Here is a 57671-nt window from a genome sequence, read left to right as displayed (position 1 = left end):
AACGCCGTGCCGCCTAATGCTTGCATGATTAATGAAGGACCACCTGGCATGGCTGCGTACATGTTAAGCAATGGACCAAGTGAAGCGCCCATTAAACCTGTAAATGCAAAAATCCAGAAGATACCACTGGCTTTGTCCGCTTGCTTGTTGACAACAAATAGTAAACCAAATGCAACAAACGTCATGACTAATGCAGCCATATGCGATAAATTCATGGCCATTGAAACACCAGCCGTTACCGCACTGAACGCTAAGGTCATGCCTAATAGCATGTAGGTATTGCGTAATACCTTGTTAATTTCAATCGCACTACTTTGACTTGCAGTACCTAGATTCATATTTGTTTGCATAAACTTTCCTCTATGAACTTATTTCTAATTATGTAGATTTGGGCTAGTTGAAAAAGTTCAAGCCCAAATGGTCAATGCTTGACATATTATGGCACGTGGATTTTTAAATTACTACGCTATTTCTTGTTGAAAGAGATCAATTATTTGTTTCCTTAGGTAACAGTCTACCGAATGATCGTTTACCATGCCACAGGCTTGCATATGAGCGTAAATAATTGTTGAGCCAACAAATTTAAAACCGCGCTTCTTCATATCTTTACTCATCTTGTCTGATATTTCGGTCGTCGCAGGGTAATCACTCAGCGCTGAAAATGCATTAACTATCGTTTTGTGATTAACAAATGCCCATTGATAACGTGCAAAGGAGCCAAATTCTTTTTGTATTTCAATAAAACGTTGCGCGTTATTAATTGCCGCTTCAATCTTTTTGCGATTGCGAATAATACTGGCGTCTAGCATTAACCGTTCAACATCAGCTTGGGTAAACTGACTCACCGCCGTTACATCAAAGTGAGCGAAGGCATTTCGATAACCCGCGCGGCGTTTTAATATGGTGTACCAGCTCAAGCCTGCCTGAGCCGATTCCAATATTAAAAATTCAAACAAGGTTTTATCATCATGAACGGGGACGCCCCATTCTTCATCATGGTATTTTACATAGTCAGGCTTAGAGTCATCTAGCCATGGACAGCGACACTTAGTCATTAAATTTTAACCTTTTTGTTCTAAAAATATGTGGTTTGCCTAAAATAAAGACAAACAAATTTATTTTTAACATTAACGCTTTACAAGCGAATATCAACTCTTTAATATTCGCCTCGTTCCCAAGCAAAGGGAACAAATCTGGTGAGATGGCTGAGTGGTCGAAAGCACCGGTCTTGAAAACCGGCAGGGGTTTGTAGCCCCTCTAGGGTTCAAATCCCTATCTCACCGCCATATTGATATGAAAATGGGCACTCTATTCGAGTGCCCATTTTTGTTTCTGGACTCGTTTGCAAGCAGCCGTATATTACCTCCTGTAACAGGGCTGCTAATCCCTCAATGAAACTCCAGTCAAGAGCGCAGCCTAGATAGCGTGTATCCTACTATATGGCTTGATTCGGCTCACTACAAAGTCAAAAATCAAGGTTTGCTTCATTTAATCTTTATTATTTACTAATAAATTTTCTTACCGTTGCATACGCTTTTTCCGCGGCTTGCTTGTCTTGACATACGTAAGCTAAGACGATTGCTCCTTCTTTTAACGTGCATAGGAATTCTAAATACGTTTCGTCAGGTTCAACTAAATGTCTAGCAATAATCGCTTTGATCCTTTGTTTATGCTCTTTACAGCGAATGGATATTGGGCAGCTGGCGTCACTATACTCAGCTGATGTGTTAATAAAAAAACACCCTCTAAATTTATCTAGGCTACCCACTTCATCATTAAACCATTGAGACAGGCCGTTAAATATTCGTTCCGCTAATTCGTCGTTGGATGCAGAGCCAACTAATAAACCTTCAAACCAAGCACAATACCTTTCATCTCTCATACTCAATGCCGCAATCACTAACTCATCTTTACTTGGAAAATGGTGGTAAAGCGTCTTTTTCGCAATTCCTGATGTTTTGAGAATTTCATTAATTCCAACAGCTTGCACACCATAATGATAAAAAAGCTGCAATGCTGTTTCTAATAAGTGCTGTCTTTTTTCGTTCATTTTTTCACCTTTTTTGATGAGATGATGTTGACACAGGTAGACCGAGTTGTCTACATTATAAAACAAAGGTAGACAGATTGGTCTACCTAATAAGAAGAGATTTAGCATGGAAAAGATACTTACAGCTATGCTCGGTGGTATGGCAGCGACACTGGGGATTGCACTATTATCGCTTGGTCAATCAATGACTAGTGATTGGCAACTATTAATGGCGCCGTTTGGGGCTACAGCTGTATTGTTGTTTGCTGCACCTTTGAGTCCTTTTTCAAAGCCTCTAAATGTTATTGGTGGGCACGTGTTAACTGCGACTATTGGTTTATTGTTCGCAGAATACATTGGTTTTGGTGCTTGGGCTGTTGCCGTTGCGACTGGGTTGGCCATTACTATGATGGTGCTCAGTAACACTCTACACCCGCCAGCAGGCGCCAATCCCATTTTAATTATTCAGAGCCAACAGGGCTGGTGGTTCTTGATGGAGCCCGTCTTATTAGGGGCTATCGGACTTGTGGTCAGTGCCAAGGTTTTCGAAAAAGTGAAAGTTTATTTCTATCAGCAGAAGAACCTAAATACATCGGGTAGACATAAGGCTAGTTAGCCAACGATAGGCTTTTTAGTGATTGGAGCAAATGAGAATGAATGATGAAATGAAACGGGTAGACATCGCAATTATCGGGACTGGTACCGCCGGCATGGGCGCTTACCGTGAAGCGCTCAAGTTTACTGATAATATTGCTTTAATTGAAGGTGGGGAGTATGGCACAACCTGCGCTCGTGTTGGCTGCATGCCTTCAAAGTTGCTTATTGCTCCGGCAGAAGCGCGTCACCATACCAAAGTATTTCAGCAATTTGGCTTAGATGTAGGGGTCCCCAAAGTAATGGGCTCTGTGGTGATGGAGCGGGTAAAGAGTGAACGAGACCGCTTTGTAAACTTCGTCAAGGCCGACATCAATGAATTTGCGTCTGAGCATCGCATTAAAGCATATGCGAGTTTTGTAGATGACCACACCTTGGCGCTATCAAATGGCCAATTTTTAAAGGCCGATAGGATAGTGATAGCAACGGGCTCAAAAGCACATATTCCCGAGCTCTTGAAAGAAGCTCAAGATTTGCTTATCACCAATGATGACGTGTTCGACTGGGATGACCTCCCCAAGTCTGTTGCTGTATTTGGCGCGGGCATTATTGGTTTGGAATTAGGGCAAGCACTTCATCGACTTGGTGTTAACGTTCAATTGTTTGGTGCCGGTAACTCGGTAGGTCCCCTGACAGATCCTTTGGTTAAAGATTATGCTATCAACACTTTCAAAGCAGAGTTTCCATTTCATAGTGCTAGCGAAGTGAATTTGATAAAGCGTATTGACGAAGGAGTTGAAGTTACTTTTGCTTCTGCACCTGAAGCCCAAGAACAAGTGCAAGTGTTTGATTATTTGCTCGCTGCTACGGGTAGGCGAGCTAATGTCGGTAACTTGGGATTAGAAAACACAACCTTGATTCGCGACGAGCGGGGTATTCCTCTGTACGAAACGCTTTCTCTGCAATGTGGTAACAGTCATATATTCATCGCTGGCGATGTTAACGGAGACTTGCCATTACTGCATGAAGCTTCAGATGAAGGTCGATTAGCTGGCGAAAATGCAGGTCGCTACCCTGAGGTGTTTAAACGCGCCAGAAAAGTGCCACTTGGTGTCGTTTTCTCCGATCCACAAATCGCCACAGTCGGTAAGTCTTACGCCGAGCTTTTGCAAAGCGGCGACAAGTTTGTTGCAGGCGATGTCAGTTTTGAAAACCAAGGACGTGCAAGAGTGATGCTGGTAAATAAAGGTTTGATGAGGCTATACGGCGATATAGAGTCTGGTTGTTTGCTTGGTGCCGAGATGATAGGGCCGCGCCATGAACATCTCGCGCATTTGCTTGCATGGGTTATTCAAATGCGTATGACGGTAAGCGAGGTGTTACAAATGCCATTCTATCATCCTGTCATTGAAGAGGGCTTGCGGACTGGTTTAAGGGTGTTACAGAAAGAAATGGGTATGGGGCCACAGCCACCACTTAACTGTATTGATTGCGGACCTGGTGCGTAAAACAAGCTGGTTTAGGCGACATAAAAGGTACTTGAAGGTGTTGTGTTGCTTGGGTTGAACGAGACTTAATCACCGGTGATTGGCTTAGTGAAGTTGAAGACAAAACATATGAATTTCAAGCGTTAGAAAATACAGTTATTGACTGTCAAAAAAGACATATCTTACTAACAGAGGAGTGTTGTAATGCAATGGCGTAAACTATTTGATTATATTGAACTAAGTTGGTCCAGTATCTGGGTAAGTGCTGGCTTTGACTTGCACTTTTTACCACCCGAAGTTGTTGAAGTATGTCTAGCCAGTGAGGAACAAGACAGTGGAAATTAATGTCTCAGATTCGCCATTTCACCAAGGCGAGCAGTACATTCAGGAACAACTTGGCGTGCGGGATCGCATGGAAACCTTTGGTCGGCGTGTTATTCGCGATCACTTTCCGCAGCAACACCGAGAGTTTTACCACCAACTTCCTTTTCTGTTTACCGGCCACTCTGATTCGAGTGGGCAGGTGTGGGCGTCAATTTTATGTGGCGAGCCAGGTTTTATATCAACCCCTGATGAATACCACATCCAGATTAATACCAAGCCATTGCCAGGCGACCCGTTAGCAGAATCACTATCGACTGGCCTGAAAGTCGGTTTTTTGGGGATAGAACTAGCAACTCGCCGTCGAAACAGGTTCTCAGCAACCCTCAACCAAAAGAGTAAAGCAGGCTTTGAATTAACCATAGATCAAACATTTGGCAATTGTCCCCAATATATTCAGTCGAGAAGTATAAAAGTAAGAGCAGTGCAGCCTACTATTGCTATTGAAAGGTTCACTTATTTTGATGAGGCTACAATGGCGCTCATTGCACAAGCCGATACGTTTTTTGTTGCTAGTCATAGCGGTGAAGCGGTCGCTGGGCAAGCTTCTGGTGCCGATGTGTCTCACCGAGGTGGAAAGCCAGGTTTTGTTCGCATTGACGACAAGAAAACTCTGACTATTCCTGATTATTTAGGGAATAACCATTTTAATACGCTCGGCAATTTTCAGGTTAACTCCGCTGCTGGTCTTTTGTTTATCGACTTTGAACGCGGTGATGTTATTTCGTTAACTGGACATGCTGAGATCCTTTGGCAGGAATCAGATATTGAACACTTTCAAGGGGCAGAGCGTGCATGGCAGTTTAAGGTAACGCGTTTAGTTCGAATGAAAGGGGTTTTACCATTCGTTTTTGACTTTGATAATTATGCATCAACAACTGAAATTACTGGTACTTGGCTGGCGGCTGAAGCGCAAAAACAATCGCACAAAAACTTGCATACTTGGCAGGATTATCGCCTTGTTAAGGTTGAACAAGAAAGCCGAAATGTGAAAGCCTTTTATTTGAGCCCCGTTAGTGGTGTCAAGCCAACATTCGAGGCAGGACAATTCCTGACGTTAAAAACTGATGTCGACGGTCAACCCCAGATTCGCACCTATACGTTGGCGTGCTCTCCTCATGATGAGCATTATCGCATTGCAATTAAACGAGAAACTAACGGTGTATTTTCAAATTATATGCACTATGAGTTGGCGGTCGGGGACATTATTGAATGCAAGGCGCCCAGAGGCGGCTTTGTTATCGACCCTTTAGAACAGCGGCCTGCAATATTACTGGCGGGCGGTATTGGTATCACCCCAATTTTATCGATGGCTAGGCATTGTATTCTGGACACAACACGCACTAGGCACTTACGTGAGTTATACGTGTTTTGTTCAGCAAGAACGCCGCAGGAGCGTTCATTTTACGATGAGTTAAATCAATTAGCTGATCGTTCAAAAGGTTTGATGAAGGTTTATTGGGTGTTAAGTGATCCACAAGATGCGCAACCAGGGCTTGATTATCAAGTTCAGGGTCGGTTAAACGCAGAGGTGCTTAAAGCGGCTTTAAGACTAGACAACTACCAAGTGTTCATTTGCGGCCCTCAAACATATATGCAATCTATGTACGACATGTGTTTAGCACTCGGTATTAATGACAATAATATTTTTGCAGAAGCGTTTGGGTCAGGTGCTATTGCTCGACAAACAGAACAAAGTAATCAGCCTGCTGTTATCGACGCTGAGCAAGCGTTAGTAACGTTCGAAAAGTCGCAAGTGGAGCAGGAATGGACGCCTGATCAAGGAAGCTTACTAGAGTTTGCTGAACAGCATGGTTTGGCTCCTGATTTTGGTTGTAGAAACGGTTCTTGTGGCAGTTGTGTGGTGAAGAAAAAAGCGGGAAGTGTTAACTATAGCCAGCAACCACAATGCGACTTCGATAATGAAAATGAGGTTGTTCTTTGCTGTGCGCGGCCTGCTGCTAGTAATGATAGCGGGCTTGTTGAGGTTACGATTGATTGTTAACTTCAACGATGAATCCGCTACAGAAACGGCTGCTGGACCTTTAGCTTGTTTACGTTAGGATAAAGCGGGCTTAGATAAAACTAGTGTGCATACTGGCCAAGGGGGTTATGAAAACACCTTCACCTAGCCTGATTATGGTATATCTAGAAGTTAAAGATGGTCAGATTACTGGCTTGTTATCTGGCGGCTTTGTCTCTTCTTCAATTCCTACATTGTTAATTTCTCACCTTTACCATCGAGGCTAGCTTTTATCGCAATATGAGACTGCATCGGAAACTGGATGTCCCTATAGGACGAGAGATTAGGTGGGCAAAAGGCATAAAATGCAACTGAAATGTGCTCAATTCGCTCGGAGGCTTTGCCCACGAGTCAGTGAATATCAAAGGCTTTTGCTTCACGCAAATTGGGTACTGTGAATAATAAATCAACGGAAAGTTTTATTTACCTAAAACTTCTCATCTAATATTTAATATTGCTTAATCTTGTGTTTGTCACTGAACTTGCGGTAGATACCAATCTTTATCTGGGGTAGGGATACGCATCATTTGTCGTGTCGCATTAACGGTATTTGCATCGGCTAACTGACCAAGTAAGGCTAATGCTACCTCGACGGCAGTGCCCGGCCCTGTAGATGTAATGACATTGGCACTTTCAACAACAGGTTTATCAATAAATTTTACCCCCATACCTTCAAGTTTGGCTTTGTGTTTACCGGTTTGGGAGTGATAAATGGTTGCCTTTCTTCCGACAAATTCGCCACTCTTGGCAATATAGGTTGAGGCAACACAAACAGCAGCTACTGGCTTACGTTGTGCGATAAAGTGTTTCACTACCGCAATAAATCCTTTAGATAGGGCGTTCTCAAAAAAGCCGGCCCATTCCATTCCACCTGGAATAGCAAGCGCGTCAAAGCTATCTAAATTTAATTGCGCTATGGTCGAATCTGTTGTGACATTAAAGCCGCCAAATGCGGTGTTAACCGTGCCTGTCGTTGATGAAGTTGTTAACTTGATATCAACGTGATCTAGAAAACTTGCCCAAGCTAGTACATCGGTAAAACATGAGGTTTCCATTAGTTCAAAGCCTTCGGCTAATAACATTAACACATTCTTTTTGATGGGTTTGTGTGCCATGACTCTTTCCTTATAACCAGTTAAAACAGTATTTCACAGTGTTGATATTTTAGTCACTTGATTTCTGCGAGGCGGCTGTTTCCAGTACCTAAGTGAAGAAAATAAAATATAAAAATATGACGAATTATCAATTTCTTAGTATGAATTTTGTGTCCGTTTAGTGTCATAAAAAGGTAGATATCGATACCATGCGACATCTACCGGTTTCTTTTTCGCCACCGCGACTGGTCAATCTTGATTAATCAATGATTGGAGGTGCCGTGAGTACGAAGCCAGCGACACCTCAAGCCGTTGTTCTAAGCCAAGGAGTTTGAATGACATAGACAATTGCGTGTGCAACCTGTCGTCAATAGACCCAGCGTAAAAATGTTACAAGTGCCTGAACTAAGGCGAGTAGTAAGAGAAAACCACCCGCCATAGCAAGCACAAATAACTCGGTAGACACCTTCCTTCCTCATATAGAAAAGCAGTTAGCAAGCAATGTATTATGCAGCTAAACCAACTTTAGTTGCTTTGAATGGAATGAAGCCATGTAAGGCTTCAATGTTTTTTAGTAGGCGACGGACATTTGGGTACGGCTCTAATGAAATATCGCCTTCAGGGGCATGTGCAACATAGCTATAGATGGCAACATCCGCGATAGAAGGCTTGTTACCCACAAGAAAGTCTTTACCTGTAAGCGATGTTTCTAATTTGGTTAACGCTTGTGCAGCAATTGTATGGGTAAATTCACGATCTAGATCCGCGTTGAATACATTAATGAGACGCGCTGCCGCTGGCCCAAAAGCAATTTCGCCCGCTGCAAGTGAAAGGTACTTTTGCACTTCAGCCTCATTTACTGGATCTTCAGGTAGAAAGGTCGGTGCATATTTTCGTGCGAGATATACCAATATGGCATTGGAATCTGCTATCGCAGTAGTGCCATCAACAATCGCAGGCACTTGGCCGGCAGGGTTGATTGATAGGTAAGGTTGCTTTTTATGCTCGCCATTTGCTAGATCCAAATTGATAATTTCATAAGCAATTCCGGCTAGACTGGCAAATAAGATCACTCGGTGGGAGTGACCAGATAGAGGGAAGCTGTAAATTTTAAGTGCGTTTGACATGGTAAGTCCTCGTATATTTAGTTAATCAAAAGTGAATTGATGCTAGCGAGGTAAATAGTAGATTAACCATATAAAAATGATAATGCGCTTTATTATGGAATGACTATGAACAAAATGTTTATAGTCGGTTACTTACATGAGAAGGCTAACTGGTGTTTTTAACTGAGGTGGAGAGTTTTGTCGCCTTGTAGGTACTTACATCGACATATCAATGTAAGCAAAAAGGTTAATTTTCCAAGTTTTAATTTGGAAATATTTAACCGTTATTATTCATGAATGTGAATTTTTGTTATCCCGTAACGACCAAAAATCAAACAGGATGTCGTTCATGAGTGCTAAGTTGTAGAATCCATTTTATAAGCGGTTAGCTAAGTCTTTGTTTTTCATAAGCTCATGATGACTTGAGCTAGCCCCGGTTTATCGAAAACAATATAGAGAGCTCGTTATCTGAGAAATCTAACTCCATATTGAATGTGTTTTTTAGGGTTGAAAGCCATTTCTCGGGTGTTGAAACGTCTGAGCTTTCTACGGTATTAATGCCAATGCGTTTAGTCAATTTATTGTCAAATAATCCCATCCGTCCATCTTCGGTAAATATGCCGATAAATCGATGCTGGTAAAAGTGAGAAGACTCACTCTTTGACATGAAAAAATTGGCAATCTGAATGTCATCATGGCTAATTTCTATATCTTCGAAACTGTATTGATTTTCCCATTGACTTGCTACTTTTCGCTGCACCATGTATTGGTTAGGGGCAGTGTTGATGATTCTCACGATTCCGTCACCATCTTCTATTTCTTGGCTGGAATTTATATCTAGTGGCACTCTAGGTGCTAGTGCGCCAAAGCCAACATCGGTAAGATAGGTTTTCTCTTCTAACGTTAGTAAGTGAGCTAGGTGATTTCGAGGGGGCATTTGCTTTGGGTTACGCAACCAAACTCTCCCCATCACGGGTTTAGGCTTGAAGCCCAGCGAACTAAGGAGTGATGCGTAGAGTAAGTTCAACTCAAAACAATAGCCACCTCTTTTTCGTTCAACAATTTTGTTAAATAAATACTCTGGCGACAAAAGGATGTCTCTACCTACCACTACGTCTAGGTTCTCAAAAGGAATTTTCTTCATATGCTGCTCTTGTAGCGCTTTGAGTCCCGCATACGTTTTGTCTACTTCACTTAGCTCAAGTCTTTTAAAGTATTGTTGTCTTTGGATGTTATTCATTTTATCTATTCGGCTGTCACAATTGGGGTGTAAAAGTCTAATCAAGCTAGGATTAGGTTAGCTATATTAAAGTGATAATATAGTGTTATATAGAGTGACTGTGAACATATTATTCATAAGGAGCACATTATGGATACCTTGACCGGAATGGAAACCTTTATTGCTGTTGCTAAGCAAAAGTCCTTTACCGGAGGCGCTAAAATGCTAGGGATAAGTACCAAGCTAGCAAGTAAATATGTGGCACAGTTGGAGTCTAAGTTAGGGGCGCAATTGCTTAACCGAACAACCAGAAGTGTTACGGTGACTGAGCTAGGTCGTGTTTATTTTGATCGCTGTGTCGCCATTCTCGATCAATACAATGAGTTAGAAGGGGTCATTCAATCAAAGCAGCAGGAGTTAGCTGGCCCAATCAGGATTGCTGCGCCAACCTCCTTTGGTAGTAATGAGCTCGTTAAAGCCCTAGATTTATTTAAAAAAAATCATCCACGAGTGTCTATTGATTTACAACTGTCTGATAAGCGCGTGTCACTGGTAGAGGATGGGTTTGATTTAGCGATTCGTTTTGGTGAACTCGAGGACTCGACCCTGGTTGCTCGAAAGTTACTCAATATGAGTGTTGTGGTGATTTCTTCTCCAGAATACCTTAGCCGCATGGGCGTACCAAAGCACCCAGATGCGCTTTCTACACATGACTGCCTTATTTTCAGCTCGTCGGTTGACCCTATGCATTGGAAGTTTAAACAGGGAAGAACAATATTTGCGGTGCCAATAACAGGCTCGTTCAGATCAAACTCACCAGAAGCGATTGTCAATATGGTACTTAGTGGCGTTGGAATTGGTCGAGTACCTAGTTATTTGGTGAAAGATTATATTGAGCGCGGAGACGTTAATATACTATTTGAAGACTTGCAAACCGACGATTTCGCACTAAATGCCATTTACCCTCCAAACAGGCATTTAACTTCTCGTATTCGATCGATCATTGATCATTTAGTCGATTATTTTAAAGATTAGCCCTACGGCTAACGCTAGTAATAAATTGCTTCTCTCAATTTACAGTTATTGAAGCCTATTTAACCTCATATATGGTCTCCTCCCATATTGCAAGGTGAGTTTTTGATAACAGGGACAGGTTTGCTGTCATATATTCGGCCTGTTTATGAGCAACCTTTTTATGCTCTGGCCTAGATGTAAATCGCGCATAGTGTCCTTATCAGCTCTTCGGGGTTTATCGTCCGTTGGGGTTATCAGGTTTTCACTATGCCGGTTTGACCTGTTATGTCATCTCGCCACTTACCTTCGCAATTCGCTGAAGAGTATTTATATCGCTTGGTAACTCTCACCTGAAACGGTAATAGCCCAAGCTATTCTTGCCATTTTGTTTGCGTAGGCAACGCACGCTTTATTGTGCCCTCGTGTGACAACAATTCTGTTTATCCACAAACTAAGCTTGTCTGTCTTATGCTTCGCTCTAAAGACAACCGCTTTTGCTCCTTGGATAAGCAAACATCGTAAATAGCGATTTCCTCGCTTACTTATCCCAAGCAGTCGTTCTTTACCACCTGTACTGTGCTGGCGAGGCACTAACCCTATTGAGGCTGATACCTCTCGACCTCGTTTATAAGCGCTACCATGACCTATTTCATTAAAAATACTTGTAGCCACTAATGGACCAACGCCTGGAATAGTCTGTAATCGCAAACAAGTTTCATGGTGATTAGCTTGCTGTGTTATCCGCTGGTTATGCTGCGCTATACTATCATCTAGTAACGAGAGTTGATTATATAATAGGCTAAGTACTTGTTTGAATGTTTGACTAAGCGCTGAGGTATCATCCTGTAAATGAACCACCTCTTTGCGTAAATTGTTAATCCCTTTGCTGACGCTAATACCATATTCAAGTAACAACCCTCTAATTTGATTACACAAAGCAGTACGTTGCCTGATGGCTAATTCTCTCACCGCATGTACTATTTGATTGTCTTGCTGCTCAACTGATTTCACCGGAACTGCTTTTATGTGTGCTTGCCCAGAGGTAACAACAATTGCATGAGCATCGTTGTAATCATTTTTATTGCCCGTTAAAAAAGCTTTCACATGCTGGGGTGGTAATAATTTTACTTGATGCCCCAGTGCCATTATTTCTCTGCCCCAATAATTTGATGTTGCACAGGCTTCCATTGCAACTAAACACCTTGGGATATTTGATAAATAATCCATTAGTTGACTGCGTCTGAGCATTTTCTTTCGGATGATTTTATTCTTGCTGTTACAGCACACCACATGAAATAGTTTTTTTGCTATATCAATACCAATTGTTGTAATCTGCATTTGGTCTTCTCCCGTTTTGATTGCATGTTGATACTTCAATCATGGCACGTAGATGCCGAATAAGGAGAAGACCATCACATCAGCTCTGGATAACTAATGTGTTGCTCGTAACATTTCTTCTTAAACGCACCAGTTTTTATCTTCATTTTTAGCATATTAATTAGATCAAAAACGCACGAGTAGCCTTTTGAAATTTGTAACGAGTTATTAATTTAATGAGGGGACAAAGGCAAATTACTAAATTTACATTATGCTTATATGAAGTAAGGTGTAATACCACTTGAAATAACTACTTAATCATTCAGCGAGAATTAAAAGGCTTAGAGGCAAGGCATTGATTGCAGAGAATGGTTATTCCCTTGTCAAAATCAATAACGCAGCATATGAGCCTTTTAAACTCGCCCTTTGGGAGCGTGTCAGCGTCGCGATAATTACGCCAAATTCATTGGATGTAGAATAACTATATCGGCATAAATTTGGCTTATTCTCCCACCGCTGACAACGCTCTGAATTGATCAATTAATTAATTCAATTGGTATAAGAGGTGATTTATGCATAAGGTAGCCTTATTGCTGTTACCATTTGTTTTTAGTCTTGTTGGTTGTAATGCAACAACACCAGTTACGTCAGCAGGCGTCGCTTCAGTTAATCCCGAATTACTGATTGTGGATGACGCTTTTCCCAATGCTAAAAACCTTGGCGTTGAAAGCCAAGATGAAATTTTTGCGTTAAGTGATGAAATGCGAAGTGTCGTGCGCAGTAGTTTTATGTCTGAGCGCTCTAAGCACAATAAAGCCATGAAGCTTATTCGTCATATTTTTAGCGATAATAATGCAGGGCTTGCCTACCAAAGTAATGCCAATCTAACCGCTAGTCAGGCGTATCACAGTAAGACCGCTAACTGTATGTCGTTAACCATTATGGCGTATGCCATGGCGAAAGCCTCCGGGTTAGACATTGTGTTTCAAGACGTTAAGGTGCCTGAGTACTGGGTTCGCAACGGGGAGTACAATTTACTGACTGGGCATGTCAATTTACTTGTGCCAGGGGTGAGAAGTAATGATCCCAATGTTAATGTTGTGTGGGGTGGCTCAGATATAGAAATAGATTTTGATCCTTTTGTTAAAAAGAAAAAATTTCCCAAGAAAAAGGTCGGGATAAACACAGTGACTGCAATGTTTTACAACAACAAAGGCGCTGATGCATTGGTCAAAAGTGATTATGACACCGCTTATCGCTACTTTAGTGAAGCGGTAAAAATCGCCCCTAATTTCTCATCCGGCTGGGCGAATTTAGGTATTTTATATCGCTTTACAGGGCAAAATGAGCTCGCTGAAGCGACTTATCGCCATGCAATCAGCATTGATGGCAAAAGTCTTAACACATTAACTAATCTCTCTATTTTACTGGCGATGGAAGGGCGCTTTGATGAAGCAAGACGCATTGACAGTGCCATTCTAAAACAACGAATTAGAAACCCTTATTACCACGCCTTGTTAGCTGATGAGGATTTTTACGAAGGCAACTTTGAAAGTGCCATTCGTCATTATCAACGAGCGATCAAAATAGATGGCAGTATTCACGAGTTTCACTATGGCTTGGCGAAAATTTTTAATGCATTAGGTAGAAAGGAATCGGCGAAAATCGCCATGAAAAGAGCAATCCGCTCTAACAAATCTCCTGACATAGAGCGCCAATACCTTGCCAAGCTGAGTATTATAAACCAATAGCATGCTAAAAGTTGTTATGTGCCTGCTGATATTGGCCAACTTGTCTAGTTGTAGCTTTACTGCTCGTAATTTCAACTCTCCACCGGAATCTTCAGCCCTCATTGAAAAAGCACATTTGCTCGAACATATCGCGGTTTTGGCGAGTGACGAAATGCAGGGGCGTGCGACAGGAACTCAAGGGGCACTGCAAAGTGCCGATTATATCCACAGTGCCTTAGTTGCCATGGAAGTCGCACCTTTGGCTCAAGGCCAACCATACTTTCAACACTTTACTTATACGATCTCAGGAGCTAAAAAACAGGGCATTAATGTTGTCGCGTGGATAAAAGGCGAAGGCTTTAAAAATACTAGCGAGGGTATGGTATCGCCAACGATCGTGTTGTCAGCTCATTACGATCACATCGGCAGTAATAGCAGAGGTGTGTTTAATGGTGCTGACGATAATGCCTCTGGCGTTGCCGCCTTGATTGAAATAGCTAGATTATTTCAACACAGCAAGCCGTTTCATAACATTGTTTTGTTGTTTACTGATGGCGAAGAAGACAATTTGCAGGGCGCAAAAGCATTTATTGTGGATAATCCGAAAATTATTGCCAATACGGTGTTAAACGTGAATCTTGATATGATTGCAGGTATAAGTTCAACACGGGCATTGCGTTATTTAAACCACGATTTACATCACTTATTAACACCGCAAAATATGACTGATTTTAAAGCGTTGCACACCAAGTCCTGGGTTCCCGTAAAAAAGGGATTTCGCAATAAACGTTATGGCCTTCATTTAACTAAGCGCCAATGGCGGCTGGCAAGCGATCATGGGGCTTTTTATAAAGCGGGTATTCCTTTTCTCTATTTTGGTGTCGGCACGCACAATCATTACCACCAAAGTTCCGATACCATAGAAAATATTAATAACGTGTTTTTTTGGCGTGCGACAAATTCGATTTATTTGCATCTACGCTATTTAGATCAACATATTCGTTCAAAGTAGTTAACCAACTAGTCAGCCTTTGTTACAATTACAGGTTAAACCTTAGCTTTAATTTACAGGTAGTTTCCTCGATGGAAAAAAAATATATCTCAGCACAAGAGTTACTTGAAGACTCATTCAAACTAGCCGCCAAAGTTTATGAAGACGGCTTTAGACCTGAATTTATCGTTGGTATTTGGCGTGGTGGCGCACCTATTGGTATTGCTGTGCAAGAGTTCTTTGATTTCAAAAAAGTAGAGACTGACCACATTGCTGTACGTACATCGTCATACTACGGTATTAATCAGCAGAGCAAAGAAATTAAGGTTCACGGGTTACACTACATTATCGAAAACGCAAATGCTGGCGATGGCTTACTAATCGTTGATGATGTATTTGATTCTGGCCGCAGTATTGATGCCTTGATCAAGCAATTGAAAGTGTTAATGCGCAACAACATGCCAACTGATGTACGTGTTGCATGTCCTTGGTACAAGCCGAAAAATTCCAAGGTAGACATTGTGCCTGACTACTATGTCCACGAATCAGAAGAGTGGTTGGTTTTCCCACATGAATTATCGGGTTTAACACCAGAGGAAATCGCCAACGGTAAAACGGATTTAGCAAATATAAAAGATTTATTCGTTTAATATCCTTGCCACACAAAAGGAGCATTATGCTCCTTTTTTTATCGCCTATTTTTAACCTTGATTTATACCAATTGAATTAATTAATTGATCAATTCAGAGCGTTGTCAGCGGTGGGAGAATAAGCCAAATTCATGCCGATATTATTCTACATCCAATGAATTTGGCGCAATTATCGCGACGCTGACACGCTCCCAAAGGGCGAGTTTAAAAGGCTCATATGCTGCGTTATTGATTTTGACAAGGGAATAACCATTCTCTGCAATCAATGCCTTGCCTCTAAGCCTTTTAATTCTCGCTGAATGATTAAGTAGTTATTTCAAGTGGTATTATCCAAGATCTTGTGAACTTTTGTCAGAAATTCACGTTATCTAATCAATCATTTATTTATTCAACAAACGGAGTCATAGTGAAGTTAGCAACGTCGCTTGTGCTTGTTTTAAGCATTTTTTTATCCCCATTAGCGTTCGCAAATAAAGCACCTACGGTACTTATATCTATCGATGGCTTTAGCCAAGAGCAATTTGAATTACTCTCGCCAAAACACTTAACAGCGATAAAAAACAAGGGGTTATCTAGTAACGCGTTACTCCCGGTATTTCCAACAAAAACCTTTCCAAATCATATATCTATCGTTACGGGCAAGTCCCCACTTGAACATGGCATTATTCATAACGGCTTTTATAGTAGAAAACGAAATAATCGCTATCGCATGGGGAAAACAAAAGAAGATCCAAGCTGGTTGCTCGCTAAACCGTTGTGGGTATTAGCTGAGGAGCAAGGGGTTACTTCGGCGACTTACTTCTGGCCAACATCAGATGCTAATTTATTTAATACCCGTCCTAGCTATTATGAAGAGTACGATGGTAGCCATACAAATCGACAGCGTTTAATGCAGGTGATTGACTGGCTAAAATTGCCTCAAGCGAAACGGCCTCAATTTATCACCAGCTATTTTTCAGTAGTCGATTCAGCTAATCACGATCACGGTATTGCCTCTGACGAAGCAAAAGCTGCTGTTGCTGAGCTTGATCAGTTAATGGGTGAATTTTTGACGATACTTGATAAAGAAGGTATTGAGATCAACTTGGTAATTGTTTCTGACCACGGTATGGCAACAATCAAAAAGAAACTTTTACAACCTAAAGTAATACCGCGCTCCCTTGCTAAACAAGCCGTCATTGTTAATGGTCAAACGCAGTTGTATGTCTACTCAGACAACAAAGAACTACTGGCAACATCAGTGAAAACCATCAATAAAAAAGCTAAAGGTGAATACCGAGCGTATTTAGCAGGTAACTACCCGAACCACTGGCACTTTACGCCAACAAACCAAGCACAAGCTGATGTGTTACCTGATCTAATTGTTAACGCAGCGCCGGGTGTAATTTTTACTGAAAAAAAACACCAATCGGCAGCCACTCATGGTTATGACTTAGCGGATACTAAACAAATGGAAGCTGTATTTTTTGCATCCGGTCCCAATATTAAGGCGGGAACAATGGCAGCATTTGAGAACATTCACGTATTTGGGTTTATCGCAGAGTTAATCGGTGTGAACACCACAGCAGATAAACACCAAGTCAACGAATTCATTGTTGACTAACACTCATTAATCAAATTCTCTAAGCAAATTGTCTAAACAATGACGATGAAAATTACAGGGCGAGTTATCAAAGGTCATCAAGTGGCTTCAGGCAAAGCCACTAACTCGCCATTTTCAGCAGGAACGATAGCACTACAAAAACCTTTTTTTAAAAAGCTAGGGCTAGATTTGTCAGAGATGTTCAACGGCACGATTAATCTGGCACTTGAGCAGCCTAATCAAGTAAGCCAAGCAGCGCAGAGTGTTCAGTTTGGCAAAGCCGATTATCGTTTTAAAGACGTCAAATGGACAACCGATTGGCCCGCAGAGCATTTCGATTTCTACGCTTGCCAAATTACACATCAAGGCAAGCACTATTCAGCATTTATCTATCAACCCAAAGCTGAAACTAAAGTAGGGCATTTTCAACCAAATAACGTGGTAGAACTTATTGCGCCTTTTATTGCAGGGTTAAGCTATGGTGATGAACTTGAATTGTTAATCAATGGCTAAGGCTATTGCAGAAACTTTGTAAAAGCTAAAAGACAAGTACTAAAATGTATGGTTCGCCTCGTTATTGCAAGTGATATTTCGATAACGGGGTGATTTGCGCTAATGTATTCGGAGTCATAGGCATATCACCCGCTCCACGATGAGATCCGCGCTAGATTGTCCTCAAAAAGCCCAAAGCATTATTAACATGCTGTTTTTTGTGTCAGGTCTTCAACCTAGCCAATTAATCGTTTTGTCATCTTCATTATCCATTGCAAATTCGGGTTAAACAGTTATTTTAAATGGTTGTTTCGTCACCATGACTGACCATGAGATGCGAGCTAGCTTATTGGCTAACGCGACCACTGCAACGTTATAAGGTTTCCTTGCCCTGAGGTTGACGAGCCACTCTCCAAAGCATTTACTCGCTAACTCTGGTCGTGACATCAATGCCCTAGCTCCGTGGATAAATAACGTACGTAAGGATTTGTTACCACGCTTGCTAATCCCTAGTAACGTCGATTTACCGCCGGTCGAGTGCTGATGAGGAACTAATCCAAGCCATGACGCCATATGACGACCATTTTTAAAATCTTGAGCATTACTAATGTCAGATAAACAGCGGCTTGCTGTTAAGTCTCCCACGCCAGGAATGGTTTTTAGCAATTGAGCGCGTTCGTCTTTTGAAACTAATTCGGTTAGCTTTTTATCTTGTTTTTGTATGAGGGTATTAAGGTGTGTGTAATATTCATGATGTTCAACAAGCTCAAGCATCAACATGGGACTGATTGACGCTTTATGCTCTGCTAGCCACTGAAATAATTGCTTCATTTGGCTATGTCCTCTAGGAAAGCTCATACCAAATTCAAGTAAGATAGCGCCAATGCGTGACATGCAAGCTGTGCGCTCTTTGATATAGCTAGCCCGAATACGCTGAATAACGGCAATCACCTGAGCTTCTTCCGTTTTTATACTGACAAAGCGCATAGAAGGTCGTGTCGCAGCTTCTGCTATGGCATCCGCGTCAATAAAATCATTTTTATTGGTTTTAACGTAAGGTTTTACATATTGAGGAGGGATTAGCTTAACTTGATGGCCAAATGACACTAGTTTACGAGCTAACCAGTGACTTCCTCCACAAGACTCCATCGCTATGGTGACTGGCTCGTGTTTGACTAAAAACTGAAGGAGTTGTTTGCGGTTGAATTTGCGTCTTAGCTGCTCTCGACCTGAGTGGTCATGACCAACTAAATGAAATGTGGATTTGCCTAAATCGATACCAAGCACTTTAATTAATGACATGATGGTTTGCCTCTTTTATTTGCCTAACTCTAAGATTAGCTGAGCTAGCTTAGAGGTGAGGCGAACCATCTAATTAAGCCCAGCAATTTGCTGGGCTTTGTCATTTCAGTGGTTTAGCTGAATTATGACTAGAATGCAGCGCTTTTTGGTGTACGCGGGAATGGGATCACATCACGTACGTTAGCGATACCCGTTGCATAAGCAATCAAACGCTCGAAACCTAAACCAAAACCGGCATGTGGTACGGTGCCGTAACGGCGTAAGTCGCGATACCAGCTGTAATCTGCAGGATCTAAGTCCATTTCGGCTAAACGCTTGTCAAGAACGTCTAGACGTTCTTCACGTTGAGCACCGCCGATGATTTCACCAATACCTGGGGCAAGAATGTCCATCGCTGCAACCGTTTTACCGTCATCATTTAAGCGCATGTAGAAGGCTTTAATGTCTTTGGGGTAGTTTTGTAGAATGATTGGTGCGCCAACATGCTCTTCGGCTAAGTAACGCTCATGCTCTGAGTTTAAGTCGATTCCCCAAGACACTGGGTTTTCGAATTTCTTACCGCAGTTTTCTAAAATCTCGATCGCATCAGTGTAATCCATGCGAACAAAGTCGGTGTTGATTAGCGCATTTAAGCGATCGATAACCGTTTTATCAACACGTTGCTGGAAAAACGCCATATCGTCAGCACGCTCTTCAAGCAATGCTTTAAGTACGTACTTCAACATATCTTCTGCTAAATCAGCCGCATCAGACAGGTTTGCAAAGGCAATTTCTGGCTCTACCATCCAGAACTCTGCTAAGTGACGAGAGGTATTTGAGTTCTCGGCGCGGAATGTTGGACCAAAGGTATATACTTTTGATAGGGCGCTACAGTAGGTTTCCACATTTAGCTGGCCAGATACGGTTAAGAATGCTTCTTTACCGAAGAAATCTTCACTGTAATCCACTTCGCCTTTGTCAGTGCGTGGTAAGTTTTCCATGTCTAACGTGCTTACGCGGAACATTTCGCCAGCACCTTCACAGTCACTTGCTGTAATTAATGGTGTCGCAATCCAGAAATAGCCTTTTTCGTGGAAAAAGCGGTGAATTGCTTGCGCTAGCGTGTTGCGAACACGAGTAACAGCACCACCTAAGTTAGTGCGAGCGCGTAAATGTGCTTGTTCACGCAAGAATTCAATGCTGTGGCGTTTTGCTGCCATTGGGTAAGTGTCAGGGTCTTCTACATAGCCCAATACTTCTACGCCAGTTGCTTGAATTTCAAACGCTTGACCTTGGCCTTGCGATTCAACCAAAGTGCCCGTGACTTTTACTGAACAACCAGTCGTTAGTTTTAAAACTTCTGCTTCGTAATTATTCAGATCATTCGGAACAACAGCTTGGATGGCGTCGAAACATGAACCATCGTGAATAGCTAAAAATGAGATACCTGCTTTTGAGTCGCGGCGAGTGCGGATCCAGCCGTGCACAGTGATCTCTTCATTAACAGGGAATTTGCCTGCTAAGACATCAGTAATTGAAATAACTGACATTGAATGACCTCGTTTTCGTTATAAATAATACATAATTTTAGGGCGTATTATGTTAACGTGACTATTGTGTTTAACAAGTAAAAGTTACGTAATTTAGCTAATTAATTCGCAAACAGACTGTTTAAGCAAGCGATGCCTGATATTTGGATGTAGTAAAGATGGATTCAAACTCAAAATGGCCTGATATAGAGCGCCGAGAGCACAAAGATACTTGGGTGAAAGTATTGCAGTGGTTATCGCTTATTGGATGGTTATTATTTACCGTTGCTTTAGTCGTTTCATTTTACGCTGCACCTGAGCGTTCATACGGTATCACTCGTTACAAAGGCATTGAAGTCCGCGACTATTGGGCAACCCCACTGACAGATTATTTGTATGCGTTACTATGGCTCACGGCGATTTTCAGCTTAGCGAGTATCGTATTAAGCCAGTTTAGAACGCGCCGCGCGACCGACAACAAATACTACAATTTCGTCTTGTTGTTTGTTATCTGCGCGGCATGGGTACTATATATAGCGTTTAATGCCTACTGGTAATTAATTGGCAACCAACAAAATCGGTGACACCTACCGAAAACACTCATCTTGCTCCAGCGCTAACGATATTGCGGCCACTAGCTTTTCAAGCTCTTTATCGCTGCTAATAAACGGTGGCATTAAATAGATCAATTTGCCGAATGGGCGAATCCAAACCCCTTGCTTGACGAACAATGCTTGAATCTTTTCCATATTTACGGCTCGCTTCGCTTCAATTACTCCTATTGCGCCAAGCACTCGCGTATCAGCGACACGCGAATGTTTTTTTAATGGGTTAATTAACTTCTCCAACTTTGTCTCAATACCTTTGACCTGCGCTTGCCATTGGTTTTCCATCAAAATCGCTAAGCTTTCATCTGCCACCGCACATGCCAGCGGGTTCCCCATAAACGTTGGACCATGCATAAAACAGCCCGCCTCACCGTTACTAATGGTTTCAGCAATATGCTTGGTGGTCAGTGTTGCCGCTAGCGTCATATAGCCACCAGTGAGCGCTTTGCCTAAGCACATAATGTCTGGTGTGATATTTGCCCATTCACTGGCAAATAACTTGCCTGTGCGGCCAAATCCCGTTGCAATTTCATCAACGATCATCAGCACTTGGTATTGATCACAGAGCTTTCGACATTCAGCCAGATACTGCGGATGATAAATTCGCATGCCGCCAGCGCCTTGCACAATCGGCTCGACGATAAACGCGGCGATTTCTTGGTGATATTGTTCAAATAGCGCTTTTAACGGCAAGATATCTTCCGCTTGCCAGTTTTCACCAAATCGAGTTTGCGGCGCATCGGCAAAAAAGTGTTGGTTTATCGAATCGGCAAACAATTGATGCATACCGTTGACTGGATCACAGACCGACATTGCCGCGAAGGTATCCCCGTGGTAGCCATTTTTTACCGTTAACAGCTTGTTCTTTTGTGGTTTACCTCGGCTATGCCAGTACTGGATTGCCATTTTGATGGCCACTTCAACAGCTACTGAGCCGCTATCGGCTAGAAATACTTTTTCAAGGCCATCTGGTGTTAATTGAACGAGCTTTTTACACAAGGCTATTGCTGGTTCATGGGTCAAACCACCAAACATCACATGTGCCATTTTTTCCAGCTGGCTTGAAACGGCTTGGTTGAGGCGAGGGTGATTGTAGCCATGAATAACGGCCCACCATGAGGACATACCATCAATCACTTGCTGACCACTTGCTAATGTTAAATGCACGCCACATGCACTTTTCACTTGATAGCTAGGCAGTGGCTGGGTCATTGATGTGTAGGGGTGCCAGATATGCTCACGGTCGAAAGCTAAATCACCTGTGTATTTATTGTTCATATGTTAACTTGTTATTCTGGTCTGCGTTGACATCTTTTACTTGGCGGCTAGACTACTCCTAAATTTATTCGCTGGCAATACAGCAACGACGGGCACACTATGACAGAAAATTTATCTCATGTTCGACACAATTGGACACTTGATCAAGTAAACGCGTTATTCAATAAACCTTTTAATGATTTAATGTTTGAAGCACAAACGGTGCACCGTCAGCACTTTAATGCCAATGAAGTGCAAGTCAGTACCTTGTTGTCGATCAAAACAGGTGCTTGCCCAGAAGATTGTAAGTACTGCTCGCAAAGCGCTCGCTATAAAACTGATATTGAAAAAGAGCGTTTAATGGAAGTTGAAAAAGTGCTGGAAGCGGCTAAAAAAGCGAAAGCTCAAGGCTCTACACGCTTTTGTATGGGGGCTGCGTGGCGCAATCCCAAAGAGCGTGATATGCCTTATGTGACCGACATGGTAAAAGGCGTTAAAGCACTCGGGTTAGAAACTTGTATGACTTTAGGCATGCTGTCTAAAGATCAAGCCCAGTCACTGCAAGCAGCTGGGTTAGATTACTACAATCACAACTTGGATACCTCGCCAGAGCATTACAACCAAATTATCACCACACGTACATACCAAGATAGACTCGACACGTTAGACAATGTTCGCGCTGCCGGGATGAAAGTATGTAGCGGTGGTATTGTTGGCTTAGGTGAGGAAGCCAATGATCGCGCCTCGCTGCTTGTCCAACTGGCGAACTTACAACCACAGCCTGAGAGTGTGCCAATTAATATGCTCGTTAAAATTGACGGCACACCGCTTGCTGATGTGGCTGATTTAGACGAGTTCGACTTTATTCGTTGTATTGCTGTGGCGCGTATTATGATGCCCCAAAGTCATGTGCGCTTATCAGCGGGTCGTGAAACCATGAATGAACAAATGCAATCTCTGTGTTTCTTGGCCGGTGCCAACTCAATTTTCTATGGCTGTAAATTACTCACCGCGGCAAACCCAGAAACCAACCAAGATGTTGCCTTGTTTAATAAGCTAGGTATTAATACCGAGACCATTGAATCTTTGGTTGATGATGGCAGTGAAGAAAAGAAAATTCACACCGCGCTCAGTGAACAAGAAAATCAAGATCTGTTTTACAACGCTGGCTAGTTTGTCAGATTAGCGCAGTCAATGAAATTCAACTTTATTGCTGAGCGATTGGCTCAGCAAACTGAGCATAATCGCTATCGCCAGCGCGTGACCATTGAGGGAGTTGCTGGTCGTACTATCCGTATTGATGGTAACGCGTACCTAAATTTTTCTTCTAACGATTATTTGGGCTTGAGCAATCACCCAGAGATCCAAGCCGCACTGAGAGATGGCGCTAGTAACTATGGTGTATCGGCCAGTGCTTCAAGTTTGGTTACCGGGTTTAACTATGCGCATCAAGCACTAGAAGCAACTATTGCTGAGTGGCTAGGGCGTGAACGTGTGTTATTGTTCAATAGTGGCTTTGCTGCAAATCAAGCGGTCATGCATGCACTTGGTCAACAAGATGTGCTCTTGCTACTGGATAAACTCTCACATGCATCTATTATTGATGGAGCATTGGCGTCTTCTGCAACCGTAAAACGCTTTCGTCATAACGACTACCTTCATTTAGCGAAGTTATGTAATAACGCGCCTCAACAAGACAAACTGATTGTCAGTGAAGGGGTGTTTAGCATGGATGGCGACGAAGTGAATTGTCATCAACTGTGTGAAGTTGCAACGCAGGCAAATGCAATGTCATACCTTGACGAAGCTCACAGTATTGGCATAAAAGGCGATCTAGGACAAGGCATAGCGACAACAGAAGTTGATATAGTAATGGCGACCTTTGGTAAAGCATTGGCAACCAACGGGGCATTTGTCGCGTGTAGTGAATCGCTGCACGAATACTTGATTAATTTTGCTCGCCACTATATTTATTCAACGGCAATCTCGCCAGCTATTGCTTGGGCGACAAAGCGTAGTATCGAATTAGTGCAAACGGAAAAATGGCGACGAGAAAAGCTACAAAGTTTAACTCGTTTATTTAAAACGTCGTTAAATGATGACATCACTTTGTTGCCAACAACGTCTTCGATTCATGCCATTAATGTACAAAGTGAAACAAAAGCACTGGCGGTAAGTGAACAATTAAAGCAAAAGGGAATTTGGCTAACGGCAATACGTCCACCGACCGTGCCTAAAGGTACTTCGCGGTTACGTGTAACCATCTGTGCAAACCATAATGATAAGGATATCAAATATTTAGCAAAATGTTTAAATGAGGTATTGGTGTAGATGCCAAATACGTTAAACCAAATAAAAATCGCTAAATCGTTTGATTCAGCAACTAATTCCTACGATATTTCAGCGCGATTGCAGCGTTATACGGGCAAGCATTTAATGCCTTGGCTTCCTGAGCAGCAAGCGTTAACTGTTCTTGATTTAGGTTGTGGTACAGGCTTTTTTACTGAATTGCTATCGAGCAACTTTGACCGCGTGATTGGCGTTGATATCTCCAACAAAATGCTAAATTACACCAAAAGCCATCGTCAGCGTGTTAATCACTTAGTCGCTGGTGACGCCTATCACTTACCTTTTCAAGACAATAGTGTTGACTTAATTTACTCGAACCTTGTTATTCAGTGGTGCGAAAATTTGTCGCATTTGTTTAACGAGATATTTCGTGTACTAAAACCCAGTGGACAATTTGTTTTTACCACTTTGCTCGATCAAACTTTGCGTGAATTAAAATCTGCTTGGGCGCAAGTAGACAACGATAAGCATGTTATCAATTTTAAAAAAGACATCGACATTAAAACTCAGCTGAGTAAGCAAGGTTGGCAGCTATCAAGCCACCATGTGCAAGATGTGATTTTAGAATACGAGAACGTGTTGCATTTAGCGCGAGAATTAAAAGGCCTAGGGGCTAATCACGTCCCTAAAAAGCAAAATCGAGGGTTGGCAGGTAAAGATAAATGGCAGCAAATGACAAAAGCTTACGAGGACTTTGTTGAGCCAAACGGCATTTATCCCGCCACCTATCGCGTGTTTTCTGGGCTTGCTGTTAAGGCAATTAGCTAATGTTATTGGCTAAAATGATTACTTAAAGAAACTATACTGCGTAAGCAACGAAAATCACTGAATAACGATAGCTAAAAAATGACTCAACACCTCTTTATCACCGCAACAGATACCGATGCAGGTAAAACCCTTGTCGCTTGTGCGCTGACTTCATTATTGGCAAGAAGCAATAAAGTCGCCTGTTTTAAACCCATTTCAGCGGGGTGCGAGTGGCAAGCTGGTGAGCTAATCAATGAAGACGCGAAACAGCTGCACCAAGTGGCGAATTGTCAACAACCTATGGCCAGTGTTAACCCCATAGCGTTTGAGGAGCCAATAGCGCCACATATTGCAGCACAAACCTTAGATAAAACCATAAACTGTGCTCAGGTCGTCAGTCACTTTGAGGCCATCCAGGCATATTCGCCAGAAATTATCGTCACTGAAGGGGCTGGAGGTTGGCGTTTACCGCTCGGTAATGGTGAATACTTATCTGATTTTGCCCAGCAAACACAGCAGCAAGTGATACTTGTCGTTAATATGAAACTAGGTTGTTTAAATCACGCAATACTTACCTATCAAGCCATTGAGCAAGACGGATTGCAGGTTGTCGGCTGGGTTGCCAATTGTATTGAGCCTATGGCTTATCAAACAGAGAATATAAACGAATTAATCAACACTTTTTCTGCCCCTTTGTTAGGGAAAATACCTCACGTAAAGGATATGCAATCGGCCGCTAAATGCTTAGATGCTCAATTGCTAAGGCGCTAGTAAGAAGATGATACAGGTATAGTCACCTTTACTTTCTGGTCTTTTATTTTCTCGTTTTAGCCAATTTTGACAAACACGCCTGTGCAATAAAGCCAGAGCGAGATGTATATTCTTCGCTTTTGCTTACCCGATCATCAATTTGGCTGATCAGTAGCTCAGGTAGTGTGACGTTGATTTTGTGACTTTTCCCGAGATAGGGTGTGACATCAATATCAATCAACATCCACAGTACGTTACCGTCAATCGGCGAGCGATTAATTAAGTCATCTAACGAGCTCGCTGAAGGAATAGGCTCTTTGTACTCGGCCAAAATCATTAAGTGCGATGTTATTCTTGCTTTAATGTCGTCAAAGCCTTGCGCGATTGCTGTGCAACTGAGCTGACAACCCGGTAGGTCTGGAACTGACACTTCAAAACCATTTACTTCAACAGCATTCACTTCAAAATTATTAGCGCTAATTTTTTCAAACCGAATTGGGTAAAGCACTTTACTAACTCCTTGTAGTTTATTTTTCATACTAACTCTAATAACCCTGTTGCACAATAAGTAAATAACCCCTATAACTCCTTGGTTTGCAGTGGAAATAACTCTGATAACTCTAAATGAGTAAATGGTAATAACTCTGGTAACTCTATAATTTTAACAAGTAAATACTTACTTATCGTTTAGATATCAAGTTTCAATAAAAGCATTAAAGAAAGAAAATATTCGTTATCGGCTGGCTAAGTGAAATATTTATAGGGTTATCAGAGGCGCTTTTTGAGTGTTGTGAAATCTTTTGAGTCGTTTGAATTTTGCGTAAAGCATAGGTGAAGACACAGCTAACTCACCAAGTCGGGTAGTCGTTAACTAAAAGAACGTTTTAGCCATAGACATTCAGCCCTGTATCAATAGAATTGCACAGCGAGTTTGAATCAGTGCTAGAAACTTTGATTAGCGTAGTGAAACTTAATGCTGTTAATGCCAAGTATTAGCATTTGTTTAACGTTCTCACCGCCAAAAAATGATTACCTTTGTACACGTGTCTGTTTGAGTTTTATTCCGTTATCCATCCAAACATTAATCCCAAAAGAAAGAGAAAGTCGTTGAACGCTTTAATGCCCAAAAAACGAATTAGTTCTGAACACAACTTTACAACTGGCTTTACCGAGAGTCGTAAGTGATCAAGTTACTTATCGTCGATGAACAACCGATATTTCGAGAAGGTCTGATTTATCGGATCAGTTTTGAAGCAGAAATTAACGTGAGCGGCGAAGCTGCTAATAGCCGTGAAGCACTCACATTGTTAACGTTAAATGCTTATGATGTCGTTGTCATTGATATATCAATGCCAAATATTGATTGTATTCATCTACTAGAGGCGATTAAAGATCGCAACTTACAATGTAAAGTGGTAATGCTAAGTATGTATAACAAGCGTGATTGCATCTTAGCGGCAATACGTTATGGTGTGGCTGGCTTTATGCTAAAAAACGTGACGAGTGATGAACTGGTTGATGCGATAAAAATCGTCGCGAAAGGCAAGACCTATTTTAGTGGTGAAATTATCGAAGTGATGTCCGAGCAGCTCTCTGCAGGGACATTGGCTGATATTACTCACCGAGAACGGTTGGTTTTGCATTTAGTTTCTCAAGGCTTAAACGAGAAGTGCATTGCAATAGAGCTTGGCATCAGTGCTAGAACTGTAGAAACTCACAAACGAAATATCAAACGAAAGCTGGGAATTGACTCAACCATTGGTTTGGTTCGATATGCCATGGAATGCGGTTTAGCTGGCTAAACCGCAAACAAAACGGTCGCTGTACAGCCTTGCTGTACATTGTTTTGCAAAGAAAATTGCCACTGATAGCGTTTACAAATATCTTCAACAAGCTGTAAACCAATGCCAAAGCCTTCATAACCTCTCGCTGTGGCATTTAAGCCAACGCCGTTATCAACTATTTCCAGCTTTTGATGGGTAATGAATACGCTAACGCTACCTTCGTGGGAACAATTGATGGCGTTGATCGTGATGTTTTGTATCAGCACTGTCATTAGCAGTGGCTCAACCGTTAACTCGAATGGTGCAAGTAGTTTATAGTCCAAGGTAACGTCATTAGCATGCGCTTTGGCGTGTAGCGGTGAGAGTGCCTCGCTAATAAAGGCTGTATTAATTACTGTAAGAGAGCTTTCTTTGGTTTTATTTCTCGCTAGCATTAAAAATGTTTGCGTTAATTGCGCCATGTTATTCAACGCATCGTCAATTCGCCCACACTGTTTTAACACCATAGGTACTTCACTGGCGCGCAGCAAACTCGTACAACCTTTGATAACCGACATCGGAGTGCGCAATTCATGACTCACGTAGCGCGTAAAGTTTTGCTCTCGCTCTATTGAGGCCGCTATGCGTGTACGATACTGGTTAACCGCAGTAAGTGTTAAATGAGACTCAAACGTTTCGCTTCCTTGATGAGTGAGTGCCAAATTATCGAATGATGTGTTGTTTTCAAGTGCTTTAGCCAACGCAATAAACGGTAACGTAATTGCCTCTAATGTGCTAATGATCACTCTGGCAATAATAAGAAAAATAACGAGTCCCATCACAAAAATACTAATCTCGAGAAGGGCGATGTTGAATTCGTTAACTTCAACAATGCCGATACGCTCTACTGCATAGGTAATTTTATGGCCAGTGGGCGTATTGGTGAGTTGAGCAAAGACATTAAGCTCAGAATCATCTTCAAAGAAAAAATTGCTAACTCCGTGCCAGTCCTTGTCTAATCGCGGTTTTAACACAGGTGGTAGTTGGTCGTAACTGTCATACAAGGTGACTAAGGAATCGACCGTGATAATGCCTGTATCGCCATTTTCATAGTGGGCTAAGTAATCTGGCGCAACGTATTTCAAGCGCTCAATGGTGCTGGAATCTTCCGTGAAAAGCAGTGCTAGATTAAACACTAAGGTGTAAAACACTAAGAGTGTAAACGCTCCCCAAAAATAAACTTTGCGTATTTTACGGCTGATGGGCGCAGTGTTTTTCATGTTTCACCTGAAATTTGATAGCCTAGTTTAGGAATGGTTTTAATGACGTCAACAGCAAACGGTTTATCAATTTTTACTCTAAGTTGATGAATGTGTTTGCGTAATACATCTTGTTCTGGCGGTTCTTCAGGCCATAGCATTTGTTCAATTTCACTGCGACTGACTAAATTAGGCGCGCGCTCAAGCAGCAACTTGAGAATTTTAAAGCAGCTGGGGTTAAGTTTTATCTCGGTATTATCGCGCCAGACTTGATATGTCTTTAAGTCGAGCCTAATACCGCTTTGATTAATTTCATTGTTAAACCCGTTACCACAATGTCGCCTAACCAAACTATTGATGCGCGCTTCAAGCAGGGCGAGGTCAAACGGTTTAACGATGTAGTCGTCAGCGCCTACGTCAAACCCCAAAAGCTCGTCTGAGTGTGTATCTCGAGCTGTTAGCATAACAATCGGCGTATTGTCACCGTCGGCTCTCAGTGCTTTACATACGCTGATCCCGTCAATGCTTGGCAACATCAGATCCAATATGATGCAATCGAATTTTTCCGTTTGCGCTAGTTGTAAGCCGTGTTTGCCATTGGCGGCGTAGTCAAGCACGACACCTTTTGCTTCGAAGTAATCGAATATCACCTCGGCGATTTGCTGGCTATCTTCTATGAGTAATATCTTCATTAGGGCAACGTTTTGTGGTTAAAAGCATTGAAGCATTAGTCTTTCAGAAGTCTGTTTGAGTTCAATACAATTTTTTGAAAGTTTAAATTCTTGTTCAAGCTTGGTAAGTGCATGATGTTGAAAAACTAATAAAAAAGTAGAGCGCATCGCGAGTAAATTGCTTAACTCAGCGTGTTGAGTGATGAGTTGCGCTTGCCCTTTGGAGTAAAACCGCGCTGAAAAAGGGCGTTTTTGCCAATAAAACAAGGCGGTTTCTTGTTGAAAACTTCTGTCTTTACCCAACAAATCTGCCGCTGTTGATTTTGTTGTCAACCCTAAACTGTAACTGGTTAACACCACTAACATAACGAGTAATGTTAAGGATGCAAATAGGTTAGTGGCGAGGCTGATGTTTCTCTGGCGGGCGAGCAGCAGTGCCATCGCGCTAAATCCAGGTAACACATAGGCACTAAGAATGTTGCCGGCGAGTGTAAACAACAGCATAGGAGCTAACATCCAGGCAATTAAATAAGCATTAATGCCAGCAACATTTGTCGGCTGTGCATTTTTTTGTAGCGAATTTATTGGCGGTGAAGCTGTTTGATAGGATTGACTGTCAGTATGAGTATGCGCTGCTTTTTTGGTACTATTGAGTGAAAAGATCCTTTTTATTAAACGTTTACCCGCTAGCGCAATCAGAATAAATGACCAAGGAAATGCAGCGCCGAGCCAGAAAACCCAGATCATGCCTTTGGGCTGATCATGAGCAGAACCATACAAATCGCCACTCCATCCCGGGACTAAAAATCGTTGAAAATGCTCACCGAGAATAAAGTACTCAACAAAGCCAGGTGTGCGAACTTCCGCCCAGATGTACCAAGGTAAGCAAACCGCAAGAAATACCCCCATTCCTTGTCGCCAAGGCAGGCAACGAATCGCCTTCTTAAACTGGCCTTGGCTAATACTCCATGTGACTAACGCAATACCTGTAATAACTATTGCTACAGGCCCTTTAACTAGCATACCTAGGCCAAGTGCACCGAAAAATACTAGGCCCCAAAGCTTATTAGCCGCTGTGTAACAGTACCAATAGCTGATCATGGCCAGCGTTGTTACGCACAATAAGGCACTATCAGTCATCACCATACCGCTGGCGACAATAAAGCCTAAACTTGAGGACAAGATAACAACAGCGAGAAGGGCAGTTCGGGAAGCGCTAACTCGTTCAGGTGTAATAAAGCTGCTAGCAAAGTGATACACCATTAACAGTGTCACTAAACCACAGGCAAAATGCGGTAATCGCGCCGAAAACTCAGAGACGCCAAACCAAGAAAAACTCATTGCCGTCAGCCAAGTATGCATTGGTGGTTTACCCCAAAACGGCTCATTGTAATCAAACTGAGGTGTGACCCAATTCTGAGTTTCGAACATGATGCGCGCGATTTCACCGTACCTAGCTTCCGTGGTGTCAAAAAGCGGGTATAGCCCCAATGAGGCAAGCCGCAACAGCAGTATTGAGGCAACCAGTACTAAGCACCAATGCAAAGGATTGTTGATGATATGTTTCACTGAAAAGTACCGTTGAGAAGCGTAAATGTTATCCATGTTGCTGCATTTCACTCGGTATTGCTTGCGCGCTACTTTCAACATCCATTAACAAGTATATCGGGCGCTTTTTGCTTTCAATAAACACACGGCCGACATACTCTCCTAAAATCCCTATGGTGAGTAATTGAATTCCGCCAAGGAATAGTTGAATAAGCACTATGGTTGGGTAACCGGCAACTGCCTCGCCAAATACCAGTGTTTTGAACATAACCCATAAGCCATAGAAAAATGCGACAAGGGATATGGCGCCTCCCAACCAACTCGCCATTTTTAACGGCCGCACACTAAAGGCCGTGATCCCCGATAAGCCCAATCTAACGAGCTCAAGAAAAGACCACTTGGTTTCACCAGCGGCGCGACCGGGTCGATCAAAAGTGATGGTTGTTTGCTTAAAGCCAGGCCAAGACATAATGCCTTTCATGTAGCGATTGCGCTCTGGCAACTGCTTGATATGATCAACCATACGGCGACTGAGTAGACGAAAATCACCTACGTCACGTTCAATGGGAACATCAGATAAGTGATCAAGCAGCCAGTAATAGGTGCTGGCACAAAAAAGTTTGATTTTTGATTCGTCATGGCGAATGCCTCGTTTCATATTAACCACGTCTGCGCCTTGTCGCCATGCTGCTAGCATTTGCGGAAGCAAGCAAGGAGGATCTTGCAGATCGGCATCCAATATCACCACGCATTCGCCGCAAGCGTGATCTAAACCCGCGGTGAGTGCGGCTTCCTTACCAAAATTTCGGCTCAGGTTTAAACACTCGATATGTGCTGTTTGCGTTGAAAGTGTTTGCATAATTTGCCAACTGTTATCGGTACTCCCGTCGTTGACATAAATGATTTCCACTTGTTCGTTTGGTAAACGCGCCAGCTCAGTAGACAACTCGTGGTGAAATAATGGCAGTACTTCTTGTTCATTGTAGACAGGCACAACAATACTTAGGGTAGTGTTAAATTGACCAGCCATATTCTCTTTGGCTAACTCTATATCGACGATATTCATAGTGACTCTTTTGGGCTCATTTAAGCTAAATCTGGGCTTACCCTAATTCACTTAGTGTCCAAAAAATGTCACAGCTAACATTATTGATCGTATTAGTCGGGGCGAGGCTGCTGTTTATGCGTTAAAGCCATACTCGTTAGCTAGGAGAATCCCAAACACAGGCTAAGTGTTATTTGACATTTTTTAGACTAGCTCAGCATTACGCTTTGGTGATTAATACCTCAAGAAGAGAAATTAATGACACGAGAGTTTTATAAGTTTTTATCTGTTGGCACTATTGGCTTTATTGCTGATAGCCTTTGCTTTACTGCACTACAGTTAATGGGCAACGATTTACTATTAAGTCGCCTAATCGCATTTTGGTTGGCGGTAAATGTTACTTGGCTCGGTAATAAATATTTTACTTTTGTTGATAATGATGGCCACAGTCACTCTGGGCAATTAGCAAAGATTAGTCGAGACAAAACGGCATCAATGCAACAGCAATGGCTACATTATGTGTTTTATTGTCATCTGTCTGGTTTGCTGAATATCAGTGTTTTCTTCGCAGCCAGTTTGATTTTACCGCTAAGTGTGAGTTTTGTTTTGGGCATACTCGTGGGTACGGTAAGTAACTTTTGGTTGTCAAAATTCGTCGTATTTGCAAAAGCTTCGGTGTAAAAAATAAGGCAAGTCAATATAACAGCCTTGTATCAAGCGTTAATGATAGATAAAAAATTTTGAGGGAAAAGAAGCTACTTAGTAACTATGTTACCCGCAATAACAGGGGGGACATAGCTTACCAAGTAGCTTACAGGTGCAGCTGCGGTATGCGCTGATTTAAACCTTAAATTGGTTGATCAGCCCAGATAGCTGCTGATTAGTTGCGGCCAATTCGTGGCTACTTGTCATTGTCTGCTCACCACTTTGTGTAAGTCCAGTGACGACTGATTGGATGTTATTCATATTCTGACTAACTTCCTCGGTCACTGCGCTTTGTTGTTCAGCAGCCGTGGCAATTTGATTGTTTAGATCGTTAATATCTGTAATTGACTGCGTCATGTTAACCAAGAATGCCGATACTTTGTCGGTGTTGTCAGAAGCGAGTTTACAGCTTGATTGCGTTGCGTCCATGGCTTTTACTGCATTGTCTGCATCATTTTGTACTTTCGTGAGAATCTCATTAATCTCTGCCGTACTCGTTTGTGTGCGAGAGGCAAGGGCACGTACTTCATCAGCAACAACAGCAAAACCTCGTCCTTGATCGCCAGCACGAGCTGCTTCAATTGCGGCATTAAGGGCGAGTAAATTCGTTTGATCAGCAATCTCACCAATAACAGCAAGCACGTTTATTATCGCTTGGGTGTTATCGTTCATGGTATGAATGTTTGATGCTGCTTGTTCAATTTCTGCCATTAAACTATCAACACTTTGGTTGGTTGAATCGACAAGCTGCTGCGCGGCAATTACTTCCTGTTCCGCTTGATTCGTATTGTTAGCGGATTGGCTCGCATTTTCTGCAACACTGAATGCGGTGGCGCTCATTTCTGTAATGGCGGTTACCACTTGGTCTGTTTCGTTGGCATGCTCGCTCAATGCTCGATGATTTTGATCAGATTGCTGCGATAGATTAGTAATATTATCGGTAATGTGATTTGACGAAACGGCTAGCTCTTTGAGCATCTCCTGCAAGTAACCAATAAACTGATTGACTGAGTCCGCAATTTCTGTGATTTCATCTTTGCCTACAATCGTTAAACGCGAGCGCAAATCGGCTTCACCACTGGATAAACTCTTAATGCGCGTGTTAAGCATGGCAAGGCGAACCACGATACGATTGATAAACCAAATAAATGCGCCAATGGCCACGACTGTGATGATTAAGAGCAAAGCGATGTTTTGGCTAGATTTCGCTTCAAAGACTTCTTTGGTTGCATCCGTTAATTGTTGCTGTGCCGTGATAATATCACTCTCGTAAGCACCAGTGGCTATAGTCCAGCCCCAATCAGGGAAAACCTTACGAGCGTAAGCAATTTTATTTTCGGTTTGGTTAGTTGCAGGGTTGTTAAAAGCCATATCAACAAAGGCATCACTTTGGCTGCTCAGTTGCTTGGCGACTTTAATGGTGTTAGCAATACTGGTACCCACAATTGCAGCTTTCGGATGAGCCAATATGACCCCTTTGCTGTCTTGCACCCAGAAATAACCATTTTTACCAAACTTAGCTTTACCTATCATCGCTAGCGCTTGTGCCTTTTTTTCAGCTTGTAAACTGGAGATATACTCACCCGTCGATATGACGATATTTAACGGCTTAAATAATTTTGCGCCGGTAATTTTGTTTTCAACTTGATTGCTAACCGGATTTTTAAACGCGTACTGGGTGTAGCCAATATCACTGCTTAACGCAACATTTACGATATTTCTAGCGTAGTACACGCCATTGATATCGCTCGCGTCTTTGGCACTCTTGCCAATCATATCAGGGTTAATGCTGTGGGTTGTATAATTAATAGTGTCCACATCGTAACTAAACACATAGCGCCCGTTGCCCCAGCGATAGTTATTTAGAAAGGCATGAACATTGAGTTTTGCCTGTTTTTTTGATGCTGTATTTTTGTAGATGCTGTCTACGGTTTGATAAATGACAGTGAGTTCATCCGCAAGCTCTGCTTTGACATTTTCAAGGTTTGCTTGCTGATAGAATAGCTCAGCGGATAGTGTCACTGTGTCAAGTTGGCCTTTTAATTCGGCATGTAAGGTGTTCTTTACTGCCTCGCCAACATTTTCTGATGCTACCTGCAAGACAGTACTTTTTGTTTGTAGCGAATTAACGATTGAGACTGTGCCGAGAATGACCAAGGCACTAGTTGCAAACGCAATTAACTTGGTTTTTATACTAAAGTTCATAAGAGTTTCCAGTGAGAAATCCTTGTCTGATGTGAAAAAGGTGCTACCTGGCACTTTCTATATTCGAAGAATTAAAGAACGTATTTCGCTGACAATTGAAAGTCTTCGTAATTACCTGATTCAAAATGACATTTTGCGAACTCACCGCCAAGACTGAGGGGAGGCGTAATATTTTTTAATTGAATTCTCTCCCGGATGAGTACGGTCGGCATTGATAGCCTCAACTAACGAAACCTTATACTCATCGTCGAGATTAAAAGTGTCGCTTGCAACTGTAGGCGCACTGATTAATGCCGAATACGTTAACAAAGAAGGCAACGAATTTTTGTTCATAAATTACTTTGGTTGATCATAAAACGCGCGCAGTATACAGGAACAGTTTCAAAAGCGTAATTGGCAAATGTCTGATAACGACTACGGGTTTTCCCTTAGCCGGTTAAAGGAAAGTTATAGGTGTTAATCTTGTGTTATTTATAGGTTTTTAACTTGTTGTGATGGGATGTGATGGGAGAAACTAGATGCTAGCTATCTTTATGTCAAAAGAAGCTAAATAAACGTTATCAAGAATAAAGGAACGTTTATCTAGCTTTACATATAGTTCAAGTATGGCTTTTGGCTAAGCGCCACCAAGCATTACTTGCAGCTGCTTCAAAATCGCCAGTTCATCGGCAGTAAGCTGCGGCTTGTCTTGACAACGGGGATCTGTTTTTTGGATAACGTCGATCATTGGCCGGGTGATCGGAATGGGATCACAGCCATGACCCGTCTCACAAATAAGATCAAATTCTGGCTTAGCTTTTTGATGGCAATCTAAGCAATTACCACCAAATTTGTTTTTTACATCATCAAAGCCACGTGCAGTAAATTTATTACCTTGGGCCGAAACGGCTAATTCAACAAATTCCCAATCGTTAGTTGATGGATTCGTACCTTTCGGGTGTTTCACCATCACTTCTCCCGGAATAAGTTGAACGACAGAACCCGCTGGATAGGTGCCTTGGCCTTGCTCTGCAACCTTTACTGTGTCTTTTAATTTTGCCGGCATTAAGTTGTCGACAAAAAAGCCTCGCACTGGGGTCATCTCTGCCAAACAATTAAAACTCGTTTCATCAAAGCTCAGTTTAGAGCCTGCCTTAGCATTTTGCCCTTTATGACCGTCATTATGATCGGCAAGCACCGTCATTGGAGTCATGAGTAGTGAGCCAAGCAGTGTCAAGGTACCCAGTTTTATTGTGCTTAACTTTCTTGTGTTTAGCTTGCTTGTATAGCTTTTCAACATTAGATGAAATGTGTGCCCGAATTTCATACCGTTTCCTTTTAATTTAGTTTTTGAAGGCGTGTTAAAGCTTAACCATTAACTTGCCTTGATTACCGCCAGTAAAGAAGAGATTAAGGCCACTAATCGCTGCTGGTAACCCTTCGAGTACATGAGCGCGATATTTAATTTTCCCTTGCATGACATAAGGGGTGAGCTTAGCCAACAAGGCGGGAATGTCACCGTAATGATCTGGCATAGTGAAGCCCTGAATCGTCAATCGCTTTTTAATGACTTGGATCCAATTAGGGCCAAGATCAGGAACCGCTTTCGCGTAATCAGCGATCAAGCCACATACTGCGATGCGACCATGAGCATTCATTCGGTTAAACACGGCGTGTTGGATCGGTCCCCCCGTATTTTCAAAATAGACATCAACACCTTTTGGCGCTAAAGCCGCCAATTTAGCGTCGAGATCATCAGTTTTGTAATTAATTGCACCATCGAAGCCCAACTCATTGGTGATCCACTCGGCTTTTTCATCACTGCCAACCACACCAATTACGTTCAGGCCATCAGCTTTCGCCAATTGACCTACAATTGAACCAACAGAGCCGGCTGCGCCTGATACCACAATGGTTTCACCAGCTTTAGGCTTACCCACTTCAAATAACCCTTGGGTTGCAGTCATACCGGGCAATGCGAAGATAGATAAAACCGCTTCATCGGGTAAGTCATTTTGGACTTTGTTAAGGCCTTGGCCGTCAGTTTTGAGCATCTCAGTCCAGCCCAATAAGCCCATAACGCGATCGCCCACTTGAAAATCTGGGTGCTTTGACTCTATCACTTTACCGATACCGCTACTGCGCATCACATCGCCCAAGGCAACTGGCGGAATATAGCTTTCTGTATCTGGGCTCATCCAGCCAAACATGGCAGGGTCTAGTGACATATGCGTTTGCTGTACTAGCAACTCACCTTGAGCTAATGCAGGGCGCGCTAGTGTGACGATGTCAAACAATTCATCGGTAATAGGACCACCCGTTGGCCGTGCGATTAATTTAATCGCTGTGTATTCTTGTGCTGTCTCGTTCATATTATTTCCTTGTTTTTTCTGTGTTTGCTAAATCTAGGCAAACTGTGTTCTAGCAAGCTATGCCACTAATGCAGAAATAGGCTGTATTTTTTCAATCGCTTGTGTATTGATAAATTCATGGAAGCCATCTGCTAATTGCTCGCTTTGGCTTAACACTTGATGCCAAACTTTGATGCGGGTTTGACTATCAAGCTCGGTAAAATCTTTACGATCAGGTATCTTTTTCAGTGGCAATGACGCGACAAAAGCATCAGTAGGACAAATCACAACAATGTTGTCGTAATTACACTCGCGAACGGGGCGAGCTAAACTTTTATCAAACCAACCAGCGCGTAACGTTTGGCTAAAATGGGGATAAAGCACTAAGCCCGGGTTGTGAATTTTGATATCAAAGTGATAATCGACTATGCCACCATCGCGATACATGCCAGGTGGGCAGTCAGGTATATCGGCTATGCCGGCCATCACTATCGGAATAGAGCCTGAGGCAAGCAACGCTTGCTTTAAATTATCCGGTGTTAAGTAAGTAATATGAGTGGCGAACTCATCAGGGTCACTAATGGTCATATCACTACTGGCTGGTTGAAAAATATAGCGCTCATATTGACTGCGCAGCAGCTGGCGATTGACACGGTTTCTAACAAAACTGCTAACCAGACCTACACCTTGTGCGAGTTTGTTTTCACTGGCGACAAAGCCATTTGATTTTGCAACAACAAAGTGTGCTTTTCGTATGGGGTTATTAATAATTTCATGAACGCCATGCTCGCCAAGCACATTATCTAATAGCACGCGGCCTTTTTCGGTTATTTCGCCGGGGGTTGGCTTTTGCGAGTCATAAACGGTATTTGCGTAATCGGTTGCCAAGCGGGTAATTGCGGCAACAGGGTCTGACTGGCCAAAACAGGCAGCTCTAAATGCACCAGCACTTGAGCCCATGATATTTAACGGTGAATTCCTGTCTTTAAAAAATTCACCAAATAAGTATTTGTCTAACCCAAATAGTGTAAACCATTTGGGGCCGCCACTAGCACCTAAAAATCCCGAAAAAAGTGCGGCATTAAAGCCTTCACTTTGAATTGTTTTTAGGGCGCTGGCACCAGCGTATATTTGAATCATATTACTCCACGGTGGTAACTGGTTAACCCACCGCTAAGCGAGAGCGGTAGGTGATTGTTCGGTTGCTAAGCAGCCTCACTTTTTGCCGACGAACCTGCGGTGTTATTTGCGGCAAGCACACGCAGCTCTTTTCTTAAAATTTTACCGACGTTCGATTTAGGCATTTCATCAATGAAGACGATTTCTTTAGGCACTTTGTATTTGGTTAAATTTTCGCGCGCATGGGCAATCAGTGAATCTTGTGTTAAATCCGCTTGTTTTTTCACGATATAAATACGAATTTTCTCACCAGTTGCTGCACATGGGATACCGATAGCCGCAGCTTCTAACACGCCCTCATGCGTTGCCATCACTTCCTCTAGCTCATTTGGATAAACGTTAAAGCCAGACACGATAATCATATCTTTTTTACGATCAACAATGCGGAAATAACCATTTTCATCCATGGTGGCGATATCACCTGTTTTGAACCAACCATCTTCAATGGCTTCTGCGGTCGCATCGGGGCGATTTAAATAGCCTTTCATTACTTGCGGGCCTTTGACCCATAGCTCGCCTGGCTCTTCGATACCGACATCAACACCTTGCTCATCCACTAGGCGGATCTCAGTTGATGCCGCGGGTAACCCGATAGAGCCATTAAATTCCGTTTGATCGTAAGGACTGATCGTTACCATCGGACAGCATTCTGTAAGGCCGTAGCCTTCGAGTAGCCTCACGCCTGTGATATCTTGCCATTTTTCGGCAACCGGACGCTGAACGGCCATGCCACCGCCAAGCGCGGTCTTTAAACCCGAAAAATCAAGTTTTTCAAAACCAGGCGTATGAATAAGGCCATTAAACAAGGTATTAACGCCTGTAATTGCGGTAAAGCGATATTTGCTTAATTCTTTAACAAATCCTGGCATGTCTTTCGGGTTGGTAATTAACAAATTCGTGCCGCCGTACGCAATAAAACACAAGCAATTCGCGTTGAGGGCGAAGATATGATAGAGCGGTAGGGCAGTCACCATAATTTCCTGATTTACCTCAAACACAGGATTGGTCATGGCTTTTGATTGCTCTAAGTTGGCGACCATATTGCGATGCGTAATCATCACCCCTTTAGAGGGGCCAGTTGTACCGCCAGTGTATTGCAAGAAGGCAAGATCAGTTGGCTTTATGTCTACCGAAGTGTATGTGGCATTTTGTCCTGCTGAAATCACTTGGTTAAACTTCACTGATTGAGGCAGGTGATATTTGGGCACCATTTTTTTGATGTGCTTAACAACCGCATTAACCATAAAGCCCTTTAAGCCACCTAGACGATCACCAAGGCCGGTGACAATAACGTGTTTGACTTTTGTGTTATCAATCACTTCTGCAAGTGTATGGGCAAAGTTTTCAATAATTAGAATACCTTTAGTGTCTGAGTCAGCTAGTAGGTGCTCTAATTCTCGTGCCGTGTACAAGGGGTTAACATTTACCACGGTTAAGCCCGCCAATAAGGCACCAAACAGGGCGACTGGGTACTGTAAGCAATTTGGCATCATAATCGCGAATTTGTCGCCAGGCTGAAAATGCCATTGAGTTTGTAAATAAGCGGCAAAGGCACGTGCCTGTTCGGCTAATTCTTGGTAGGTGATACTGGCATCCATGTTAATGAATGCCGTGTTGTTCTGGTATTTGCTGGTGTAAGTTTCAAACATTTCCACCAACGAAGAATATTTGTCAGGATCGATTTCAAACGGCACCCCAGTCGGGTAGCTTTTTTCTAGCCACACTTTTTCCATTGCTTATCCTCTATCAAACGATTGTTGTAATTTTTATTTGTTTTTATTTTTGTAATTATTTTTTAAAGCTTTTTAGAACTTGTACTGTTGTTTTTCGCTATTCGCTGTCAGCTATATGTTGTTAGTTAACAGTTTTACCAGATGTCACTACCAGCGTTGGCTTACATATAGTTAGCTGGAAATTGAAAACACTACCTAAAACGCATTTTTTATCACTATTAACGCTAAATTCTAGATGCTTAGGTTTCTGGCTAACATGCCATTTTATAGCATGTTAGCCAGCGTACATTTGCAACTAGACAGTGTCAACATTGTAAGCCTTTACTGATGTGATGAGAATTGACTTATGCTGTGTAGACTAAAGGTTTTCTATAACACCTCAAATAGTCCTGCAGCTCCTTGTCCACCGCCAATACACATAGTCACAACCACGTATTTAACACCACGGCGTTTGCCTTCCAGTAACGCATGCATTACCAAACGGGCACCACTCATACCGTAAGGGTGACCAATTGAAATCGCGCCGCCGTTAACATTGAGTTTTTCTTTATCAATACCCAAGTAATCGGCGCAGTAAAGCACTTGTACAGCGAAGGCCTCATTAAGCTCCCAAAGGCCAATATCATCAATCGTTAGCCCATGGCGCTCGAGTAATTTAGGAATGGCATAAATTGGCCCAATGCCCATTTCATCAGGCTCACAGCCCGCTATTGCCATGCCGCGATAAGCACCAAGTGGCGCTAAACCTTTTTGCTCAGCAACTGACTTTTCCATTAACACTAGGGCAGCTGCGCCATCAGAAAGCTGTGACGCATTGCCGCCGGTAATACAACCACCTTCTTTAACGGTTCTAACTTGTGAGAGGCCAGCCAAGGTGGTGTCAGGACGGTTGCCTTCATCTTGGCTTAACGTCACTGCTTGTTTGCTAATCTCGCCCGTTTCTTTGTCTTGAACGAGTTTGGTGGTAGTGACTGGTACAATTTCGTCAGCAAATAAATTATTGGCTTGCGCTGCTGCGGTGCGCTGCTGAGAAAGTAGGGCGTATTCGTCTTGTGCTTGACGAGAAATATCGTAACGTTTAGCGACGACTTCTGCGGTATCTAGCATTGGCATGTAAATCGCTGGTGCATATTCTTTAACTTGTTCATCAACGGCGCGATGCATATTCATATGCTCATTTTGTACTAAGGTAATGGACTCACAACCGCCAGCCACGACCACATTCGCGCCATCGCCAACGATATGGTTAGCGGCGCTCGCAACGGCCATTAAGCCAGAGGCACATTGGCGATCGATAGTCATCCCGGGCACAGAGACAGGCAGTTTAGCAGCCATTGCGGCTTGACGCCCAAAGTTCATACCTTGGCTACCCTGCTGCATAGCGGCACCAAAAATACAATCGTCAACTTCATCACCGCTAATATTTACTTTGTCTAGTGCGGCATTAATGGCAATCGCAGCAAGTGAAGGTGAAGTCAAATCGTTAAAAGCACCGCGATAAGCTTTGGCAATTGGGGTTCGAGCAACTGAAACGATGACAGCTTCTCTAGCATTTGATGTCATACTTATCTCCTTAAAAAGTGTGTGGTCAGCATGTAAAGTCGGCTTGTAAAATTAATAGCAAATCGCATTAGCTAAGTAGCCGCTAGCTAGGCTGCATTGCTGCCATGGCTTTCGTTAGAAACTTCTCTGATTGCTTAACACCTGATTCAAGTGCCTGTTGCTGCTCAGTTGCACTAACCGCTTGCCATTGCTCGCGAATCGCTTCGGGCGATTGCTGCTCTGGCGATAAGAAAATACCGTCTGTTTCGTAAATCGTGGCAGTAGCATAGCCACCAGCACCGGCAGATAAAATGGTGCGATTAGGCGCATCGTCATCACACAACGTCAGTAGTCCCGGCGTAACATATTCGGGCGCCAACATGCCTAAAATATTTTCCGGCATTAGGTCTTCTGTCATTCGCGTACCAGCTGTTGGTGCAAGGGCGTTGACGCGAATATCGTGTTTAGCGCCTTCTAGCACTAACGTGTTCATTAAACCCAGTACAGCCATTTTCGCGGCGCCATAGTTTGATTGCCCAAAGTTGCCATACATGCCACTTGACGAGGTGGTCATCACAATACGACCATAGTTTTGCGCGCGCATAATATCCCATACGGCTTTGGTACAATTTACTGAGCCCATAAGGTGCACATCCATGACAAGCTTAAAGTCGTCTAATGTCATTTTGGCGAATGATTTATCGCGCAAAATGCCGGCGTTGTTCACCAGAATATCGACGCGTCCCCACTTATCCATGGCTTGTTGCACCATGTCTTGCACCTGAGCAAAATCTGCGACATTGGCACCATGGCTCATTGCTTCGCCGCCTGCAGCAATAATTTCTTGTACAACTTGCTCAGATGCCGCAAGCGATTCACCGCTACCATCGCGTGCACCACCTAAGTCATTAACCACCACTTTTGCCCCGCGTTTAGCAAGGGCTAGGGCGTGTGACTTGCCTAAACCGTTGCCAGCTCCGGTGACGATAGCGACTTTACCGTTAAATTCTATGTTCATTGTGTAAATCCTTGTTTATTCTTTTAATCTTGATTCTGTAAATTCGGCACGTTTTAGCGCAAGATGCTACTTCACTAGTTGAATGCCCACCCATTCAGCGATGAGTGCTGGCGTATCAACGCCCTCTATTTCTACAGAAACGTCTGTTTTTACGCGATATTGGCCAGGTTTAGTTTCATCAATGCTGACGATGGTTGCATGTGCTCGAATGTTGCTGCCAACTTTTACCGGCTGAAGGAAGCGAATTTTATCGAACCCTGAGTTAATGCCCATGTATGCGCCTTCAATGGTGATGCTATATTGTTCAGCAAAGTGAGAAAGCAAAGATAGTGTAAGAAAGCCGTGAGCTATCGTGGTGCCAAACGGTGTGTTTTTGGCTTTTTCAGGATCAACGTGGATAAATTGATGATCTAAGGTGCAATCCGCAAATTGATCAATCTGCGCTTGTGTGACTTGGTGCCATTGGGTTGGCTGGGCTTTGTAGCCAATGTAGTTACTTAGTTCTGCTTTTGATACGACTTTAGGTGCTGCTTGGTGTTCAGCTGTTTGAGCACTCGCTGCTAAAATAGCTTCATTTTGAGTTGTCATCTGAATTCCTTATCGAAAAGTTTATTATTATGCGGATTGGTGTTAGAACCAGCTGGTTTGCATTTGATAGCAAGTATCATCAAGTGCGTTCAGTAAGCTCGCCCATTGTTCAATTTGCACTAGCTCGTAGCGATAAAAATATTGCGCGGCTTGCAATTTACCTTGATAAAACTGTTGCTCACTTTCGTGAGCTGTGTTGGGTAGCGCAAGGGTTGCAACTTTTGCTTGTTTTAACCACAACCAAGCCACCACAACATGGCCAAACATGGATAAGTAATGCACTGAATTTGCAAGCACTTGATCAATGCTTTCATGATGTTCATTGCGGCTGTTACCCATAGCAGTTAACAATTTATCAGTCGTTTGATTTAACGTTGTCATTGCCTTGGTCAATCGTTGACAGAATTCACTCAGCGTATCGAGATTGCTAGCGTCTTTGACCGTGTTAGTCATTTCGGTCATCAGCGCTTGATAGCCTTGCATCCCTCCCATAGGCACTTTGCGCGCCAGTAAATCAAGCGATTGAATACCTGTTGTTCCTTCGTGAATCGGGTTAAGGCGGTTATCGCGGTAGAACATTTCAATCGGGTGTTCATTAACATAACCAGCACCCCCTAATACTTGAATGGCAAAGTCATTTGCTTTGGTGCCATATTCAGAGGGCCAGGTTTTAATCACAGGGGTGAGTAAATCAAGCAGTGTATGTGCGTAACTGCGCTGCTCTTTGGTGTTTGCTGTTTTTTCATCATCAGACAGTTGGCTACCAAGCAGGACTAACGCCAATGCACCTTCAGCATAAGCTTTTTGCGCTAAGAGCATACGTTTTACATCTGCGTGTTCAATAATATTAACAGGCGGCGATAGTGGGTCTTTACACGAAGGAAGGCGGCCTTGTGGGCGATTTTTCGCGTATTCTAGCGAATATTGATAGCCACCCATGGCAAGGGCTGCACCGCTGGTGCCAACCATAATTCGCGCTTCATTCATCATGTGAAACATATAGGCTAAGCCGTGATTTTCTTCGCCGACTAAGTAACCAATTGCGCCACCTTGCTCACCAAAACTCAGTGCCGTAGAGGTCTGCGCACGGCCCCCCATTTTGTGGAACAAGCCAGCAAGGGCGACATCGTTTTTCGCCCCTAAGCTGCCATCGTCATTGACCAGATACTTGGGGACGACAAATAGTGAAATGCCTTTTACTCCCTTGGGTGCGCCTTTGACTCGTGCGAGCACAAGGTGCACGATATTGTCACTGAGGTTATGATCGCCACCTGAGATATAAATTTTATTGCCCGTGATCCGGTATGTGCCATCATCAGCTTTGACAGCACTCGTGGTTAAGTCGGCAAGCCCCGAGCCTGCATCGGGTTCAGTCATGGCCATCGTGCCAGCAAAGCGCCCTTCACGCAGTGGCTTAACCCATTTTTCAATTAGCGCATCACTGCCGTGTGCTTGCAGTAAATTGGCGTTAGCTGTGGTTAACATGCTGTAACCAAGTGCGGTTCCCCCAGCAATGGTGAGATAAACCCCGGCGATATTGGCGACAATTGGCGGTAATTGCATGCCATTGAACTCATAGTCAGCGGTTGCTGATGGCATGCCAGACTCATTCAGGGCATCAAGCGCAGGTTTGAGCTCAGGTATAATATGAACTTTTTCACCGTCGAACGTCGGTTGTTGATTATCGAGCGTATGGCGCAATGGTAAAAAGTGTTTTTCGGCAACATTTCGAGCCGTTTGGATCACTTCCTTGAAGGTAGTGCGGTCGTGATCTTGATAACGCTCACGCTCAAAAAGAGCATCTGTATCAAATAGTTCGTAAAGTAGAAAATCGATTTCACGCTCGTTAAGCATTTTGTTGTTCATTATCTTTCCCCCAAATCATTCGTCGCTGGGCATATCGAATCAATAAGCGAGCACAAGTACTAAACTTGTGCTCGCTGTTTTTTACATGGCGGTTACACCGCCATCGATAGCGATAGTTTGACCTGTCATATAGGTATTGGCCGGTGATAGCATCAATAACATGGTCGCAACAACTTCTTGTGGCTCAGCTAGGCGCTTCATTGGTGCGCCGCGCGCCATCTTTTTGCGATCATCATCATCTGACATATCTGTCACCATATTGGTCAGGGTGAAGAAGGGGCAAGCGGCGTTGACGCGAATGCCAAAACGTCCGTATTCAACCGCGGCGGTTTTTGTCAGGCCGATAACGGCGTGTTTAGCCGCTGCATATGAAGCGACACCCGGCGCGCCGCCAAGGCCAGCTAAAGAGCTAACATTTAGCACCACGCCGCCACCTTGGTTGAGCATTAACGGAATTTGATGTTTCATGCCAAACTGCACGCCTTTAACATTGACGGCGAACTGTTTATCCATGGTTTCTTCATCTGTTTGATGCAAAGGCGCTACCGCTGGTGCAATACCGGCGTTATTGACTGCAATATCAAGTCGGCCAAATTTATCGATAGCCAGTTGCGCTAGGCTTTGGCAATAGCTGTCTTGCGAAACGTCACCCGCAAGTGATGCTACAGCATAACCTTTGTCGATAAACTGTTGCTCGGTGGTTTTTAATTCGGCTGCTTTAATATCACCAATGACAATATTGGCGCCACGGCTGGCGAGGGCATCTGCCAATAAGTTTCCTAGACCTTGAGAAGCACCAGTGACCAATACGGTTTTTCCGGTGAAATCTAACATAGCGTCCATTTTGTGCTCCTTGTGCTGTACCTGTTGTTAGTCATAATTTTGTTTGTATTGTTAGGTTGTTATTTTTATTTTTGTTTACTGTGTTCTTAGTTATTTCCTGCTATTCGCGGGTAACACCAAGCGCCATTTGCGCTAGCGGTTTAACTAAAGCGCCGAGGTTCATTGCGTTCTTGTTTGACGCATTACCTAAAGTAGCTCGTTTAGCGACTCCTTGAACAATGGCGGCTAAACGGAAAAAGCTAAATGCCAAGTAAAACGGCCAGTTTTCAATGCCTGAAATGTTCATCCGTTGGCAATAGCGCTCTACATATTCGCGTTCACTTGGTATGCCGAGGCTCGCTCTGTCGACATTTGCCAAACCGTCTACGCCGCCCATACCACGGGGGAGTCTCAGTTGCATACATTGATAAGCAAGATCAGCAAAAGGGTGACCTAAGGTTGACAGCTCCCAATCCAGCACTGCGAGAATTTGGGCGGAGTTGGGGGCAAACATCATATTGTCGAGGCGATAATCACCGTGCACTAGCGCAACACGGCCATCATCAGCAGGTAAGTGCTGCGCGAGCCAGTCGTAGAGCATATCCATTTCCTCAATGCGCTCTAGCTCTGTCGCACGATACTGTTCAATCCAACGGGATAATTGACGCTCAAAATAATTACCCGGCTTACCGTAATCCCCTAAACCAATGTCGTTAACATTAACTCGATGAATTGCGGCCAGTGTTTTGTTCATCGCATCGTACATGGCGGCGCGTTGTTCATTGCTCGTGACTTTATTCAGCGCGGGATCCCAATGAATATCGCCATCAATAAATTCCATTAAATAGAACATTTCACCGAGCACGCTCGTGTCTGTGCACAGGTGATAGGGCTTAGCAACGGGTACATCTGTGCCATACAGTGATTTGATCACGCGATATTCGCGATCTACAGCATGTGCAGATTTTAACAACTTGCCTGGTGGCTGCTTGCGCAACACATAAGCACGCTCGGGCGTAGTGACTTTAAAGGTTGGATTGGATTGACCACCATCGAATTTTGCGAGTGTGATCGGTCCGTTAAAGTCACTAAGCTGGCTTGCTAAATATTCGGATAAAACCTGCTCGTTTAATTGATCAACTTCTTTCATATAACTTCCTAGTTGCCGATGCTATTTACAACGCGTGTTTAGCGGCTAAATTGCGACCGAGTTGCATCATATGCACCTGATCAGGACCATCGGCGAGTCGCAAGGTGCGCTGACCTGCGTACATATGAGCTAAGAAAGTATCTTGTGAAACCCCTTGGGCACCGTGAATTTGAATCGCTCTGTCTAACACGTCAAGTGCCATATTCGGCGCGACAATCTTAATCATTGCAATCAAATCTTGTGCGGCTTTATTGCCAGCGATATCCATTTTTTGTGCGGCTTTTAAGGTCAGTAATCGCGCTTGCTCGACTTGGCATGCTGATGTCGCGATATCTTCGCGGATAGATTGGAGTTTACTCATTGGCTGACCAAACACCGTACGTTCGTTGACGCGCTTACACATCATCTCTAAGGCGCGCTGCGCTGCACCAACTGAGCGCATACAGTGATGAATGCGGCCTGGCCCTAATCGTCCTTGGGCAATTTCGAAACCGCGTCCTTCACCAGCGATCATATTTTCAGCAGGTACGCGCACGTTATCAAAAATCACTTCTGCGTGGCCTTCAGGGGCATCGTTATAGCCAAACACTTTCATTGGTCGAACGATAGTGACGCCAGGTGTGTTGACTGGTACTAAGATTTGCGACTGTTGAACATAGCGGTTTTCGTTGGTTGGGTCGGTTTTACCCATGACGATCATAATCTGGCATTGCTTGCGGCACGCGCCACTGATATAGAATTTTTTACCCGTAATAACGTATTCGTCACCATCGCGTTCAATTAAGGTTTCAATGTTCGTCGCATCCGATGACGCAACATCTGGCTCTGTCATCGCAAATGCAGAGCGAATTTCACCAGCAAGTAGTGGCATCAACCAGCGTTTTTGTTGCGCTTCGCTGCCGTATTTGGCAAGTACTTCCATGTTGCCCGTATCTGGCGCTGCGCAGTTAAATACCTCTGGCGCCCAGAATACCTTGCCCATTTCTTCCGCTAATGGCGCATACTCTAAGTTAGTTAACCCCGCACTAAAGTCGCCGTAGGCAATTGGCAGGAATAAATTCCACAGTCCCTGTGCTTTTGCTTGAACTTTTAATTCTTCCATTAATGGCGGCGTTGACCATTGATGTTCCGCGATTTGCTTATTCATCAAATCTTCATTTGGATAAATAAATTCATCCATAAAGGCACGAAGCTGGCTAAGTAGGCCTTCGACTTTTTCTGAGTATTCAAAATTCATTATCTTCTCCCAACGCGTGGTTACATTTGTTTTTATTGATAGTTAAGCTTCGACTTTTGTATAGGCAGTTTTTGCCTAAGCTTTCACCTGGCAAAGGGTTAACCAATCAAATAACCACCATCAACATTAATTGACGTACCCGTTGTGTAAGTCGCGGCATCAGAAACCAAGTACAATACGGTTCCTGACATTTCGTCAGGCTCTGCTACTCTGCGCATTGGCACATGGGCCATCGCTTGTTTCAAAATGGCTGGGTTTTTGACAAGTGTTGCTGCAAATTTTGTATCGGTAGCGCCGGGCAATAGGGCATTAACGCGAATATTAAAGGCGGCACATTCTTTAGCGAATGCTTTGGTCATCGAGATAACCGCAGCTTTGGTAATAGAGTAAATACCTTGGAAGTCACCGGGCACAACACCGTTGATTGAGGCTACGTTGACAATGGCGCCGCCACCGTTATCTTTCATGAGCTGCGCACCTTTGGTCGACATAAAGAAGTAACCGCGAATATTTACATCCACTGTTTTTTGATAAGCACCTAAGTCGGTTTCTAAAATATGGCCGAAATAAGGATTAGCCGCGGCATTATTAACGAGTATATCTAACTTGCCATGTTGCTCAGTGATAGCGCCAAAGAGCTGATCAATTTGATCCATATCGCCAATATGGCAAGGAATTGCTTGCGCGCTGCCACCAGCACAGGTGATTTGCTCAACCACAGCTTCACAGCCTTCAATTTTTCGGCTCGACACAATAACGTGCGCACCGTAGGCGGCGAGGGTTTTCGCAATACTTTCACCAATGCCACGGCTTGCCCCCGTTACTAGAGCGACTTTTCCGGTTAAATCAAATAAGTTGTTATCCATTTTTTTTCCTTTTGCTAACCTAGGCTATCTATTTGAACGCGCTCAGTCGTCAACTGAGTGTGTTTGTTATTTATCGACTTACTGTTTATCTGTGTGTTGACCAGCTTGCGCCAACCTGTTCAAGGTGTTGATAATTATTAAAATAGTCAAGTGATACACGATCCCCTGAAAATTGAATTTTAGTGACACTGGTGTTTCTGATTTGCCGCATAAGTTGCAAGCAGTGCGGATCTGACAGTGATAGTAAGTGTTGAATAATGGCGGCAATGATGCCGCCAGAGGTAAACGCCAGTATATGGCGATGCTCGGCTTGTCTGGCGGCTATCATTTGAGTCAAAGCTGATATTGCTCGTGATTTAAACGCAGGCCATGATTCTTGATACGCACTGCATTCGCCAGCATTAGCCCACTTTACTAACGCATCATCAACCACTTGTTTTAAATTGCTCATCGCATTGGGCAAATTTGAAAAATACTCCACAAGATCTTGATAGCTTTGCCAGTATTTCTGGCTTTGCATCAATATATCAACGTGATCGAATTCGTTTAATGCGCTGATTTCATTGGTTGGTAATTGAACTTTGCTGGCCTGATTAAAGGCTTCATAAGTTTGATGATGGCGAAGTAGCTCGCCAGTAAATACTAAATCAGGGAATGGCATTGTTTGCCAAGACTGACCTAGCATTATGCCTTGCTGATGCCCTTTGGGTGAGAGTCTATCGTACTCAGGCTCACCGAAAGAGGCTTGTCCATGACGAATTAGATAAAGTGAAGCCATTGATGATTCGCACTTTGATTAATTGATAAATTCATCTTAAAAAGTTGCTGTAAATAAAACAAATGAATAATAGTAATCTTGTTATATTCGTGTTAAGAATAAAATGACTTAACTAAAATTAACAACTGTGTTGAGGGCTAACAATGAAAATGGATTTAAATTTGTTTATTGTGTTTGAGGCAATTTATTGCGAAGGCAATATTAGCAAAGCGGCGTCGGCGTTGAACTTATCTCAACCTGCGGTGAGCCATTCGTTAGCCAAGTTGCGCGCCCAATTTGACGATAAATTGTTTATACGACAAGGCAATCAAATGAAGCCAACCGCCTTGGCTAAAAATGTGATTGGCGATGTTCGAGAGGCGCTACACCAACTACAAACTAGCGTTTATCAATCGCAAAAATTTGAACCTTCAACTTCTCGAAAATACTGCACCGTATCAATGCATGGTGCGTTAGAAGCATCGTATTTACCGCTTTTTGCCGAGCAACTTCTGACCGAATCGCCGAACATGCATTTTACCAGTAAACGGGTGAGGCGCAGTGAGCTTGAAAATAAACTCGCCAGCGGTGATATCGACATCGGCATTGATATTTTATTGCCCGTAAGTAGTAATGTGATGCATCAGCAGCTTACCCAAGATAAGTTAGTGGTGGTTGCTCGCCAAAACCATCCGATATTTACCGGTAAATTGGATATGCAGCGTTATTTGAGCCAAACCCATGTCGTCGCCTCGACCCGTACATCAGGGCCGAGCCTTGAGGATTACGAGTTAGGGCGATTGGGTATCCAGCGAAAAGTGGCACTGCGCTGCCAACATTTATTGTCTGCTTGTCGCGTTATCGTCAACAACGATATGTTACTGACCGTCCCTGAAAAGTCAGCCAAGATGTATCGTGAATTGCTACCGATAAGCGTTGCACCGCTACCTATCGATTTACCGCCATTAGATGTACAAATATACTGGCACAGCAATGTTGACCAAGATCCAGCGAATATTTGGCTAAGAAACAAGGTGATTGACGCTCAGCTCAACAACACTTGAAAATACGCGTCTTAGCAAAAAGCAAAACAGATAAAAAATGCAATGAAATGGAGTAAATACAAGCCTGTTTTAACATGAAAATAAAGGCTTTCGTGACTAATTAACTACAAATGACTTGTAAGGAAATTTTTAAAGGAAGTTTGGTGGCGGGAGGGTGCAACCAGCTAAAGCTTGCAGGTTATAACCATCCCCGAGCGTCGATGAACAAACAAATGAATTCAAAGAGAATTCAAAGAGAATTCAATGTAAAATCAATAGTCCGCTTAATATGTTAATTAAAGCTATCGGACTTACACCATTAAGTAACTAAATAAATTAGCGCTTAGTTAACAGTGCCGCTCCCTAAGTGGCGCGTATAGTAGAACTACAAAACTACGATTGCAAGCGAATGACAGTGTTTTTTTGATGTTTTTATTCTGATTGCACAATTAATAGTCGCACTCATGACTGGTTGGATAAAAGTCATTCGATTAGGGCGAGGGAATACTATCTTCAATTATCAAGGAAGTGAGTTATGACACGAGAGATCTACAAAAATTTAAAAAAATTAGCTAAAGACGAAAACAAAGCGAGAAGCAAAAGAGAGCCTTTTTGGACAATAACTAACATTTGGTACTTTGCTTCAATAGGAAGTATCGTACTAGCTTTTTTGCTAACAGGAATTAACTTCCTTTTAGATTATAAAATTGAACTATTGGTGACTATTAGCTTTATAGCAGTTATTTTGGGCTATTTAGGCTTACTACTTACGCCTGTGGTTGGGTTTATAGCGAATTTTAGAGGTATTAAGCAATTTTTTGAAAGCCCAGTGGACATTTTAATAAATAATGCTGAAACAAAGCATGAGTTAGATGAACTTGTTTATAAAGCATTTCTCGACGTTTCTTTGGATGATCTTAAATTAGCTAAGCTTGAGATGGTTGCGGAGCATAAAGCGTTTACTGAGCGAAGAACCTCGACCGTAGGACAAGTAGAAAAACTAGGACTAATCCCCGGACTAATTGCTTTGGCGCTGATGATTCCAAAAATTGAAAGACTAGAGTATGAATGGTTAATGACTTTAGTTTATGCCAATGCAGCACTGATCATTTTTGGTGTATTCGCTACTTACCAAGCAACGAAAATGGAACGATACATATCAATTATCGATTTAGCGATAGAAAAACTAGAAGAAAAAAATTAAACATAATCATGTGTTTGCGAGTACGTCTATGCACAAGTTCTGATATCATCATAAATATTTTATTATTCAGGTAGTGATTAGATGACATTTCAATTTGTGGATACGAATGAGGGAATCGAAATACGTATTGAAGACTTTGTAAGGTACAAAATGCCGTTTGATGGACTTACAAACGAAGTTGAATGGTTTAACCTTGAATTGGAAGACGATGATTTAGAACACTTATTTCCATTGTCACCGTCTGAATTACCAGCTGATTTCTCGTGTGATTTCATTCAAAACGAAAGGCTAATTTATCCTACAATAGTATCATTAATTAAAGATGATAAGGCGAGTAAAAGCTTTTACCGTCTATATATCGAATTAGACGCTTTGGCTTGGTTAAATGCCTATAGCCTAAGAACTTATTTTGAAGCTTTGAAAGAAGAGTTTAAAACCCAGCACATTGATATCTCTATGGGCGATGATGGACACTATTATGTAGAGCTAGAAAAGTGTCTGTCTTACAGCGAATATGTGCTCTCTATTGAAAACTCTTTGGGGAGTTTGTTTGATTATGTACAAAAAATATTTGACGATATTGATACAGAGTTAACGAACAAACATTTACAAGATGCACTCGTGAAGGTTTTTGATTTCCCTATGGGGTATTCTCATATTTGCTCACAGTATTTGATGTGGTTTGGCGAATTCCTAAAAAACTTAGGGATAGATGCGAGTGTAACAACTGAGAACAGTAATAATAAAACCTCACTTGTGGTTTCACCTCCCAATAAACAACTATTACAAGAGATAGAACAGTTACTATATCAGTATTTGGCTTTACCTTATGCAGAAATGTTGCCTCCGCTAAACCACTCTCCAGAGCAGTTATATGCATACCAATCTGCAATGATGCAAGTACAACACCTTCAAACCCAACTTCAAATGAAAGATTCAATGTTAAGGTTAGAGCGTTCGACTAATGAAAATCTATCTAAAAAAATTGAAGATCAAGCAGACAAACTACTGCTATTAGATTCGCTTGAAGGCAGTCATAATGAAATGTACACGTTGTTAAATGGTTGTATTTCTGTTCCCGCTAAACAAGTTTTTGGAAAAAATAACAATATTAAATTTGATCTCACGAAACTGTTTGGCAAGCCAAGTTAATTAGAAGAAGATTGATTTTATGTGCAGGGACATGCAACGAGAGTTAGAACAAGCTAAAAGAAGTGTTTTCTCAAATCTGCCTAAAGCAGTACATGCTCTAATAGCTAAGCTTGAAGCTTTTAGTCAAAAGTGCTTCAAAGTCTAGGAGTTTTCAGGAAAAGTTTCTGGAAACAACTTATGCGGTTTAAAGCTTGTGTGTAGCTCTCCATTTTCGTCGAGGCTAAACAAAATATCATTGTCTGATTCGGTAAAATCAACGGCATTAAGGTAAGTTTGGTATAGCTTGTCGACATCCTCTTCAGTTGGCGTAACACCTAACAAACGCATACTTTCATCGTTATATAATTCTCGCAGTTCATCTTTATTCATATGCCCTCTCTCTTAGATGTTGATATACCGAAAAAAATCATGTGTCAATCGCAATATTTGACTAAACTTTAATCATTATGATTAAAGCAAGAGACTGTCATGGAAAAAATTATTTCATCTGATATCGCATCTATGTGTCACAGTTTGTCACCAACTTCACCTGCAATAGGTATATGTAATAGCGAAGAGCAATTGGTCGGTGTGCTTCTCAAAAAAGAAGAATATCAACTTTTGTTAGCCATTTCCCAATTAGCTTTAGACACTGACCGTTACTTGGACTCTGTGAAGCAACATACAGAAAGCAATATGCATGCCTCTCTAAATTTTGACGAATTTCTTCAATCAATAACTGACAAGAATGAACTATCAGCAGGGAGCTAAAAATGGGCGTTGCTATGGACATTACGTTTTCAGGAGGTGTAGTTGATTACTTTTCCAATAGCCCAACGGAAAGCGAGAAAGACTGTTTAATTAAATTCTTTCACGAACTTCAAACTCATGGGTTAAGTGGACATTGGAGAAAGTTCAAGGACGGCCGAATTATTATCATACGATGTGATCATTCTATTGAGATATCTACTTGCCCACCTAATAAGTCTCAAGGCGAGATTACTAAAGTAACCAGAATAAATGTGTGATGGAGTTGAAAAATGGAAGTTTTAGGCTTAAATATCCGCTCAATTTTGCAGATTAGCGCTGCTGTTGTAGAGATCATCGGTATAGTGATGATATCAACTATGTATTTAAATATCAGTGCTTGGGATTTACCGGGTCGTTTGCTGAGCGCATTAGTTCGTGGGGAAAAAGCAAAACACCTTGCAGATATGTTTGCGGCAACTAAACCTACTGCTGGCAAAGTACTAACCCATATTCAGGGTGTCGCTTTTGTTATACTTGGGTTTATCCTCGTCATCATATCTATTTTATTGCCTGCTGGCAGTTAGTCTTTATTAGCTGGAATCTAACTTTTTGACTCATGATTGAAAAATCATGTATGTTGGAAGAGATGGTTTTTTAATCCTTTTTCAACGCCTGTAAATGTATTATGGGTAAGCTTTATTGGGAAGGTAGGGTCAGATGGGCGGTAATCTGCTCAAGCGTAAAGGAATACCAATCAGATTTACCGATAGTAAATCTGACTGCGGCAATGCAGTAGCATTGCACCGCGCCTGCCTTGATTGGGGGCGTCATGGATAAGCCTCAAGATGTTGGCACAGACAGTAAAATACAACGTGTAAAAGATGTCATTGATTTCAATCATGAATTAGCTGGCGGTGAGAATGGCCGCATAAAGCGTTTCTCTGTTGACAGCCCAACCTTTATCAATGCCGAAGAACAAGAAAAGCGTAAAAGCAAAGAGCGCCAATTCACGGATATGCTTTCCTATATGCTGGCGCATGATGCACAGTATCGCCAGCTTTACTTCGATACAGAAAGCAAACTTGAAGAGGCGGAAAGTCAGGTTGACGAAGCACTACTTAACATCAGTCAAGAACTGGATGACATCAAGCTACAACTGGAAAATGCCGATGAACTCGGACTAAGTGAAGAGGAGCGGATAGAACTTCGGCGCAGGAAAGAGGAGTTGGAGCGCCAGAGGCAAGAAATTGAAGAATATCAACGCAATGTGATTGAGCATATCCGCTATCGTATGAATGATAAGGATAATCCGCCTACCAAGGAAGAGTTGCAGCAGTGGCAGCATATGATTTCAGATAAAATGCCTGAATCATTGAACACATACAATACTGATATAGATGCTGCTATACCGAGTGTATCCGAGCAAGTTCACGGCAAAACTGAACTTTCATCAGTAAAATTATGCGATGAGTTTTGTGCCGCTAAAAATGAAAGCCAGCCAATCGTATACAAGCCCAAAGATGAGCCAGACTTTACGCCTCTATCAGGACTGTAGGCTTTTACTGAAAAACACCACAGTCACGTTTCAATAAAGCGATAATTACGGTTGTTGGTGCGTGTTCTGGGTAAGCTTTGAAACTCTCCATAAGCTGCTTTTTCCTCTTTTCAGGATGATCGAAATACCAGCGCCAAACGCAGTCAGATTCTTTATCTCCATATTGAGATGATACAACATGCGCTATGGAGGAAAATGCCCCCGTATACCACCAGTGTTGTTGTCCTTCAGAAAATTTAACAAAGTTTTTGTTTACCATTGGGTTAGCCTGAACACTGGCGCATGCAGCTAAAGAAATGCCTATATATAACAAAAAGTTCTTTAATTTATATTTGAAAGTTGATAAAGCTATATTTAGCTTACGTGAGTTGGGGTATTCGGTGATGCGACCCACACACTCGGCAGATACCGAATACCCTTTAACGTATTGATTCACATAGGTTAAGGTTTATATGTTAACTTTCAAATAAAAGTTGGTATGCCGAATCATTTAGCTTTTGGCGATTTACTGTGTTTTGATTATGACCAAAGGGTGCAATCCCAATCACCCTAAAAAAGGGACATCAACCAAAGTACAGCCAATTCGCTCTTTACATGCGATTGCCCAGATCAAGCGCCGCCTTGCTAATCAGCCCAGAAATCTTTGCTTGTTTACACTGGGCATTAATACCGCTTATCGTGCCAATGAATTGCTATCGCTCACCATCGGGCAAGTTGAACATTTACAGGTTGGTGACGTGCTGGACATCAAACAAAGTAAAAACAGCCGTTACCGCGCAACCGCGATCAACCAGATGGTTTATGATGCGCTGCAAAATTGGCTAGCGCAGCATCCAAAACGTTTACAGCCGGATGCGCGGCTCTTTATGTCGCGTCATTATCGTCATGAAGCGCTAACGGTTTCAGCAGTCAACCAATTGATAAAGCAATGGTGCTTTGACGCTGGCCTGCGTGAGAATTACGGCTCTCATAGTTTGCGCAAAACATGGGGCTACCAACAGCGTATGAAAAACAAAGCCTCGGTTGCGCTGTTAATGCGTGCGTATGGGCATGTCAGCGAAGCCCAAACACTGGATTATTTAGGCATTCTAGCCGATGAAATTCACCAGCTTTATTTTGATTTGGAGTTGTAGGCGCTTTTTCATTGACTTTTGGTTAAGAAAAGCGGCATATAATTAAAGACGGTGCCGCCCAAAACGCCAGTCCTGAGCGACACCTAGGTTTATTTGGAAATACAGATAGAAATCTTTATCCATCTGCATTTCAGATTAAGGGACAGTCGAAATGTCCCTTTTTCTTTGCTCACATTCAATCACCTGCCTTTCTTTAACAGTCTCCACTGATGTTATAAATCGTGTGAGACTGAAAAGCGGCAGTGATGGTGCAAACACCAAACAACCTGTTATCAGATGTATACACCTCTTGCCCTAAATACAACCGCCAATCAAAATAAACGAAGCTGCTGAACAATTGG

The 57671-nt window shown here is 42.6% G+C and carries 57 protein-coding genes and 1 tRNA gene (2 of these 58 only partly in view); 26 read left to right on the top strand and 32 right to left on the bottom strand.

The genetic code is table 11. From position 1 onward, the window contains the following. Together DXX93_RS10630 and DXX93_RS10625 are read right to left on the bottom strand one after the other, a co-directional pair. A protein-coding gene (locus tag DXX93_RS10630) for a Bax inhibitor-1/YccA family protein (protein ID WP_116008082.1) crosses the window boundary here: on the bottom strand, window positions 1-350 show its 5' portion. Its footprint begins 319 nt before the window's first position; only the first 350 of its 669 coding nucleotides appear in the window; its start codon is at window positions 348-350; its stop codon lies off the left edge, out of view. Between the two features lie 111 nt (window positions 351-461). Then, complete coding sequence (locus tag DXX93_RS10625; RefSeq protein ID WP_116008081.1) at window positions 462-1055, bottom strand: DNA-3-methyladenine glycosylase I; 594 nt, start codon at window positions 1053-1055, stop codon at window positions 462-464. A gap of 140 nt (window positions 1056-1195) precedes the next feature. Between DXX93_RS10625 and DXX93_RS10620 the strand changes: the two genes are divergently transcribed. After that, window positions 1196-1286: transfer RNA gene (locus DXX93_RS10620), tRNA-Ser, on the top strand. 212 nt (window positions 1287-1498) lie between these two features. On the opposite strand, the gene DXX93_RS10615 is transcribed toward DXX93_RS10620, so the two are convergent. Beyond that, window positions 1499-2050 (bottom strand): TetR/AcrR family transcriptional regulator, encoded by a 552-nt coding sequence (locus tag DXX93_RS10615; RefSeq protein WP_116008080.1) that lies wholly within the window; start codon window positions 2048-2050, stop codon window positions 1499-1501. Window positions 2051-2156: 106 nt separating this feature from the next. Here DXX93_RS10615 and DXX93_RS10610 point away from each other — a divergent pair, with 106 nt between their 5' ends. The 5 genes from DXX93_RS10610 to DXX93_RS20795 all read left to right on the top strand — a co-directional run bounded on the left by DXX93_RS10610 (window position 2157) and on the right by DXX93_RS20795 (window position 6741). Beyond that, the gene (locus DXX93_RS10610; RefSeq protein ID WP_116008079.1) at window positions 2157-2645 is read left to right on the top strand and encodes an HPP family protein; all 489 of its coding nucleotides are present in this window, start codon (window positions 2157-2159) and stop codon (window positions 2643-2645) included. A gap of 37 nt (window positions 2646-2682) precedes the next feature. Continuing rightward, window positions 2683-4131, top strand: a complete 1449-nt coding sequence (locus tag DXX93_RS10605; protein ID WP_374188929.1) for a dihydrolipoyl dehydrogenase — start codon at window positions 2683-2685, stop codon at window positions 4129-4131. A 183-nt stretch (window positions 4132-4314) separates the two neighbouring features. Then, entirely contained in the window at window positions 4315-4455 is a 141-nt protein-coding gene (locus DXX93_RS20800) for a hypothetical protein (protein WP_181902200.1), read from the top strand. Further along, window positions 4445-6496, top strand: coding sequence for an FAD-binding oxidoreductase (locus DXX93_RS10600; RefSeq protein ID WP_258872649.1), 2052 nt, complete (start codon window positions 4445-4447; stop codon window positions 6494-6496). The genes DXX93_RS20800 and DXX93_RS10600 overlap by 11 nt, the downstream gene beginning before the upstream one ends. 107 nt (window positions 6497-6603) lie before the next feature. Next, window positions 6604-6741: a hypothetical protein gene (locus DXX93_RS20795; RefSeq protein ID WP_181902199.1), complete on the top strand. Its 138-nt coding sequence runs from the start codon at window positions 6604-6606 to the stop codon at window positions 6739-6741. Window positions 6742-6987: 246 nt separating this feature from the next. On the opposite strand, the gene DXX93_RS10595 is transcribed toward DXX93_RS20795, so the two are convergent. The 3 genes from DXX93_RS10595 to DXX93_RS10585 form a co-directional block, all read right to left on the bottom strand. Then, on the bottom strand, window positions 6988-7629 hold the full coding sequence (locus DXX93_RS10595; protein WP_116008078.1) for a DJ-1/PfpI family protein: 642 nt from the start codon (window positions 7627-7629) through the stop codon (window positions 6988-6990). Window positions 7630-8114: 485 nt separating this feature from the next. Next, window positions 8115-8735 carry a glutathione S-transferase family protein gene (locus tag DXX93_RS10590; protein ID WP_116008077.1) on the bottom strand — a complete coding sequence of 207 codons (621 nt, stop codon included), beginning with the start codon at window positions 8733-8735 and terminating at the stop codon, window positions 8115-8117. Window positions 8736-9141: 406 nt separating this feature from the next. Next, window positions 9142-9954 (bottom strand): arylamine N-acetyltransferase family protein, encoded by an 813-nt coding sequence (locus tag DXX93_RS10585; protein WP_116008076.1) that lies wholly within the window; start codon window positions 9952-9954, stop codon window positions 9142-9144. Window positions 9955-10083: 129 nt separating this feature from the next. On the opposite strand from DXX93_RS10585, the gene DXX93_RS10580 reads away from it, so the two are divergent. Further along, on the top strand, window positions 10084-10968 hold the full coding sequence (locus DXX93_RS10580) for a LysR family transcriptional regulator (RefSeq protein ID WP_116008075.1): 885 nt from the start codon (window positions 10084-10086) through the stop codon (window positions 10966-10968). 306 nt (window positions 10969-11274) lie between these two features. On the opposite strand, the gene DXX93_RS10575 is transcribed toward DXX93_RS10580, so the two are convergent. Continuing rightward, the gene (locus tag DXX93_RS10575; RefSeq protein ID WP_116009918.1) at window positions 11275-12285 is read right to left on the bottom strand and encodes an IS110 family transposase; all 1011 of its coding nucleotides are present in this window, start codon (window positions 12283-12285) and stop codon (window positions 11275-11277) included. Window positions 12286-12836: 551 nt separating this feature from the next. Here DXX93_RS10575 and DXX93_RS10570 point away from each other — a divergent pair. From DXX93_RS10570 to DXX93_RS10550, 5 genes are all read left to right on the top strand, one after another. Next, complete coding sequence (locus DXX93_RS10570; RefSeq protein ID WP_116008074.1) at window positions 12837-14015, top strand: tetratricopeptide repeat protein; 1179 nt, start codon at window positions 12837-12839, stop codon at window positions 14013-14015. 1 nt (window position 14016) lies between these two features. Then, a complete protein-coding gene (locus tag DXX93_RS10565) occupies window positions 14017-15006 on the top strand; it encodes a M28 family peptidase (protein WP_116008073.1) in 990 nt (329 codons plus the stop codon). A gap of 71 nt (window positions 15007-15077) precedes the next feature. Continuing rightward, the gene (locus tag DXX93_RS10560) at window positions 15078-15635 is read left to right on the top strand and encodes a phosphoribosyltransferase (RefSeq protein ID WP_116008072.1); all 558 of its coding nucleotides are present in this window, start codon (window positions 15078-15080) and stop codon (window positions 15633-15635) included. A gap of 406 nt (window positions 15636-16041) precedes the next feature. Continuing rightward, the gene (locus DXX93_RS10555) at window positions 16042-17238 is read left to right on the top strand and encodes an alkaline phosphatase family protein (RefSeq protein WP_181902198.1); all 1197 of its coding nucleotides are present in this window, start codon (window positions 16042-16044) and stop codon (window positions 17236-17238) included. Window positions 17239-17277: 39 nt separating this feature from the next. Continuing rightward, complete coding sequence (locus DXX93_RS10550; RefSeq protein WP_116008070.1) at window positions 17278-17730, top strand: hypothetical protein; 453 nt, start codon at window positions 17278-17280, stop codon at window positions 17728-17730. 264 nt (window positions 17731-17994) lie between these two features. Here the strand turns inward: DXX93_RS10550 and DXX93_RS10545 are convergent, their stop codons facing one another. Both DXX93_RS10545 and asnS read right to left on the bottom strand, forming a co-directional pair. Continuing rightward, entirely contained in the window at window positions 17995-19011 is a 1017-nt protein-coding gene (locus DXX93_RS10545) for an IS110 family transposase (protein WP_116008069.1), read from the bottom strand. Window positions 19012-19139: 128 nt separating this feature from the next. Continuing rightward, window positions 19140-20540, bottom strand: a complete 1401-nt coding sequence (gene asnS / locus DXX93_RS10540) for an asparagine--tRNA ligase (protein ID WP_116008068.1) — start codon at window positions 20538-20540, stop codon at window positions 19140-19142. Window positions 20541-20698: 158 nt separating this feature from the next. Here asnS and DXX93_RS10535 point away from each other — a divergent pair, with 158 nt between their 5' ends. Next, a complete protein-coding gene (locus tag DXX93_RS10535) occupies window positions 20699-21076 on the top strand; it encodes a hypothetical protein (protein WP_116008067.1) in 378 nt (125 codons plus the stop codon). A gap of 30 nt (window positions 21077-21106) precedes the next feature. On the opposite strand, the gene bioA is transcribed toward DXX93_RS10535, so the two are convergent. Beyond that, window positions 21107-22405, bottom strand: coding sequence for an adenosylmethionine--8-amino-7-oxononanoate transaminase (gene bioA, locus DXX93_RS10530; protein WP_116008066.1), 1299 nt, complete (start codon window positions 22403-22405; stop codon window positions 21107-21109). 99 nt (window positions 22406-22504) lie between these two features. Here bioA and bioB point away from each other — a divergent pair, with 99 nt between their 5' ends. The 4 genes from bioB to bioD all read left to right on the top strand — a co-directional run bounded on the left by bioB (window position 22505) and on the right by bioD (window position 26251). After that, entirely contained in the window at window positions 22505-23557 is a 1053-nt protein-coding gene (gene bioB, locus DXX93_RS10525; protein ID WP_116008065.1) for a biotin synthase BioB, read from the top strand. A gap of 21 nt (window positions 23558-23578) precedes the next feature. Next, window positions 23579-24715 carry an aminotransferase class I/II-fold pyridoxal phosphate-dependent enzyme gene (locus DXX93_RS10520; protein ID WP_116008064.1) on the top strand — a complete coding sequence of 379 codons (1137 nt, stop codon included), beginning with the start codon at window positions 23579-23581 and terminating at the stop codon, window positions 24713-24715. Next, window positions 24716-25501 carry a malonyl-ACP O-methyltransferase BioC gene (gene bioC, locus DXX93_RS10515; RefSeq protein WP_116008063.1) on the top strand — a complete coding sequence of 262 codons (786 nt, stop codon included), beginning with the start codon at window positions 24716-24718 and terminating at the stop codon, window positions 25499-25501. Window positions 25502-25579: 78 nt separating this feature from the next. After that, window positions 25580-26251 (top strand): dethiobiotin synthase, encoded by a 672-nt coding sequence (bioD, locus tag DXX93_RS10510; protein WP_116008062.1) that lies wholly within the window; start codon window positions 25580-25582, stop codon window positions 26249-26251. A 43-nt stretch (window positions 26252-26294) separates the two neighbouring features. Here bioD and DXX93_RS10505 read toward each other — a convergent pair whose 3' ends face one another. Then, the gene (locus DXX93_RS10505; RefSeq protein ID WP_116008061.1) at window positions 26295-26768 is read right to left on the bottom strand and encodes a type II toxin-antitoxin system HicB family antitoxin; all 474 of its coding nucleotides are present in this window, start codon (window positions 26766-26768) and stop codon (window positions 26295-26297) included. A 643-nt stretch (window positions 26769-27411) separates the two neighbouring features. Between DXX93_RS10505 and DXX93_RS10500 the strand changes: the two genes are divergently transcribed. Next, complete coding sequence (locus tag DXX93_RS10500) at window positions 27412-28032, top strand: response regulator (RefSeq protein ID WP_116008060.1); 621 nt, start codon at window positions 27412-27414, stop codon at window positions 28030-28032. On the opposite strand, the gene DXX93_RS10495 is transcribed toward DXX93_RS10500, so the two are convergent. Genes DXX93_RS10495 through DXX93_RS10480 form a run of 4 tightly spaced genes read right to left on the bottom strand, consistent with a single transcriptional unit; the run spans window position 28029 to window position 32537 of the window. Then, window positions 28029-29273 (bottom strand): sensor histidine kinase, encoded by a 1245-nt coding sequence (locus DXX93_RS10495; protein WP_116008059.1) that lies wholly within the window; start codon window positions 29271-29273, stop codon window positions 28029-28031. The two genes, DXX93_RS10500 and DXX93_RS10495, sit on opposite strands and share 4 nt — an antisense overlap. Next, a complete protein-coding gene (locus tag DXX93_RS10490; protein WP_116008058.1) occupies window positions 29270-29944 on the bottom strand; it encodes a response regulator transcription factor in 675 nt (224 codons plus the stop codon). Before DXX93_RS10490 ends, DXX93_RS10495 begins: the two co-directional genes overlap by 4 nt. 18 nt (window positions 29945-29962) lie before the next feature. Then, complete coding sequence (locus DXX93_RS10485; RefSeq protein WP_181902197.1) at window positions 29963-31528, bottom strand: ArnT family glycosyltransferase; 1566 nt, start codon at window positions 31526-31528, stop codon at window positions 29963-29965. Then, the gene (locus DXX93_RS10480) at window positions 31521-32537 is read right to left on the bottom strand and encodes a glycosyltransferase family 2 protein (protein WP_116008056.1); all 1017 of its coding nucleotides are present in this window, start codon (window positions 32535-32537) and stop codon (window positions 31521-31523) included. The genes DXX93_RS10485 and DXX93_RS10480 overlap by 8 nt, the downstream gene beginning before the upstream one ends. A 237-nt stretch (window positions 32538-32774) precedes the next feature. Between DXX93_RS10480 and DXX93_RS10475 the strand changes: the two genes are divergently transcribed. Further along, window positions 32775-33197 (top strand): GtrA family protein, encoded by a 423-nt coding sequence (locus tag DXX93_RS10475; RefSeq protein ID WP_116008055.1) that lies wholly within the window; start codon window positions 32775-32777, stop codon window positions 33195-33197. Window positions 33198-33356: 159 nt separating this feature from the next. On the opposite strand, the gene DXX93_RS10470 is transcribed toward DXX93_RS10475, so the two are convergent. The 14 genes from DXX93_RS10470 to DXX93_RS10405 form a co-directional block, all read right to left on the bottom strand. After that, window positions 33357-35426 carry a methyl-accepting chemotaxis protein gene (locus DXX93_RS10470; RefSeq protein ID WP_116008054.1) on the bottom strand — a complete coding sequence of 690 codons (2070 nt, stop codon included), beginning with the start codon at window positions 35424-35426 and terminating at the stop codon, window positions 33357-33359. A gap of 616 nt (window positions 35427-36042) precedes the next feature. After that, entirely contained in the window at window positions 36043-36618 is a 576-nt protein-coding gene (locus DXX93_RS10465) for a hypothetical protein (protein WP_147302675.1), read from the bottom strand. Window positions 36619-36766: 148 nt separating this feature from the next. Next, window positions 36767-37777, bottom strand: coding sequence for an NADP-dependent oxidoreductase (locus tag DXX93_RS10460; RefSeq protein ID WP_116008052.1), 1011 nt, complete (start codon window positions 37775-37777; stop codon window positions 36767-36769). Window positions 37778-37834: 57 nt separating this feature from the next. Further along, complete coding sequence (locus DXX93_RS10455; RefSeq protein ID WP_116008051.1) at window positions 37835-38896, bottom strand: patatin-like phospholipase family protein; 1062 nt, start codon at window positions 38894-38896, stop codon at window positions 37835-37837. A 65-nt stretch (window positions 38897-38961) separates the two neighbouring features. Beyond that, window positions 38962-40668, bottom strand: coding sequence for an AMP-binding protein (locus DXX93_RS10450; protein ID WP_116008050.1), 1707 nt, complete (start codon window positions 40666-40668; stop codon window positions 38962-38964). 369 nt (window positions 40669-41037) lie between these two features. Continuing rightward, the gene (locus tag DXX93_RS10445; RefSeq protein WP_116008049.1) at window positions 41038-42231 is read right to left on the bottom strand and encodes an acetyl-CoA C-acyltransferase; all 1194 of its coding nucleotides are present in this window, start codon (window positions 42229-42231) and stop codon (window positions 41038-41040) included. Between the two features lie 82 nt (window positions 42232-42313). Beyond that, entirely contained in the window at window positions 42314-43228 is a 915-nt protein-coding gene (locus DXX93_RS10440; protein ID WP_116008048.1) for an SDR family oxidoreductase, read from the bottom strand. Between the two features lie 66 nt (window positions 43229-43294). Further along, window positions 43295-43816 (bottom strand): MaoC family dehydratase, encoded by a 522-nt coding sequence (locus tag DXX93_RS10435; protein ID WP_116008047.1) that lies wholly within the window; start codon window positions 43814-43816, stop codon window positions 43295-43297. Between the two features lie 42 nt (window positions 43817-43858). After that, on the bottom strand, window positions 43859-45682 hold the full coding sequence (locus tag DXX93_RS10430) for an acyl-CoA dehydrogenase (protein ID WP_116008046.1): 1824 nt from the start codon (window positions 45680-45682) through the stop codon (window positions 43859-43861). A gap of 81 nt (window positions 45683-45763) precedes the next feature. After that, the gene (locus DXX93_RS10425) at window positions 45764-46525 is read right to left on the bottom strand and encodes an SDR family NAD(P)-dependent oxidoreductase (RefSeq protein ID WP_116008045.1); all 762 of its coding nucleotides are present in this window, start codon (window positions 46523-46525) and stop codon (window positions 45764-45766) included. Window positions 46526-46625: 100 nt separating this feature from the next. Beyond that, the gene (locus DXX93_RS10420; RefSeq protein ID WP_116008044.1) at window positions 46626-47654 is read right to left on the bottom strand and encodes a phosphotransferase family protein; all 1029 of its coding nucleotides are present in this window, start codon (window positions 47652-47654) and stop codon (window positions 46626-46628) included. Between the two features lie 25 nt (window positions 47655-47679). Further along, entirely contained in the window at window positions 47680-48891 is a 1212-nt protein-coding gene (locus DXX93_RS10415; protein WP_116008043.1) for an acyl-CoA dehydrogenase family protein, read from the bottom strand. A gap of 98 nt (window positions 48892-48989) precedes the next feature. Then, window positions 48990-49757: an SDR family oxidoreductase gene (locus DXX93_RS10410; protein ID WP_116008042.1), complete on the bottom strand. Its 768-nt coding sequence runs from the start codon at window positions 49755-49757 to the stop codon at window positions 48990-48992. A gap of 85 nt (window positions 49758-49842) precedes the next feature. Continuing rightward, window positions 49843-50535, bottom strand: coding sequence for a histidine phosphatase family protein (locus DXX93_RS10405; protein ID WP_116008041.1), 693 nt, complete (start codon window positions 50533-50535; stop codon window positions 49843-49845). A 143-nt stretch (window positions 50536-50678) separates the two neighbouring features. Here DXX93_RS10405 and DXX93_RS10400 point away from each other — a divergent pair, with 143 nt between their 5' ends. The 3 genes from DXX93_RS10400 to DXX93_RS10390 all read left to right on the top strand — a co-directional run bounded on the left by DXX93_RS10400 (window position 50679) and on the right by DXX93_RS10390 (window position 53913). Beyond that, window positions 50679-51578: a LysR family transcriptional regulator gene (locus DXX93_RS10400; RefSeq protein ID WP_116008040.1), complete on the top strand. Its 900-nt coding sequence runs from the start codon at window positions 50679-50681 to the stop codon at window positions 51576-51578. A gap of 514 nt (window positions 51579-52092) precedes the next feature. Beyond that, the gene (locus DXX93_RS10395; RefSeq protein WP_116008039.1) at window positions 52093-52761 is read left to right on the top strand and encodes a hypothetical protein; all 669 of its coding nucleotides are present in this window, start codon (window positions 52093-52095) and stop codon (window positions 52759-52761) included. Between the two features lie 81 nt (window positions 52762-52842). Continuing rightward, on the top strand, window positions 52843-53913 hold the full coding sequence (locus DXX93_RS10390) for a hypothetical protein (RefSeq protein ID WP_116008038.1): 1071 nt from the start codon (window positions 52843-52845) through the stop codon (window positions 53911-53913). A 141-nt stretch (window positions 53914-54054) separates the two neighbouring features. On the opposite strand, the gene DXX93_RS10385 is transcribed toward DXX93_RS10390, so the two are convergent. Beyond that, complete coding sequence (locus tag DXX93_RS10385) at window positions 54055-54282, bottom strand: hypothetical protein (RefSeq protein WP_116008037.1); 228 nt, start codon at window positions 54280-54282, stop codon at window positions 54055-54057. 99 nt (window positions 54283-54381) lie between these two features. Here DXX93_RS10385 and DXX93_RS10380 point away from each other — a divergent pair, with 99 nt between their 5' ends. The 3 genes from DXX93_RS10380 to DXX93_RS10365 all read left to right on the top strand — a co-directional run bounded on the left by DXX93_RS10380 (window position 54382) and on the right by DXX93_RS10365 (window position 56197). After that, on the top strand, window positions 54382-54663 hold the full coding sequence (locus DXX93_RS10380; RefSeq protein ID WP_116008036.1) for a hypothetical protein: 282 nt from the start codon (window positions 54382-54384) through the stop codon (window positions 54661-54663). Window positions 54664-54932: 269 nt separating this feature from the next. Further along, a complete protein-coding gene (locus tag DXX93_RS10370; protein WP_116008034.1) occupies window positions 54933-55226 on the top strand; it encodes a hypothetical protein in 294 nt (97 codons plus the stop codon). A gap of 245 nt (window positions 55227-55471) precedes the next feature. Then, the gene (locus DXX93_RS10365) at window positions 55472-56197 is read left to right on the top strand and encodes a hypothetical protein (protein WP_116008033.1); all 726 of its coding nucleotides are present in this window, start codon (window positions 55472-55474) and stop codon (window positions 56195-56197) included. 4 nt (window positions 56198-56201) lie between these two features. Here the strand turns inward: DXX93_RS10365 and DXX93_RS10360 are convergent, their stop codons facing one another. Beyond that, complete coding sequence (locus DXX93_RS10360) at window positions 56202-56591, bottom strand: hypothetical protein (protein ID WP_147302674.1); 390 nt, start codon at window positions 56589-56591, stop codon at window positions 56202-56204. 127 nt (window positions 56592-56718) lie between these two features. On the opposite strand from DXX93_RS10360, the gene DXX93_RS10355 reads away from it, so the two are divergent. Beyond that, window positions 56719-57330, top strand: coding sequence for a tyrosine-type recombinase/integrase (locus DXX93_RS10355; protein ID WP_220347567.1), 612 nt, complete (start codon window positions 56719-56721; stop codon window positions 57328-57330). A gap of 311 nt (window positions 57331-57641) precedes the next feature. Here DXX93_RS10355 and DXX93_RS10350 read toward each other — a convergent pair whose 3' ends face one another. Beyond that, window positions 57642-57671: the end of a hypothetical protein gene (locus DXX93_RS10350; protein WP_116008031.1), read on the bottom strand. It continues 261 nt past the right edge of the window; the window shows 30 of its 291 coding nt (coding positions 262-291); its start codon lies off the right edge, out of view; it ends in the stop codon at window positions 57642-57644.

The sequence above is a fragment of the Thalassotalea euphylliae genome, assembly GCF_003390335.1.
Classification (GTDB): Bacteria; Pseudomonadota; Gammaproteobacteria; order Enterobacterales; family Alteromonadaceae; genus Thalassotalea_F; species Thalassotalea_F euphylliae_B.
Note: the sequence above shows the minus strand (reverse complement) of the source record. Positions and strands in the feature narration are given on the sequence as shown.

What these genes read in the sequence shown, in the direction of transcription:
- DXX93_RS10585 (WP_116008076.1), bottom strand. Translation starts at nt 9,954, where the DNA reads ATGAATAACATCCAAAGACAACAATACTTTAAAAGACTTGAGCTAAGT.
- DXX93_RS10470 (WP_116008054.1), bottom strand. Translation starts at nt 35,426, where the DNA reads ATGAACTTTAGTATAAAAACCAAGTTAATTGCGTTTGCAACTAGTGCC.
- DXX93_RS10550 (WP_116008070.1), top strand. Translation starts at nt 17,278, where the DNA reads ATGACGATGAAAATTACAGGGCGAGTTATCAAAGGTCATCAAGTGGCT.
- DXX93_RS10505 (WP_116008061.1), bottom strand. Translation starts at nt 26,768, where the DNA reads ATGAAAAATAAACTACAAGGAGTTAGTAAAGTGCTTTACCCAATTCGG.
- DXX93_RS10590 (WP_116008077.1), bottom strand. Translation starts at nt 8,735, where the DNA reads ATGTCAAACGCACTTAAAATTTACAGCTTCCCTCTATCTGGTCACTCC.
- DXX93_RS10465 (WP_147302675.1), bottom strand. Translation starts at nt 36,618, where the DNA reads ATGACTCCAATGACGGTGCTTGCCGATCATAATGACGGTCATAAAGGG.
- DXX93_RS10480 (WP_116008056.1), bottom strand. Translation starts at nt 32,537, where the DNA reads ATGAATATCGTCGATATAGAGTTAGCCAAAGAGAATATGGCTGGTCAA.
- DXX93_RS10580 (WP_116008075.1), top strand. Translation starts at nt 10,084, where the DNA reads ATGGATACCTTGACCGGAATGGAAACCTTTATTGCTGTTGCTAAGCAA.
- DXX93_RS10445 (WP_116008049.1), bottom strand. Translation starts at nt 42,231, where the DNA reads ATGACATCAAATGCTAGAGAAGCTGTCATCGTTTCAGTTGCTCGAACC.
- DXX93_RS10615 (WP_116008080.1), bottom strand. Translation starts at nt 2,050, where the DNA reads ATGAACGAAAAAAGACAGCACTTATTAGAAACAGCATTGCAGCTTTTT.
- DXX93_RS10435 (WP_116008047.1), bottom strand. Translation starts at nt 43,816, where the DNA reads ATGACAACTCAAAATGAAGCTATTTTAGCAGCGAGTGCTCAAACAGCT.
- DXX93_RS10565 (WP_116008073.1), top strand. Translation starts at nt 14,017, where the DNA reads ATGCTAAAAGTTGTTATGTGCCTGCTGATATTGGCCAACTTGTCTAGT.
- bioA (WP_116008066.1), bottom strand. Translation starts at nt 22,405, where the DNA reads ATGAACAATAAATACACAGGTGATTTAGCTTTCGACCGTGAGCATATC.
- DXX93_RS10605 (WP_374188929.1), top strand. Translation starts at nt 2,683, where the DNA reads ATGAATGATGAAATGAAACGGGTAGACATCGCAATTATCGGGACTGGT.
- DXX93_RS10625 (WP_116008081.1), bottom strand. Translation starts at nt 1,055, where the DNA reads ATGACTAAGTGTCGCTGTCCATGGCTAGATGACTCTAAGCCTGACTAT.
- DXX93_RS10455 (WP_116008051.1), bottom strand. Translation starts at nt 38,896, where the DNA reads ATGATTCAAATATACGCTGGTGCCAGCGCCCTAAAAACAATTCAAAGT.
- DXX93_RS10485 (WP_181902197.1), bottom strand. Translation starts at nt 31,528, where the DNA reads ATGGATAACATTTACGCTTCTCAACGGTACTTTTCAGTGAAACATATC.
- DXX93_RS10440 (WP_116008048.1), bottom strand. Translation starts at nt 43,228, where the DNA reads ATGAACATAGAATTTAACGGTAAAGTCGCTATCGTCACCGGAGCTGGC.
- DXX93_RS20800 (WP_181902200.1), top strand. Translation starts at nt 4,315, where the DNA reads ATGCAATGGCGTAAACTATTTGATTATATTGAACTAAGTTGGTCCAGT.
- DXX93_RS10425 (WP_116008045.1), bottom strand. Translation starts at nt 46,525, where the DNA reads ATGGACGCTATGTTAGATTTCACCGGAAAAACCGTATTGGTCACTGGT.
- DXX93_RS20795 (WP_181902199.1), top strand. Translation starts at nt 6,604, where the DNA reads ATGAAAACACCTTCACCTAGCCTGATTATGGTATATCTAGAAGTTAAA.
- DXX93_RS10520 (WP_116008064.1), top strand. Translation starts at nt 23,579, where the DNA reads ATGAAATTCAACTTTATTGCTGAGCGATTGGCTCAGCAAACTGAGCAT.
- DXX93_RS10450 (WP_116008050.1), bottom strand. Translation starts at nt 40,668, where the DNA reads ATGGAAAAAGTGTGGCTAGAAAAAAGCTACCCGACTGGGGTGCCGTTT.
- bioB (WP_116008065.1), top strand. Translation starts at nt 22,505, where the DNA reads ATGACAGAAAATTTATCTCATGTTCGACACAATTGGACACTTGATCAA.
- DXX93_RS10410 (WP_116008042.1), bottom strand. Translation starts at nt 49,757, where the DNA reads ATGGATAACAACTTATTTGATTTAACCGGAAAAGTCGCTCTAGTAACG.
- asnS (WP_116008068.1), bottom strand. Translation starts at nt 20,540, where the DNA reads ATGTCAGTTATTTCAATTACTGATGTCTTAGCAGGCAAATTCCCTGTT.
- DXX93_RS10355 (WP_220347567.1), top strand. Translation starts at nt 56,719, where the DNA reads ATGACCAAAGGGTGCAATCCCAATCACCCTAAAAAAGGGACATCAACC.
- DXX93_RS10495 (WP_116008059.1), bottom strand. Translation starts at nt 29,273, where the DNA reads ATGAAAAACACTGCGCCCATCAGCCGTAAAATACGCAAAGTTTATTTT.
- DXX93_RS10610 (WP_116008079.1), top strand. Translation starts at nt 2,157, where the DNA reads ATGGAAAAGATACTTACAGCTATGCTCGGTGGTATGGCAGCGACACTG.
- bioD (WP_116008062.1), top strand. Translation starts at nt 25,580, where the DNA reads ATGACTCAACACCTCTTTATCACCGCAACAGATACCGATGCAGGTAAA.
- DXX93_RS10460 (WP_116008052.1), bottom strand. Translation starts at nt 37,777, where the DNA reads ATGAACGAGACAGCACAAGAATACACAGCGATTAAATTAATCGCACGG.
- DXX93_RS10395 (WP_116008039.1), top strand. Translation starts at nt 52,093, where the DNA reads ATGACACGAGAGATCTACAAAAATTTAAAAAAATTAGCTAAAGACGAA.
- bioC (WP_116008063.1), top strand. Translation starts at nt 24,716, where the DNA reads ATGCCAAATACGTTAAACCAAATAAAAATCGCTAAATCGTTTGATTCA.
- DXX93_RS10420 (WP_116008044.1), bottom strand. Translation starts at nt 47,654, where the DNA reads ATGAAAGAAGTTGATCAATTAAACGAGCAGGTTTTATCCGAATATTTA.
- DXX93_RS10595 (WP_116008078.1), bottom strand. Translation starts at nt 7,629, where the DNA reads ATGGCACACAAACCCATCAAAAAGAATGTGTTAATGTTATTAGCCGAA.
- DXX93_RS10475 (WP_116008055.1), top strand. Translation starts at nt 32,775, where the DNA reads ATGACACGAGAGTTTTATAAGTTTTTATCTGTTGGCACTATTGGCTTT.
- DXX93_RS10380 (WP_116008036.1), top strand. Translation starts at nt 54,382, where the DNA reads ATGGAAAAAATTATTTCATCTGATATCGCATCTATGTGTCACAGTTTG.
- DXX93_RS10545 (WP_116008069.1), bottom strand. Translation starts at nt 19,011, where the DNA reads ATGTCATTAATTAAAGTGCTTGGTATCGATTTAGGCAAATCCACATTT.
- DXX93_RS10535 (WP_116008067.1), top strand. Translation starts at nt 20,699, where the DNA reads ATGGATTCAAACTCAAAATGGCCTGATATAGAGCGCCGAGAGCACAAA.
- DXX93_RS10400 (WP_116008040.1), top strand. Translation starts at nt 50,679, where the DNA reads ATGAAAATGGATTTAAATTTGTTTATTGTGTTTGAGGCAATTTATTGC.
- DXX93_RS10570 (WP_116008074.1), top strand. Translation starts at nt 12,837, where the DNA reads ATGCATAAGGTAGCCTTATTGCTGTTACCATTTGTTTTTAGTCTTGTT.
- DXX93_RS10560 (WP_116008072.1), top strand. Translation starts at nt 15,078, where the DNA reads ATGGAAAAAAAATATATCTCAGCACAAGAGTTACTTGAAGACTCATTC.
- DXX93_RS10405 (WP_116008041.1), bottom strand. Translation starts at nt 50,535, where the DNA reads ATGGCTTCACTTTATCTAATTCGTCATGGACAAGCCTCTTTCGGTGAG.
- DXX93_RS10390 (WP_116008038.1), top strand. Translation starts at nt 52,843, where the DNA reads ATGACATTTCAATTTGTGGATACGAATGAGGGAATCGAAATACGTATT.
- DXX93_RS10385 (WP_116008037.1), bottom strand. Translation starts at nt 54,282, where the DNA reads ATGAATAAAGATGAACTGCGAGAATTATATAACGATGAAAGTATGCGT.
- DXX93_RS10415 (WP_116008043.1), bottom strand. Translation starts at nt 48,891, where the DNA reads ATGAATTTTGAATACTCAGAAAAAGTCGAAGGCCTACTTAGCCAGCTT.
- DXX93_RS10490 (WP_116008058.1), bottom strand. Translation starts at nt 29,944, where the DNA reads ATGAAGATATTACTCATAGAAGATAGCCAGCAAATCGCCGAGGTGATA.
- DXX93_RS10365 (WP_116008033.1), top strand. Translation starts at nt 55,472, where the DNA reads ATGGATAAGCCTCAAGATGTTGGCACAGACAGTAAAATACAACGTGTA.
- DXX93_RS10430 (WP_116008046.1), bottom strand. Translation starts at nt 45,682, where the DNA reads ATGAACAACAAAATGCTTAACGAGCGTGAAATCGATTTTCTACTTTAC.
- DXX93_RS10575 (WP_116009918.1), bottom strand. Translation starts at nt 12,285, where the DNA reads ATGCAGATTACAACAATTGGTATTGATATAGCAAAAAAACTATTTCAT.
- DXX93_RS10370 (WP_116008034.1), top strand. Translation starts at nt 54,933, where the DNA reads ATGGAAGTTTTAGGCTTAAATATCCGCTCAATTTTGCAGATTAGCGCT.